The 57,671-nt window shown below is 53.2% G+C and carries 47 protein-coding genes (2 of these 47 cut by a window edge); 12 read left to right on the top strand and 35 right to left on the bottom strand.

The window, feature by feature from the left end; all coding sequences use genetic code 11:
- The 4 genes in view from pqiB to rlmKL are tightly spaced (at most 14 nt apart) and all read right to left on the bottom strand, a layout consistent with a single transcriptional unit that may run on beyond the window.
- Positions 1 to 595, bottom strand: the beginning of a protein-coding gene (gene pqiB, locus OGY35_RS18140; RefSeq protein WP_286633050.1) for an intermembrane transport protein PqiB. Its footprint begins 1,046 nt before the window's first position; only the first 595 of its 1,641 coding nucleotides appear in the window; the start codon lies at positions 593 to 595; its stop codon lies off the left edge, out of view.
- Positions 596 to 599: 4 nt separating this feature from the next.
- Positions 600 to 1,853: a membrane integrity-associated transporter subunit PqiA gene (pqiA, locus tag OGY35_RS18135; RefSeq protein WP_152405227.1), complete on the bottom strand. Its 1,254-nt coding sequence runs from the start codon at positions 1,851 to 1,853 to the stop codon at positions 600 to 602.
- A gap of 14 nt (positions 1,854 to 1,867) precedes the next feature.
- Positions 1,868 to 3,775: an ABC transporter ATP-binding protein gene (locus tag OGY35_RS18130; protein WP_286633049.1), complete on the bottom strand. Its 1,908-nt coding sequence runs from the start codon at positions 3,773 to 3,775 to the stop codon at positions 1,868 to 1,870.
- Between the two features lie 12 nt (positions 3,776 to 3,787).
- Positions 3,788 to 5,896 (bottom strand): bifunctional 23S rRNA (guanine(2069)-N(7))-methyltransferase RlmK/23S rRNA (guanine(2445)-N(2))-methyltransferase RlmL, encoded by a 2,109-nt coding sequence (gene rlmKL / locus OGY35_RS18125; protein WP_286633048.1) that lies wholly within the window; start codon positions 5,894 to 5,896, stop codon positions 3,788 to 3,790.
- 97 nt (positions 5,897 to 5,993) lie between these two features.
- Between rlmKL and OGY35_RS18120 the strand changes: the two genes are divergently transcribed.
- Complete coding sequence (locus OGY35_RS18120; RefSeq protein WP_286633047.1) at positions 5,994 to 7,103, top strand: YcbX family protein; 1,110 nt, start codon at positions 5,994 to 5,996, stop codon at positions 7,101 to 7,103.
- Here OGY35_RS18120 and zapC read toward each other — a convergent pair.
- Positions 7,100 to 7,642: a cell division protein ZapC gene (gene zapC, locus OGY35_RS18115; protein WP_152405231.1), complete on the bottom strand. Its 543-nt coding sequence runs from the start codon at positions 7,640 to 7,642 to the stop codon at positions 7,100 to 7,102. The two genes, OGY35_RS18120 and zapC, sit on opposite strands and share 4 nt — an antisense overlap.
- Before the next feature lie 178 nt (positions 7,643 to 7,820).
- Positions 7,821 to 8,831: a quinone-dependent dihydroorotate dehydrogenase gene (gene pyrD, locus OGY35_RS18110; protein ID WP_286633046.1), complete on the bottom strand. Its 1,011-nt coding sequence runs from the start codon at positions 8,829 to 8,831 to the stop codon at positions 7,821 to 7,823.
- A gap of 243 nt (positions 8,832 to 9,074) precedes the next feature.
- Here pyrD and ssuE point away from each other — a divergent pair, with 243 nt between their 5' ends.
- Genes ssuE through ssuB form a run of 5 tightly spaced genes read left to right on the top strand, consistent with a single transcriptional unit; the run spans position 9,075 to position 13,326 of the window.
- Positions 9,075 to 9,650 carry an NADPH-dependent FMN reductase gene (gene ssuE, locus OGY35_RS18105; protein WP_152405233.1) on the top strand — a complete coding sequence of 192 codons (576 nt, stop codon included), beginning with the start codon at positions 9,075 to 9,077 and terminating at the stop codon, positions 9,648 to 9,650.
- Positions 9,643 to 10,617, top strand: a complete 975-nt coding sequence (locus OGY35_RS18100; protein WP_178827523.1) for a sulfonate ABC transporter substrate-binding protein — start codon at positions 9,643 to 9,645, stop codon at positions 10,615 to 10,617. The genes ssuE and OGY35_RS18100 overlap by 8 nt, the downstream gene beginning before the upstream one ends.
- Positions 10,614 to 11,759: an FMNH2-dependent alkanesulfonate monooxygenase gene (ssuD, locus tag OGY35_RS18095; RefSeq protein WP_286633045.1), complete on the top strand. Its 1,146-nt coding sequence runs from the start codon at positions 10,614 to 10,616 to the stop codon at positions 11,757 to 11,759. Before OGY35_RS18100 ends, ssuD begins: the two co-directional genes overlap by 4 nt.
- An 11-nt stretch (positions 11,760 to 11,770) precedes the next feature.
- A complete protein-coding gene (gene ssuC, locus OGY35_RS18090) occupies positions 11,771 to 12,562 on the top strand; it encodes an aliphatic sulfonate ABC transporter permease SsuC (protein WP_178827528.1) in 792 nt (263 codons plus the stop codon).
- Complete coding sequence (gene ssuB / locus OGY35_RS18085) at positions 12,559 to 13,326, top strand: aliphatic sulfonates ABC transporter ATP-binding protein (RefSeq protein WP_152405237.1); 768 nt, start codon at positions 12,559 to 12,561, stop codon at positions 13,324 to 13,326. Before ssuC ends, ssuB begins: the two co-directional genes overlap by 4 nt.
- A 102-nt stretch (positions 13,327 to 13,428) precedes the next feature.
- Here ssuB and pepN read toward each other — a convergent pair whose 3' ends face one another.
- Positions 13,429 to 16,041, bottom strand: coding sequence for an aminopeptidase N (pepN, locus tag OGY35_RS18080; protein WP_286633044.1), 2,613 nt, complete (start codon positions 16,039 to 16,041; stop codon positions 13,429 to 13,431).
- Positions 16,042 to 16,306: 265 nt separating this feature from the next.
- Between pepN and pncB the strand changes: the two genes are divergently transcribed.
- The 4 genes from pncB to aspC all read left to right on the top strand — a co-directional run bounded on the left by pncB (position 16,307) and on the right by aspC (position 22,138).
- On the top strand, positions 16,307 to 17,509 hold the full coding sequence (gene pncB / locus OGY35_RS18075; RefSeq protein WP_286633043.1) for a nicotinate phosphoribosyltransferase: 1,203 nt from the start codon (positions 16,307 to 16,309) through the stop codon (positions 17,507 to 17,509).
- A 163-nt stretch (positions 17,510 to 17,672) separates the two neighbouring features.
- Positions 17,673 to 19,082, top strand: a complete 1,410-nt coding sequence (asnS, locus tag OGY35_RS18070) for an asparagine--tRNA ligase (protein ID WP_046478715.1) — start codon at positions 17,673 to 17,675, stop codon at positions 19,080 to 19,082.
- 602 nt (positions 19,083 to 19,684) lie between these two features.
- On the top strand, positions 19,685 to 20,764 hold the full coding sequence (gene ompF, locus OGY35_RS18065; protein ID WP_178827438.1) for a porin OmpF: 1,080 nt from the start codon (positions 19,685 to 19,687) through the stop codon (positions 20,762 to 20,764).
- Positions 20,765 to 20,947: 183 nt separating this feature from the next.
- A complete protein-coding gene (gene aspC / locus OGY35_RS18060) occupies positions 20,948 to 22,138 on the top strand; it encodes an aspartate transaminase (protein WP_286633042.1) in 1,191 nt (396 codons plus the stop codon).
- A gap of 48 nt (positions 22,139 to 22,186) precedes the next feature.
- Here aspC and OGY35_RS18055 read toward each other — a convergent pair whose 3' ends face one another.
- The 7 genes from OGY35_RS18055 to cmoM form a co-directional block, all read right to left on the bottom strand.
- Positions 22,187 to 22,834, bottom strand: coding sequence for an MBL fold metallo-hydrolase (locus OGY35_RS18055; protein ID WP_286633041.1), 648 nt, complete (start codon positions 22,832 to 22,834; stop codon positions 22,187 to 22,189).
- A 19-nt stretch (positions 22,835 to 22,853) separates the two neighbouring features.
- Positions 22,854 to 23,402, bottom strand: coding sequence for a peptidoglycan L,D-endopeptidase MepK (gene mepK / locus OGY35_RS18050; RefSeq protein ID WP_061077037.1), 549 nt, complete (start codon positions 23,400 to 23,402; stop codon positions 22,854 to 22,856).
- 176 nt (positions 23,403 to 23,578) lie between these two features.
- The gene (gene ldtD / locus OGY35_RS18045; protein WP_286633040.1) at positions 23,579 to 25,429 is read right to left on the bottom strand and encodes a L,D-transpeptidase; all 1,851 of its coding nucleotides are present in this window, start codon (positions 25,427 to 25,429) and stop codon (positions 23,579 to 23,581) included.
- A 172-nt stretch (positions 25,430 to 25,601) separates the two neighbouring features.
- Positions 25,602 to 30,062, bottom strand: coding sequence for a chromosome partition protein MukB (mukB, locus tag OGY35_RS18040; RefSeq protein ID WP_286633039.1), 4,461 nt, complete (start codon positions 30,060 to 30,062; stop codon positions 25,602 to 25,604).
- Positions 30,062 to 30,766 carry a chromosome partition protein MukE gene (gene mukE, locus OGY35_RS18035; protein ID WP_286633037.1) on the bottom strand — a complete coding sequence of 235 codons (705 nt, stop codon included), beginning with the start codon at positions 30,764 to 30,766 and terminating at the stop codon, positions 30,062 to 30,064. Before mukE ends, mukB begins: the two co-directional genes overlap by 1 nt.
- Entirely contained in the window at positions 30,747 to 32,069 is a 1,323-nt protein-coding gene (gene mukF, locus OGY35_RS18030; protein ID WP_152405245.1) for a chromosome partition protein MukF, read from the bottom strand. Before mukF ends, mukE begins: the two co-directional genes overlap by 20 nt.
- Before the next feature lie 3 nt (positions 32,070 to 32,072).
- Positions 32,073 to 32,852, bottom strand: a complete 780-nt coding sequence (gene cmoM / locus OGY35_RS18025) for a tRNA uridine 5-oxyacetic acid(34) methyltransferase CmoM (protein ID WP_286633036.1) — start codon at positions 32,850 to 32,852, stop codon at positions 32,073 to 32,075.
- 135 nt (positions 32,853 to 32,987) lie between these two features.
- Between cmoM and elyC the strand changes: the two genes are divergently transcribed.
- On the top strand, positions 32,988 to 33,767 hold the full coding sequence (gene elyC / locus OGY35_RS18020) for an envelope biogenesis factor ElyC (protein WP_286633035.1): 780 nt from the start codon (positions 32,988 to 32,990) through the stop codon (positions 33,765 to 33,767).
- Here elyC and OGY35_RS18015 read toward each other — a convergent pair.
- The 21 genes from OGY35_RS18015 to OGY35_RS17915 form a co-directional block, all read right to left on the bottom strand.
- The gene (locus OGY35_RS18015) at positions 33,744 to 34,637 is read right to left on the bottom strand and encodes a YcbJ family phosphotransferase (RefSeq protein ID WP_286633034.1); all 894 of its coding nucleotides are present in this window, start codon (positions 34,635 to 34,637) and stop codon (positions 33,744 to 33,746) included. The two genes, elyC and OGY35_RS18015, sit on opposite strands and share 24 nt — an antisense overlap.
- 152 nt (positions 34,638 to 34,789) lie before the next feature.
- Positions 34,790 to 35,536: a 3-deoxy-manno-octulosonate cytidylyltransferase gene (gene kdsB / locus OGY35_RS18010; protein WP_286633033.1), complete on the bottom strand. Its 747-nt coding sequence runs from the start codon at positions 35,534 to 35,536 to the stop codon at positions 34,790 to 34,792.
- Positions 35,533 to 35,715, bottom strand: coding sequence for a protein YcaR (gene ycaR / locus OGY35_RS18005; RefSeq protein ID WP_042320194.1), 183 nt, complete (start codon positions 35,713 to 35,715; stop codon positions 35,533 to 35,535). Before ycaR ends, kdsB begins: the two co-directional genes overlap by 4 nt.
- A 51-nt stretch (positions 35,716 to 35,766) precedes the next feature.
- Positions 35,767 to 36,999 carry a winged helix-turn-helix domain-containing protein gene (locus tag OGY35_RS18000; protein ID WP_286633032.1) on the bottom strand — a complete coding sequence of 411 codons (1,233 nt, stop codon included), beginning with the start codon at positions 36,997 to 36,999 and terminating at the stop codon, positions 35,767 to 35,769.
- A 41-nt stretch (positions 37,000 to 37,040) separates the two neighbouring features.
- Entirely contained in the window at positions 37,041 to 38,018 is a 978-nt protein-coding gene (lpxK, locus tag OGY35_RS17995) for a tetraacyldisaccharide 4'-kinase (RefSeq protein ID WP_286633031.1), read from the bottom strand.
- Positions 38,015 to 39,763, bottom strand: a complete 1,749-nt coding sequence (msbA, locus tag OGY35_RS17990; RefSeq protein WP_152405251.1) for a lipid A ABC transporter ATP-binding protein/permease MsbA — start codon at positions 39,761 to 39,763, stop codon at positions 38,015 to 38,017. The genes lpxK and msbA overlap by 4 nt, the downstream gene beginning before the upstream one ends.
- Before the next feature lie 36 nt (positions 39,764 to 39,799).
- Entirely contained in the window at positions 39,800 to 42,064 is a 2,265-nt protein-coding gene (locus tag OGY35_RS17985; RefSeq protein WP_286633030.1) for a ComEC family protein, read from the bottom strand.
- A gap of 815 nt (positions 42,065 to 42,879) precedes the next feature.
- Entirely contained in the window at positions 42,880 to 43,413 is a 534-nt protein-coding gene (locus OGY35_RS17980; RefSeq protein ID WP_286633029.1) for a fimbrial protein, read from the bottom strand.
- Positions 43,414 to 43,446: 33 nt separating this feature from the next.
- Entirely contained in the window at positions 43,447 to 44,019 is a 573-nt protein-coding gene (locus tag OGY35_RS17975; RefSeq protein WP_286633028.1) for a fimbrial protein, read from the bottom strand.
- A gap of 65 nt (positions 44,020 to 44,084) precedes the next feature.
- Positions 44,085 to 44,609 (bottom strand): fimbrial protein, encoded by a 525-nt coding sequence (locus tag OGY35_RS17970; RefSeq protein WP_286633027.1) that lies wholly within the window; start codon positions 44,607 to 44,609, stop codon positions 44,085 to 44,087.
- Positions 44,610 to 44,666: 57 nt separating this feature from the next.
- Positions 44,667 to 45,209, bottom strand: a complete 543-nt coding sequence (locus OGY35_RS17965) for a fimbrial protein (RefSeq protein WP_286633026.1) — start codon at positions 45,207 to 45,209, stop codon at positions 44,667 to 44,669.
- A gap of 95 nt (positions 45,210 to 45,304) precedes the next feature.
- On the bottom strand, positions 45,305 to 46,279 hold the full coding sequence (locus tag OGY35_RS17960; RefSeq protein ID WP_286633025.1) for a fimbrial protein: 975 nt from the start codon (positions 46,277 to 46,279) through the stop codon (positions 45,305 to 45,307).
- 10 nt (positions 46,280 to 46,289) lie between these two features.
- Positions 46,290 to 48,740 carry a fimbria/pilus outer membrane usher protein gene (locus tag OGY35_RS17955; RefSeq protein WP_286633024.1) on the bottom strand — a complete coding sequence of 817 codons (2,451 nt, stop codon included), beginning with the start codon at positions 48,738 to 48,740 and terminating at the stop codon, positions 46,290 to 46,292.
- Positions 48,741 to 48,749: 9 nt separating this feature from the next.
- On the bottom strand, positions 48,750 to 49,457 hold the full coding sequence (locus OGY35_RS17950) for a fimbrial biogenesis chaperone (RefSeq protein WP_286633023.1): 708 nt from the start codon (positions 49,455 to 49,457) through the stop codon (positions 48,750 to 48,752).
- An 81-nt stretch (positions 49,458 to 49,538) separates the two neighbouring features.
- Positions 49,539 to 50,078 (bottom strand): fimbrial protein, encoded by a 540-nt coding sequence (locus OGY35_RS17945; RefSeq protein ID WP_286633022.1) that lies wholly within the window; start codon positions 50,076 to 50,078, stop codon positions 49,539 to 49,541.
- A gap of 772 nt (positions 50,079 to 50,850) precedes the next feature.
- Positions 50,851 to 51,135, bottom strand: coding sequence for an integration host factor subunit beta (ihfB, locus tag OGY35_RS17940; protein WP_002463068.1), 285 nt, complete (start codon positions 51,133 to 51,135; stop codon positions 50,851 to 50,853).
- A gap of 147 nt (positions 51,136 to 51,282) precedes the next feature.
- Positions 51,283 to 52,956, bottom strand: a complete 1,674-nt coding sequence (gene rpsA, locus OGY35_RS17935; RefSeq protein ID WP_046478685.1) for a 30S ribosomal protein S1 — start codon at positions 52,954 to 52,956, stop codon at positions 51,283 to 51,285.
- Positions 52,957 to 53,068: 112 nt separating this feature from the next.
- Positions 53,069 to 53,752 carry a (d)CMP kinase gene (gene cmk / locus OGY35_RS17930; protein WP_042320210.1) on the bottom strand — a complete coding sequence of 228 codons (684 nt, stop codon included), beginning with the start codon at positions 53,750 to 53,752 and terminating at the stop codon, positions 53,069 to 53,071.
- A 181-nt stretch (positions 53,753 to 53,933) separates the two neighbouring features.
- Complete coding sequence (aroA, locus tag OGY35_RS17925) at positions 53,934 to 55,217, bottom strand: 3-phosphoshikimate 1-carboxyvinyltransferase (protein ID WP_286633021.1); 1,284 nt, start codon at positions 55,215 to 55,217, stop codon at positions 53,934 to 53,936.
- Between the two features lie 72 nt (positions 55,218 to 55,289).
- Positions 55,290 to 56,378, bottom strand: coding sequence for a 3-phosphoserine/phosphohydroxythreonine transaminase (serC, locus tag OGY35_RS17920; RefSeq protein WP_152405255.1), 1,089 nt, complete (start codon positions 56,376 to 56,378; stop codon positions 55,290 to 55,292).
- 203 nt (positions 56,379 to 56,581) lie between these two features.
- Entirely contained in the window at positions 56,582 to 57,274 is a 693-nt protein-coding gene (locus OGY35_RS17915; RefSeq protein ID WP_152405256.1) for a DUF421 domain-containing protein, read from the bottom strand.
- A gap of 135 nt (positions 57,275 to 57,409) precedes the next feature.
- Here OGY35_RS17915 and ycaO point away from each other — a divergent pair, with 135 nt between their 5' ends.
- Positions 57,410 to 57,671, top strand: the 5' portion of a protein-coding gene (gene ycaO, locus OGY35_RS17910) for a 30S ribosomal protein S12 methylthiotransferase accessory factor YcaO (protein ID WP_286633020.1). Its footprint extends 1,499 nt past the window's final position; only the first 262 of its 1,761 coding nucleotides appear in the window; its start codon is at positions 57,410 to 57,412; the stop codon falls past the right edge of the window.

Here is a 57,671-nt window from a genome sequence, read left to right as displayed (position 1 = left end):
TGATGCTGCGTTTTTGCGGATCAAAAGTGCTTGTTTCTACCGATCCGACGCGATAGCCACGGAACAGAACCGGATCGCCCGGACTCAGTTGCCCGGCTTTTTTGCTGTCGAGCACCACGCGGATCCCTTTGGCATCCGGCGGCGCCAGCGGCGGCGAATCCAGCAGCTCATACTTTTCCAGTCTGTTGCCTTTATTACCCGGTTGCAGTTCGATGTAGGCGCCAGAAAGCAGCGTGCCTAAGCCGCTGATCCCTTCGCGTCCAACCTGCGGCTTCACCACCCAGAACACGGAGTCTTTGTGCAGCAGTTTTTCCATACCGGCATTCAGGCGCGCTTTGATTTCAACGTGCGTCAGATCGTCGGTCAGCGTGGCGCTTTCGACCACGCCCACATCAACGCTGCGGCTTTTAATGGTGGTTTTTCCGCCCTCAATGCCCTCGGCATTAGTGGTAATCAGGGTCACTTCCGGTCCCTGATGGCTGTAGTGATAGAACAGGACCCATGCCCCAATGAGCGCAGTGACGATGGGAAAAATCCACACGGGAGACCAGTTTTTTACCTTCTGGATTTTGGCTTCCCCACTTTTAGATTCCATGTTGTCAGGACTCCTCATGGTCTGGTTCTGGTTCACGATCCCACGACAGACGCGGATCAAATGTCATCGCAGAAAACATTGTCATAATGACGACTAAAGCAAACATCAATGCACCCATTGCTGGATAAATATTCATCAAACCTCCCATGCGCACCAGCGCAGAGAGCACGGCGATAACAAACACATCAATCATTGACCAGCGACCAACGAACTCCACCACTTCGTAAATCAAATGCATTCGTTCACTGTCACGCTTGCCGTGCCCTTTGGCGTCCCAGCATAGCCAGGCAATCGCGATCATTTTTAGTGTCGGCACCATGATACTGGCGATAAAGATGACCGCCGCTACCGGGTAAGAACCTTCGCTCCAGATTAAAACCACCCCCTCAATAATGGTGGAAGGCAGTTTTGACCCCAGGAGATCCGTTATCATGATCGGCAGAATATTGGCCGGCAGATACAGCATGATAGACGTGAACAGTAACGCCAGCGTCCATTGCAGACTGTTTCTGCGCCGCACATAGCCTTTCGTCTCACAGCGCGGGCAAAGATTTTCATCCGCCGGAAGGATCGCCGTGCAGCAGGAGCAAGAGCGTAATCCCTGACGGATGCCGGGAACGCCAGGCGTTAGGGGCTGCTTAATTTTAGGCATGGGGGCAATATCATCCCACAGCCAGCGACGGTCGACGCACTGAAACGCGCGCAGTTGCAGAATGCAGAAGAAGCACCATGGAATAAAGCTACTGCCGACGCCGATATCGCCGTACGCCATCAGTTTAACGAAACTCACCAGTACGCCAGCGAGGAAAATCTCCGCCATCCCCCAACTCTTCAACTGAAATAAAACTCGCGCCAGTTGGGCTTTGAGCCGACCGGGCATTTGTACCCGATTCACCAACAGCAGAATGGTTAACAGGCAAAAAGCAGGAACCAGTTGCACGAAGAGTAAAAAGAAGGTGCCGAGACTGGCGTAATTTTCCGAAAAGAGAACGCCGGGGATTTCCATCAGGGTCACTTCACTGCTCACCCCTGCGACATTCATATTCACAAAGGGGAACAGATTCGATAAGAGCAACATAAACAGCGCGGCTAATGCGTACGCGGTGGGACGCTGTCTCGGTGCGTCCCACATAATCGTCAATGTTGTGCCACATCTCGGACATGCCGCTTTCTGACCATGCTCAAGGTGGGGCAATGCCACCAGCATGTCACACTGCGAGCACAGAATGTGCTTTGCGGCATGATGATGTTCGCACATGGTGTGCTCCTTAATTATGCGCCATTCTTTAACGCTTCAAGATACTCCCAGCGCTCAAAGGCCTGCTCAAGTTCTTGTTCTGCTTTTGCCAGATCGGCCAAAACCTGCTGCGTCTGCTCATGTGGCTGGCTGAAAAAGGCGGCATCGGCAACCTGCGCCTGCAATGCATCCAGTTTCGCTTCCAGCGCTTCCAGCATCTGCGGTAGCTGTTCCAGCTCGCGCTGCAGTTTATAGCTTAGTTTGCTACTGCCGCGTTTTACAATTTCTGCTTTCGGGGCAACAACTTCCTCAGTTTTTTTCGCCGCTGGCTGTTTAAACGCCAGATGCTGTTCCTGTTGGCCACGCGCATCGTGATAACCGCCAACATAACGACCAATCTTCCCGTTGCCTTCAAAAATCCAGCACTCGGTCACCGTATTGTCGACAAACTGACGATCGTGGCTTACCAGTAACACGGTACCCTGATAACCATCAATCAGCTCTTCCAGCAACTCCAGCGTTTCGACGTCGAGATCGTTGGTTGGTTCATCGAGAATCAACAGATTGCTGGGTTTCAGAAAAAGACGCGCCAGCAGCAGACGGTTACGCTCACCGCCAGACAACGCACGCACCGGGGTCATCGCCCGTTTCGGATGGAACAGGAAGTCCTGCAGATAGCCGAGCACATGGCGCGGTTTACCGTTAACCATCACCTCCTGCTTGCCTTCCGCGAGGTTGTCCATCACCGTTTTGTCTGGATCCAGCTCGGCGCGGTGCTGATCGAAATAGGCCACTTCCAGTTTCGTACCGACATGGATACGACCGCTGTCCGGCGGCAACTGGCCTAACATCAGCTTCAACAGCGTGGTTTTACCACAACCGTTAGGGCCGATCAGCGCAATTTTATCGCTGCGCTGTACCTGAGCAGAAAAGTCTTTCACCAGCTGTTTGCCATCGACCTGGTAATCCACGTTCTCCATTTCGAAGACAATCTTACCGGAACGGGTGGCCTCTTCGACCTGCATCTTCGCCGTACCCATCACTTCGCGGCGTTCGCTGCGTTCACGGCGCATCGCTTTCAACGCCCGCACGCGACCTTCATTACGGGTACGACGGGCCTTGATGCCCTGGCGGATCCACACCTCTTCCTGCGCCAGCTTGCGATCAAACTCGGCATTCTGAAGGTCTTCCACACGCAGCGCTTCTTCTTTCTCGACCAGGTACTGATCGTAATTCCCCGGATAGGTCACCAGCTTGCCACGATCGAGATCGACAATACGGGTAGCCATATTGCGAATAAAAGAACGGTCGTGGGAGATAAAAATGATCGTCCCATTGAACGATTTCAGGAACCCTTCCAGCCAGTCAATGGTTTCAATATCGAGGTGGTTGGTCGGTTCGTCCAGCAGCAGAACGCGCGGATTACTGACCAGCGCACGCCCCAGCGCTGCTTTACGCAGCCAGCCGCCGGACAGTGACGACAGCGCCGCGTTAGGATCCAGCCCTAACTGCGCCAGCACTTCGTTGATGCGGTTTTCCAGTTGCCACAAATTGTGGTGATCGAGCTGTTCCTGCACCTTCGCCAGATCATTCAGGTTTTTGTCGCTCGGATCGGTCATCACCAGGCGTGAAATGTCGTGGTAACGCTTAAGGTATTCAGCCTGCTCTTCAATCCCTTCCGCCACAAAATCGTAAACGGTGCCTTCCACGTTACGCGGTGGATCCTGCTGCAAGCGCGCAACAATCAGATCCTGCTCATAAATAATGCGCCCATCGTCCAGACCCTGTTCACGATTAAGGATCTTCATCAACGTGGATTTTCCGGCGCCGTTACGGCCCACCAGACAGACGCGTTCGTTATCTTCGATATGCAGTTCTGCGTTATCGAGAAGCGGCGCGTCGCTGAACGACAGCCATGCGCCATGCATACTGATTAATGACATTTATTTATCCTTTCAGGCGGCGGTAATCAGCCAGCAGTTGTGGATTTGACGGTTACGGGCAAAGTCCTGGGAAAGCGTTTTTTGGGTGATTTCTTGTGCTTTCAGTCCCAGCGCCGCCAGACCGTCAAGATCCATACGGAATCCGCGTTTATTGTTGGAGAACATGATCGTGCCGCCTTTACGCAGCAGACGTTTCAGATCTTTCATCAGCGCCAGATGATCGCGCTGGACATCAAAGGCGTCCTCCATGCGTTTCGAGTTGGAGAACGTCGGGGGATCGATAAAAATCAGATCAAACTGTTCATTGGCTTCACGCAGCCAGGCCAGGCAGTCGGCCTGGATAAGCCGATGCGCACGTCCGCTGAGGCCATTCAGACGCAGGTTACGCTCCGCCCACTCAAGATAGGTACGCGACATGTCGACCGTCGTGGTGCTACGCGCACCGCCTAAACCTGCGTGCACGCTGGCGCTGCCGGTGTAGGAGAACAGGTTGAGGAAGTCTTTCCCGTTACTCATCTGTCCCAGCATCCGTCGTGCAATACGGTGATCGAGGAACAGCCCGGTATCCAGGTAATCGGTCAGGTTCACCCACAGGCGAGCGTTGTATTCGCCCACCTCAATGAATTCCCCCTTCTCGTTCATCTTCTGATACTGGTTTTTCCCTTTCTGTCGTTCACGGGTTTTCAGCACCAGTTTGTTCGGCGCAATCTCCAGCACCGACAGCGTGGCCGCGATGATGTCAAACAGTCGCTGACGCGCTTTCTGCGCATCGATGGTTTTCGGCGGGGCGTACTCCTGAATCACCACCCAGTCAGCGTAACGATCTACCGCAACGTTGTATTCCGGCAGGTCGGCATCGTAGAGACGGTAACATTCAATGCCTTCCTGACGCGCCCATTTTTCCAGCTTCTTGATGTTCTTGCGCAGGCGGTTGGCGTAGTCTTCCGCCACCGTCGCCGGTTTGCTGTCCGGCGTGCTTTCCGCCACATGGTAGTTTTTCTGCACGCAGTCCAGCGGACCGTTTTTCGCTTTGAATTGCTTATCAGCACGCAGTTGCAGGCTGCTCAGCAGATCCGGTGAGGCGCTGAACAGAGAGAGGTTCCAGCCGCCGAACTGGTTCTTCATGGTGCGTCCCAGCAGGCTGTGCAGCGCAATCAGCGCCGGCTCGCTGTCCAGACGCTCGCCATAGGGCGGGTTGCTGATCACTGTCCCGTAAGGACCTTTCGGCAGCGGATTGCTCAGTTTCGCCACGTCTTTCACTTCGAAGGTGATCAGCTCGCCAATCCCCGCACGGCGGGCGTTACTGCGCGCGCGTTCAATCACGCGGGCATCACTGTCAGAACCATAAAAATGCGAAGTGTATTCAGCCAGACCTTTGCGGGCGCGGGTTTGCGCTTCCGCCTTTACGTCCTGCCAGAGAGCGTCGTCATGCTGGGCCCAGCCGCTAAATCCCCAGCGGCCACGGTGTAAGCCAGGCGCGCGATCGGTCGCCCACATGACCGCTTCAATCAGCAGCGTGCCCGAACCACACATCGGGTCGAGCAGCGGCGTACCGGGTTTCCAGCCAGAGCGCATGACAATCGCCGCCGCCAGTGTCTCTTTGATAGGTGCCAGACCGGTGCGATCGCGATAGCCGCGCAGATGCAGACCGTCGCCGCTTAAATCCAGCGCAATGCTGGCCGTGTCTTTATTCAGCCAGACGTTGACGCGAATATCTGGCGATTCGCGATCGACATTCGGGCGCGGCAGATTTTTACGCGTGAAAGCATCGACAATCGCATCTTTGACTTTCATCGCGCCGTACTGGCTGTTACGAATGGTGTCGTTCAGCCCGCTGAAGTGGACAGCAAAGGTCGCTCCAGGAGTAAACATCGCCGTCCAGTCGATCGCCTGCACGCCGAGATAAAGGTCTAAGTCACTGTAAACTTTGCACTCACCCAACGGTAAAATAATGCGCGAGGCCAGGCGACTCCACATCAGGCTCTGGTAGACAAGCCGGGTGTCGCCCTGGAAATGGACCCCACCCTGAACCACCTGACACTCCACGGCGCCGAGGTTTTCCAGTTCAGTTTTTAACAGCTCTTCCAGCCCACGGGCCGTACTGGCAAACAAAGAATTCATAGCGTCACTTATACTCGAAGAAAATTGCTGCGCATTATAGCTAATATGGGCGCTATGTCATAAAGTTGAGGGCTTATTTCTTTCGAGGGACTGTACAGTGTTGACGTTATCCAGACTTTTTATCCATCCCGTCAAATCAATGCGCGGCATTGGGTTGACCCACGCTCTGGCAGACGTCAGCGGTCTGGCTTTCGATCGTATTTTTATGCTAACCGAAGCTGATGGCACCTTCATTACCGCTCGTCAGTTTCCGCAAATGGTGCGCTTTACCCCTTCTCCTCTGCATGACGGCCTGCATTTAACCGCGCCTGACGGCAGCAGCGCGCGGGTGCGGTTTGCTGATTTCGCCACCCAGGATGCGCCAACGGAAGTGTGGGGTAACCATTTCACCGCGCGAATCGCCCCAGATGCTATCAACCAGTGGCTAAGTGGCTTCTTTTCGCGCAGCGTGCAACTCCGTTGGGTGGGGCCGCAGCTGACCCGCCGGGTCAAACGCCACGCGGGCGTGCCGCTCTCCTTTGCCGACGGTTTTCCGTACCTGCTGGTGAATGACGCCTCGCTGCGCGATTTACAGCAGCGCTGTCCGGCAGGTGTGCAGGTTGAACAGTTTCGCCCGAACATCGTGGTATCCGGAGCAACCGCATGGGAAGAAGACAGCTGGAAAGTGATCCGCATTGGCGAGGTCATTTTTGATGTAGCGAAGCCGTGCAGCCGCTGTATTTTTACTACGGTCAGTCCGGAAAAAGGGCAAAAGCATCCCTCCGGCGAACCGCTGGCGACGCTGCAAACTTTCCGTACCGCACCGGATAATGGCGATGTCGATTTCGGGCTGAATCTGATAGCCCGTAACAGCGGGGTGATTCGCGTCGGCGACGATGTTGAAATTTTAGCAACTGGCCCGGCCCGGGTATACGGCGCTGCTGCTCAGGATGACGCCGTTGACGCCGTGCAACAGCCTGATACCAGCGTCACCATCGACTGGCAGGGACAGGCGTTTCAGGGGAACAATCAACAGGTACTGCTTGAGCAACTGGAAAACCAGGGGATCCGGGTTCCCTATTCGTGTCGGGCGGGAATATGCGGCTGCTGCCGTATCAAACTGCTGGAAGGTGAAGTAAACCCACTGAAAAAATCAGCGCTTGCTGATGACGGCACCATCCTCAGCTGTAGCTGCGTGCCAAAAACCGCGCTAAAACTGGCGCTCTAAACCGCCTGCTCCAGGCTGAAGCTGTGAGGACGGAACTGCGGCTTCAGCCGGTCATTCATGATTTTAATCGCATCGCCAAGCTGCATGGTTCGTCCGGCCACGACCACGCCCGGTTGCGCCAGCAAACACAGGGCCGCATTCTCACCAGGCTCCACCACTAACAGATTAATTTGCTCCTGGGTGTCGCTCAGCCAGACGCAGGCCGCATCGCCGGTTCCGGGTGACCAGTTTTCGCCGTGCGCCACAAAGTGCCAGCTTTTCGGCATCTGTGGTTTCAGATAGCGAATGGCCACCAGCGCATTAAGTACCAGTTCTGCTTTCTGGTCTTTAGAGAGTTCAAGGTCGCGGCACTTTTCTTCAAAGGAGAAATACAGTGCGGCGTCATCAACGCAAAAACCGGACGGAGAGAATGCATCCGGGGTGAGCATTTTACGGGCAAAACGCGAGCGAAATAACATGCCATTGGCTAAATCGAGCATCATTCGGTCATGCTCTTCGTCATAATACCAACGCCAGTTATCGTCAGGTTTAATTCGCATTGTTTTCTCTCCCCTCTCCATCACCCGTTGCAAAATTGTCCTTTTTTGCCGCTTCGTTTATTACCTTAATAAGCAAAGCTTAAAATGTTTAAATAAGCAACAGTGAAAGAATATAAAACAACCAGGGGAGGAAATAAACCCCTGGTTGTCTGATATTCTGATAAAGAGAGAGAAAAAATCAAATATGGGTAACGATTTCTTTAATCAGCGGCGGGCCTTTAAAAATAAAACCAGAATAAATCTGAACCAGCGACGCCCCGGCCGCCATCTTCTCGCGCGCGGCAATCACAGAGTCGATACCGCCGACGCCAATAATAGGCAACTGACCGTTTAATTCCACAGACAGACGGCGGATAATTTCTGTGCTTTTTAATTGCAGCGGACGACCGCTTAAGCCACCCGTTTGATCGCAATTTTTCATTCCCTGAACCAGAGAACGATCGAGTGTAGTATTGGTGGCAATAACGCCATCAATATTATGCCGAACTAAACTATCGGCAACCTGGATCAGTTCTTCCTCAGAAAGATCCGGCGCGATCTTTACTGCGATCGGAACATATTTCTGGTGGATCGTTTGCAGATCGTTTTGTTTATTTTTAATCGCTGTCAGCAAATCATCCAGCGCGTCGCCATATTGCAGCGAGCGTAATCCTGGTGTATTTGGCGAGGAGATATTAATAGCAATATAACCGGCATAGGCATAGATTTTTTCCATACAAATCAGATAGTCATCTTTACCCTGCTCGACCGGCGTATCTTTATTTTTGCCGATATTAATCCCGAGCACGCCATCATAATGGGCCTTTTTAACGTTCTCCACCAGGTTATCAACGCCGTGGTTATTAAAACCCATGCGGTTGATCAAACCTTCGGCATCAACCAGACGGAACAGTCTTGGTTTATCGTTACCAGGCTGCGGACGCGGGGTCACGGTGCCGATTTCGATCGAGCCAAATCCCATCGCGCCCAGGGCATCAATACACTCCCCGTCCTTGTCCAGACCGGCAGCAAGACCGAGCGGATTTTTAAAGGTTAATCCCATACAGGTGACCGGTTTTGCCGGGACTTTCTGGCGGATCAACGCTTCTAGCGGCGTTCCCGTCACACGACGTAATTGCTGAAATGTTAATTCATGAGCGCGCTCAGGATCGAGCTGGAAAAGGGCTTTACGAACGAAGGGGTAGTACATGAACTCTCCTGGATTCCCGGTGTGCAAACCGGGGGCGTATTATGGGTGATGTCGGTCAAAAAGGGAATTGACCTGTGGCAATAAAAAGCAAACGTTTCCCCCGCCACGTTCTTTTTATGCAATTTTCAGATTTTCTATTCCGCATAAATCATTTCGATTCCCGATCTCCCTCTGTCAGACTGCAAAAATTGTTATCAATGTTAAATAAAAGCGAACAATTAGTTATAAGGGGAGAATGCATCTATGCGCGTCATCACTTTGGCGGGAAGCCCACGCTTTCCCTCCCGATCCAGTGCGTTACTGGAATATGCCCGGGAAAAACTGAACGGTCAGGACGTCGAGGTTTACCACTGGAATCTGCACAACTTCGAACCTGAAGATCTACTGTATGCCCGTTTCGACAGCCCGGCGTTGAAAACACTCGTTGAGCAACTGAAAGAAGCGGACGGTCTGATCGTTGCCACGCCGGTCTATAAGGCAGCCTACTCCGGAGCGCTGAAAACGCTGCTCGATCTGCTCCCGGAACGCGCGCTGGAGGGCAAGGTGGTTCTGCCGCTGGCGACGGGCGGCACCGTCGCTCACCTGCTCGCCGTTGATTATGCGCTGAAACCGGTGCTCAGCGCCCTGAAAGCCCAGGAGATTTTGCACGGCGTTTTTGCCGATGACTCCCAGGTGATCGATTATCAGCATAAGCCGCATTTCACACCCAATTTGCAACTGCGTCTTGATAAGGCGCTGGAAACGTTCTGGCACGCTCTGCATCGCCGCGACGTCAGGGTTCCCACCTTTAATACCGTGCGAGGTACGGCCCATGCGTAATCTTCTTAAACCCCGTTCGGCGTGGCTGGCCTTCGCTGGGCTGCTGGCTTTTTCCGGGCTGACACAGGCGGCGGAGCCCTCTCCTGATGCCTTACGCATCGGCTATCAGAAAGGCAGCATCAGTATGGTTCTGGCAAAAAGTCATCAGTTACTGGAAACGCGTTATCCCGGAACAAAAATATCCTGGATTGAATTTCCCGCCGGGCCGCAGATGCTGGAAGCCCTGAACGTCGGCAGTATCGATCTGGGCAGCACCGGTGATATTCCCCCCATTTTCGCCCAGGCGGCCGGGGCTGATTTAGTTTACGTCGGCGTTGAACCGGCAAAACCGAAAGCAGAAGTGATTCTGGTGCCGGAAAACAGCCCGATCAAGACCGTAGCGGAACTGAAAGGTCATAAGGTGGCGTTCCAGAAAGGCTCCAGTTCGCACAACCTGCTGCTGCGTGCGCTGCAACAGGCCGGACTGAAATTTACCGATATCCAGCCTACCTACCTGACCCCTGCCGATGCCCGTGCGGCTTTCCAGCAGGGTAACGTCGATGCGTGGGCCATCTGGGATCCCTACTATTCCGCTGCATTATTGCAGGGCGGCGTGCGCGTACTGAAAGACGGCACCGATCTGAAACAGACGGGATCGTTCTATCTCGCCGCCCGACCGTACGCCGAGAAAAACGGCGCATTTATCCAAGGCGTGCTGGAAACCTTCAGTCAGGCGGATGCGTTAACCCTCAGTCAGCGTCAGGAGAGTATTACCCTGCTGGCAAAAACGATGGGTCTGCCGGAACCGGTGATTGCCTCCTATCTCGATCATCGCCCACCAACCACCATTTCGCCGGTCAGCGCCTCTGTGGCCGCCCTGCAACAACAAACTGCGGATCTGTTTTACGACAACCGGCTGGTACCGAAAAAAATCGATATTCGCCAGCGCATCTGGCAGCCCACTCAACAGGAAGGAAAACAGTTATGAGCCTGAATATGTTCTGGTTTTTACCGACGCACGGTGACGGTCACTATCTGGGAACCGAAGAAGGCTCCCGCCCGGTGGATCAAGGCTATTTACAGCAGATTGCTCAGGCGGCGGATCGTCTGGGATTCACCGGCGTGCTGATCCCAACCGGACGATCCTGCGAAGACGCGTGGCTGGTCGCGGCATCGATGATCCCGGTGACCCAGCGACTCAAGTTCCTGGTGGCATTGCGTCCGAGCGTCACCTCGCCAACCGTTGCCGCACGTCAGGCCGCCACGCTCGACAGGCTCTCTAACGGTCGCGCGCTGTTTAACCTGGTCACCGGCAGCGATCCGCAGGAACTGGCGGGCGACGGTGTGTTTCTCGATCACAGCGAACGTTACGAGGCCTCCTCGGAGTTCACCCAGGTCTGGCGTCGTTTATTGCAGGGCGAAACTGTCGATTTCAACGGAAAGCACATCCACGTTCGCGGGGCGAAGCTGTTCTTCCCGCCGATCCAACAGCCTTATCCGCCACTTTACTTCGGCGGTTCTTCCGATGTTGCCCAGGATCTGGCCGCTGAGCAGGTCGATCTTTACCTCACCTGGGGCGAGCCGCCTGAACTGGTGAAGGAGAAGATCGCTCAGGTACGAACCAAAGCCGCAGCGCGCGGACGTAACGTCCGTTTTGGCATTCGCCTGCACGTCATCGTCCGTGAAACCAACGAGGAAGCATGGCGGGCAGCGGATCGGCTGATTGCTCACCTGGATGACGACACCATCGCAAAAGCACAGGCGGCTTTCGCCCGGACGGATTCCGTTGGTCAGCACCGAATGGCGGCGCTACATAATGGCAAGCGCGACCAACTGGAGATAAGCCCAAATCTGTGGGCCGGTGTGGGTCTGGTGCGTGGAGGCGCCGGAACCGCGCTGGTTGGTGACGGTCCGACGGTAGCGGCGCGCATCAATGAGTATGCGGCGCTGGGCATCGACAGCTTCGTGCTTTCAGGTTATCCGCATCTGGAAGAGGCGTACAGGGTCGGCGAACTGTTGTTCCCGCATCTGGACGTCGCGATCCCGGAAATCCCGCAGCCGCAACGCCGACATCAGCAGGGTGAGGCGGTAGCGAATGAATTTATCCCGCGCAAGGTTGCGCAGAGCTAAGGAGAATCGCGATGGCAACGCCAATACAAAGGGGGTTATTGCGCGTTGCCCCCTGGTTTTTACCGGTGGGCATCGTCGCCGTCTGGCAACTGGCCTCCTCCGTAGGCTGGCTCTCCGGGCGCATTTTACCCTCGCCGGAAGGGGTGATCGCCGCCTTCTGGACGCTCTCTGCCAGCGGCGAACTCTGGCAGCATCTGGCCATCAGCTCCTGGCGCGCGCTGATCGGCTTCTCGATCGGCGGTTCAATTGGCCTGACGCTGGGGCTGATCAGCGGCTTATCGCGCTGGGGAGAACGTCTGCTGGACACGTCAATTCAGATGCTGCGTAACGTTCCGCATCTGGCGCTGATCCCGTTAGTTATTTTGTGGTTTGGCATTGATGAAACCGCGAAGATCTTCCTGGTGGCGCTGGGGACGCTCTTTCCCATCTATATCAACACCTGGCACGGGATCCGCAATATCGACAGAGGTCTGGTTGAGATGGCGCGCAGCTACGGGTTATCCGGCTTTTCGCTGTTTCTCCATGTGATCCTGCCCGGTGCCCTGCCCTCGATTATGGTCGGCGTGCGCTTTGCGCTGGGGCTGATGTGGCTGACGCTTATCGTCGCGGAAACCATCTCGGCCAATTCCGGGATCGGTTATCTGGCGATGAACGCAAGGGAGTTTCTGCAAACGGATATTGTGGTTGTCGCCATTATTCTCTATGCCCTGCTTGGCAAACTGGCCGACGTCAGCGCTCAACTGCTGGAACGCGTCTGGCTGCGCTGGAACCCGGCTTATCATGTGAAGGAGGCCACCGTATGAATCCTGCCCGTCTGAACCAGGGTACGCCGCTCCTGCTGAATGCAGTGACGAAAAAGTATGCGGCTAACACCGTACTGAATCAGCTTGATCTGCATATTCCGGCAGGTCAGTTTGTTGCCGTCGTCGGTCGCAGCGGCGGGGGTAAAAGTACCCTGCTACGCCTGCTGGCGGGGCTGGAATCGCCGAATGCGGGTGAACTGCTGGCCGGTACCACGCCGCTTCGCGATATTCAGGACGATACCCGCATGATGTTTCAGGATGCCCGACTTCTCCCGTGGAAGTCGGTGATCGATAACGTGGGACTGGGGTTGAAGGGCAACTGGCGGGACGCTGCGCGTCAGGCGCTGGCGGCGGTTGGGCTGGAAGAACGAGCGACGGAATGGCCTGCGGCGCTTTCCGGTGGACAAAAGCAGCGTGTCGCCCTTGCGCGGGCGCTGATCCACCGACCGGGCCTGCTGTTGCTCGACGAACCGCTTGGCGCGCTGGATGCGTTAACGCGGCTGGAGATGCAGGATCTCATTGTTTCGCTGTGGCAGGAGCATGGTTTCACCGTGCTGCTGGTGACGCATGACGTCAGCGAAGCCGTAGCGATGGCCGACCGGGTGTTGTTGATTGAGGATGGCAGGATTGGCCTGGATCTGACGGTCGACATTGCGCGACCGCGCCGGTTAGGATCGGTGCGTTTAGCGGAACTGGAAGCCGACGTGTTGAGTCGGGTTATGCAGCGTGGGGTAACAGAACAGCCAGCCCGTCGACATGGATAAGCATTCAGGACGTTCCATGCCCGGTAGGCGAACGCCACCGGGCATTTTGCCGGATGGCGGCGTTACCGCCTTATCCGGCCAACAAAACGACAGGTCAATGTCTCAGGATAACGCTTTGGTAACCTTCTCGAACAGATCGCCGGAAAGATTCTCCAGCCCTTTCAACTGCTCCAGCGCGGCACGCATTTTTTGCTGACGTTTCGCATCATAACGCTTCAGGCGGATCAATGGTTCGATCAGGCGTGACGCTACCTGCGGATTACGGCTGTTAAGCTCGGTCAACATCTCGACCAGGAACTGATATCCACTGCCATCTTCCGCATGGAAAGCCGCCGGGTTACTGCCGGCAAACGCGCCAATCAGCGAACGAATACGATTCGGGTTGCTCATGCTGAACGAACGGTGTTTCAACAGGCCGCGCACCGTGTCCAGCACGTTATCCGCTGGACTGGTGGACTGCAGGATAAACCATTTGTCCATCACCAGACCGTCCTGATGCCACTTGTCGTCATACTCCTGCATCAGCGCGTCACGGCACGGCAACTGCGCAGCCACGGCCGCAGAGAGCGCCGCCAGCGCATCGGTCATGTTGTTAGCTTCGCGATACTGTTTGCTTACCAGCGTATCTGCCAGCGTCGTTTCACCGAAGGCCAGGAAGCGCAGGCAGGCATTACGCAGCGTACGTTTGCCGATGTCCGCATGCTCAACGCGGTACTCCTCCAGGCGATTGGCGTTATAGATTGCCAGGAACTCATCCGCCAGTTCCGCCGCCAGAGTACGCGTTAACGCTTCGCGAACTTCCGCGATCGCCAGCGGATCGATAACCTCAAACAATTCGGCAATTTCGTTTGCCGAAGGCAGCGTCAGAATTTCCGCCGCCAGCGCCGGATCGATCTTCTCATCCAGCAGCACGGCGCGGAAAGCATCCGCCACATGCACCGGCAGAGAGAGCGGCTGTCCCTGCTGATGGCGCGCCACGTTCAGCTTAATGTACGTTGCCAGCAGGCTTTGCGCCGCGTCCCAACGGGAGAAGTCGTTGCGCGCATGGCGCATCAGGAACGTCAGTTGCTGATCGCTCCATTTATATTCCAGTTTCACCGGGGCAGAGAATTCGCACAGCAGCGTCGGTACCGGCTGGAAATAAACGTTATCGAACACAAACGTCTGCTCCGCCTGCGTCACGTTCAGCACGGCGTTCACCGGATGACCACCTTTCTGTAGCGGGATCACCTTGCCTTCGTTGTCATACAGTTCGATGGCAAACGGAATATGCAGCGGCTGTTTCTCGGCCTGATCCGGCGTTGCCGGCGTGCGCTGGCTGAGGGTCAGCGTGTACTGCTCCGTTTCCGGGTTATAGTCATCCTTAGCGGTAACAATCGGCGTACCGGACTGGCTGTACCAGCGGCGGAAATGGGAAAGATCGACGTTGGAGGCATCTTCCATTGCCTGGACGAAGTCATCACAGGTCGCCGCGCTGCCGTCGTGACGCTCAAAGTACAGCTGCATCCCTTTCTGGAAATTCGTCTCACCGAGCAGGGTGTGGATCATGCGAATGACTTCTGCGCCCTTTTCATACACGGTCAGGGTATAGAAATTGTTCATTTCGATGACCTTATCCGGGCGGATCGGATGCGCCATCGGACTGGCATCTTCAGCAAACTGCAGGCCGCGCATGGTGCGCACATTGCTGATCCGGTTAACCGCTCGGGAACCAAGATCCGAACTGAACTCCTGATCGCGGAAAACGGTTAACCCCTCTTTCAGGCTCAACTGGAACCAGTCGCGACAGGTGACGCGATTACCGGTCCAGTTGTGGAAATACTCATGGCCAATCACGCGTTCAATATCGAGATAATCTTTGTCGGTGGCGGTGTCGGTTCGCGCCAGCACGTATTTGGAGTTAAAGATATTAAGACCTTTATTCTCCATCGCGCCCATATTAAAGAAGTCGACGGCGACTATCATATAGATGTCAAGATCGTACTCCAGGCCGAAGCGCTCCTCGTCCCACTTCATCGAGTTCTGTAACGACGTCATCGCCCACGGCGCACGGTCGAGATTGCCGCGATCCACGTACAGTTCCAGCGCCACTTCACGCCCGGAACGGGTGGTAAAGGTATCGCGCAGCACGTCGAAATCACCGGCGACCAGTGCAAACAGGTAGCACGGTTTCGGGAACGGATCCTGCCACTGGACCCAGTGACGACCATTTTCCAGTTCCCCCTCGCCGGTACGGTTACCGTTGGAGAGCAGGAACGGATATTTGCTTTTATCGGCAATAATTTTGGTGGTAAAACGCGCCAGTACGTCCGGACGGTCGAGATACCAGGTGATATGGCGGAAGCCTTCTGCTTCACACTGGGTGCATAACGCCTCGCCCGACTGATACAGGCCTTCCAGCGCGGTGTTCCGGGCCGGGCTGATTTCATTAACAATACGCAGCGTAAAACGCTCGGGCAGATTGCTAATCACCAGCGCGCCCGCTTCTTCTTTATAAGCTGTCCACGGTTCATCGTTGACGTGGAGAGAGACCAGCGTCAGATCTTCTCCATCCAGTTTCAGCGGGGCATCCGATGCGCCATGACGAACAGCCTGGCTCACTGCCGTGACCACGGTTTTTTCAGCATCCAGGTCAAAGGTCAAGTCAATATCAGTAATCTGGTAATCCGGCGCACGGTAGTCGTGGCGGTATTTGGCTTGTGGCTGTTGTGTCATAAAAAACCTTTAGCATCTTTTGAAGAGTCTCGACTTCAGTCTATTCCTGTTGCGCAAAACGCGCTACGCAGAATGTTTATCTTTTCAGGCACAAACACTCTTTTTGCTACATTTTTATAACACACGGCACGAAATGCACTCGACCCTGGCGTCACCTTATGGTGTGATCGGGGTTCAATAAATCGCTAAACAAGGTATACTCCAGCGGTTTTCTTAGTTGTTTATTGTACTAAACGCTCCCGTGAGAGGATGCTACTGCGCACCTATGACACAATTCGCTTCTCCTGTTCTGCACTCGTTGCTGGATACAGATGCTTATAAGTTGCATATGCAGCAAGCCGTATTTCACCACTACTATGATGTGCAGGTAGCGGCTGAATTTCGTTGCCGAGGCGACGACCTGCTGGGTATTTATGCCGACACCATTCGCGAGCAGGTCAATGCTATGCAGCACCTGCGCCTGGAGGATGAAGAGTATCAGTGGCTCTCCGGGCTGCCCTTCTTCAAAGCGGATTACCTCAACTGGCTGCGCGATTTTCGCTATGACCCACAGCAGGTTTCCGTCAGCAACGACAACGGAAAGCTGAATATCCGCCTAACCGGTCCGTGGCGTGAAGTCATCATGTGGGAAGTCCCGTTGCTGGCAGTGATCAGCGAACTGGTTCATCGCTATCGCTCACCAGAAATGGGCGTTGCGCAGGCCCTTGATACGCTGGAGACGAAATTAGTCGATTTCTCTGCTTTAACGTCCAGTCTCGATATGTCCCGCTTCCACCTGATGGATTTCGGCACCCGTCGACGTTTTTCCCGCGAAGTGCAACAGGCTATCGTTAAACGTTTGCAGCAGGAGTCGTGGTTTGTTGGCACCAGTAACTACGATCTGGCCCGCCGTCTGTCGCTGACGCCAATGGGCACACAGGCGCACGAGTGGTTCCAGGCGCATCAACAGATAAGTCCAGAACTGGCAACCAGCCAGCGCGCTGCCCTGGCCGCATGGTTGAATGAATACCCGGACCAACTGGGTATCGCGTTGACCGATTGCATTACCATGGACGCGTTTTTACGCGACTTTGGCGCTGAATTTGCCACGCGCTATCAGGGACTGCGCCATGACTCGGGCGATCCTGTTGAATGGGGCGAAAAGGCCATCGCCCATTATGAAAAGTTGGGTATCGATCCGCACAGCAAAACGCTGGTCTTTTCCGACAATCTGGATCTGAGTAAAGCGGTAGACCTTTATCGTCACTTCTCCTCCCGCGTACAGTTGAGTTTTGGTATTGGTACGCGTCTGACCTGCGATATTCCGCAGGTTAAGCCGCTGAATATTGTGATCAAGCTGGTTGAGTGCAACGGTAAACCGGTTGCCAAGCTGTCTGACAGCCCGGGCAAAACCATTTGTCACGACAAAGCCTTTGTTCGCGCGTTGCGTAAAGCGTTTGATTTACCGCATATCAAAAAAGCCAGTTAATCCTCCCAGGGAGCCGCTTCGGCTCCCTTTTCGTACTTATTTCTGAAATCTTTCTCTTTGCCTGTTAATTCTGCTTGTCTGATTGCAGATGCCAGGTAACATAGGAAATCCCCATTCCGGGGAACATGTGTTTATATATCGGACTATTAACAGAGAGAATATTATGAGCGTTGTGCCTGTAGCCGACGTACTCCAGGGCCGCGTAGCCGTTGACAGCGAAGTCACCGTGCGCGGATGGGTACGTACCCGCCGAGATTCAAAAGCTGGCATCTCCTTCCTCGCCGTTTATGACGGTTCCTGCTTTGATCCTGTACAGGCCGTCATCAATAATTCTCTGCCCAATTACAATGAAGAAGTGCTGCGTCTGACCACCGGCTGCTCCGTTATCGTTACCGGCAAGGTTGTGGCCTCTCCGGGACAAGGACAGAGTTTTGAGATCCAGGCCACTGAGGTTGAAGTCAGCGGCTGGGTTGAAGATCCTGACACCTACCCGATGGCGGCGAAACGTCACAGCATCGAGTACCTGCGTGAAGTTGCGCACCTGCGTCCGCGTACCAACATGATTGGTGCCGTCGCTCGTGTTCGCCACACGCTGGCACAGGCACTGCACCGTTTCTTCGATGAGCAGGGCTTCTTCTGGGTTTCCACTCCGCTTATCACCGCGTCTGATACCGAAGGCGCGGGTGAGATGTTCCGCGTGTCGACGCTGGACCTGGAAAACCTGCCGCGTAACGATCAGGGCAAAGTGGATTTCGACAAAGACTTCTTTGGTAAAGAGTCCTTCCTGACCGTATCCGGCCAGTTGAACGGCGAAACTTACGCCTGCGCGTTGTCGAAGATCTATACCTTCGGTCCGACCTTCCGTGCGGAAAATTCCAACACCACCCGTCACCTGGCGGAGTTCTGGATGCTGGAACCGGAAGTGGCCTTCGCCAACCTGAGCGACATTGCCGGTCTGGCGGAAGGCATGCTGAAATATGCCTTCAAAACCGTACTGACCGAGCGAGCTGACGACATGAAGTTCTTTGCCGAGCGCGTGGATAAAGAGGCGATTAGTCGTCTGGAACGCTTCATCGAGGCGGATTTCGCCCAGGTGGATTACACTGATGCGGTCGCCATTCTGGAAGAGTGCATTAAGAAAGGCAGAAAGTTCGAAAACCCGGTTTACTGGGGTGTCGATCTCTCCTCCGAACACGAACGTTATCTGGCAGAAGAACACTTTAAAGCGCCGGTAGTGGTGAAAAACTATCCGAAAGAGATTAAAGCGTTCTATATGCGCCTGAACGAAGACGGTAAAACCGTTGCCGCGATGGACGTTCTGGCTCCGGGTATCGGTGAAATCATCGGTGGTTCTCAGCGTGAAGAGCGTCTGGATGTGCTGGATGCGCGTATGCTGGAAATGGGCCTGAATAAAGAAGACTACTGGTGGTATCGCGATCTGCGTCGCTACGGCACCGTGCCGCACTCCGGCTTCGGTCTCGGCTTCGAGCGTCTGATCGCGTACGTTACCGGCGTACAGAACGTTCGTGACGTGATCGCATTCCCGCGCACACCGCGTAACGCGACGTTCTAAAAAAGTTCGCATAAAGGCCAGCCCCGCTGGCCTTTTTTATTGGCTGAAATGTCAGGTTTTGTGAGTAATAAGTAAGCAACTTTAATAGCAATCCCCAAAACCCCTTCTCCTGTTACCTGATGTTACGCCGTAATATTTCTGTACAAAAAATAAACCGTATCATTCTTGCGGATTAGTATTTCCTCATCCAATAGCACGTTTTATACACAATTCCACAGCATTCCAGACGTCCAGAAATAGCCATAAGCAAAACTGGAAACGTCTACTTTCTGTACGCTATTTTTCTTTTATCCAAATTAAAGATAAGAAAATCATATAAATAGATATAAGTGGGGTGATCTGGAGCTGAAATCGTTTCGAAATTTGATGTCGTTCACAAAGTTCCAGAAAAGTAATATTTAGTTACACATTTTTTCTTTCTGAAACTAATTCTCTATCTTTGTAGCACTTTCACGGTAGCGAAACGATAGTTTGAATGGAAAGATGCCTGTCAGACACATAAAGACACCAAACTCTCATCAATAGTTCCGTAAATTTTTATTGACGAAATTTATTGGCGGCAGTGGCAGGTGTCATAAAAAAACCAATGAGGGTAATAAATAATGATGAAGCGCAATATTCTGGCAGTGGTTATCCCTGCCCTGCTGGTAGCCGGTGCAGCTAACGCTGCAGAAATCTACAACAAAGACGGCAACAAACTGGACCTGTACGGTAAAACCGTTGGTCTGCACTATTTTTCTGATAACAAAGACAACGATGGCGACAAAACTTATGCTCGCCTTGGTTTCAAAGGGGAAACTCAGATCAATGACCAACTGACCGGTTACGGCCAGTGGGAATATCAATTCCAGGGTAACCGCTCTGAAGGCGGCGATGACGCACAGAAAGGTAACAAAACCCGTCTGGCATTCGCCGGTCTGAAATTCGGTGACGCGGGCTCCTTCGACTACGGTCGTAACTACGGTATCGTTTACGATGCACTGGGTTACACCGATATGCTGCCAGAATTCGGCGGTGATACTGCGTACAGCGATAACTTCTTCGTTGGCCGTGTTGGTGGCGTTGCGACCTACCGTAACTCTAACTTCTTCGGTCTGGTTGATGGCCTGAACTTCGGTGTTCAGTACCTGGGCAAAAACGAGCGTGACGGTAACGTTAGTCGCTCCAACGGCGACGGCGTCGGCGGTTCTGTTAGCTATGAAATGAATGGCTTCGGTATCGTTGGTGCATACGGCGCGGCTGACCGCACCAATGCACAAGAAGGTCAGTTCTACGGCGACGGCAAAAAAGCTGAGCAGTGGGCAACCGGTGTGAAGTATGATGCAAACAACATCTACCTGGCAGCCAACTACGGTGAAACCCGTAACGCTACCCATTTCACCAACGCTCTAACTGAGGAAAGCGGCTTCGCAAACAAAACTCAGGACTTCTTCATTGTGGCTCAGTACCAGTTCGATTTCGGTCTGCGTCCGTCCATCTCCTACAACAAATCTAAAGCGAAAGACGTAGAAGGTGTAGGTAGCGAAGATCTGGTGAACTACGTTGAAGTGGGCGCAACCTACTACTTCAACAAAAACATGTCCACCTATGTTGACTATCAGATCAACCAGATTGATTCTGACAACAAACTGGGCGTGAACTCTGACGACACCGTTGCTGTCGGTATCGTATACCAGTTCTAATAGCAGACCCCTTTGTTAAATGCCTAAAAAACAGGACTTCGGTCCTGTTTTTTTATGCCTGTCAGCCAAATCTTGCGACTTCAAAAAACCTGCAGGGTTTTCATCACTAACGGTTGGCATTTTGTAAATCTACCGTTAACCTGATAACGGATTTCCCTTCTGTAACCACAATGGAACCTCGTCATGTTTGAGAACATTACTGCCGCCCCTGCCGACCCCATTCTGGGTCTGGCCGATCTGTTTCGTGCTGATGACCGTCCTTCGAAAATTAACCTTGGGATCGGTGTCTATAAAGATGAAACTGGCAAAACGCCAGTGCTGACCAGCGTTAAAAAAGCCGAGCAATACCTACTCGAAAATGAAACAACGAAAAACTACCTCGGCATTGACGGTATTCCGGAATTTGGCCGTTGCACACAGGAACTGCTGTTCGGTAAAGGTAGCGCGCTGATTAACGACAAACGCGCACGCACGGCACAAACGCCGGGCGGCACCGGTGCGCTGCGCGTTGCAGCCGACTTCCTGGCAAAAAATACGGCAGTAAAACGCGTATGGGTGAGCAACCCGAGCTGGCCAAACCATAAGAGCGTGTTTAACTCCGCCGGGCTGGAAGTACGCGAGTACGCTTATTACGACGCAGAAAACCATTCTCTGGACTTCGACGCGCTGCAAAACAGCCTGAGCGAAGCGCAGGCTGGCGACGTGGTGCTGTTCCACGGATGCTGCCATAACCCAACAGGTATCGATCCTACGCTTGAGCAGTGGCAAACACTGGCTCAGCTTTCCGTCGAGAAAGGCTGGTTGCCACTGTTTGACTTCGCGTATCAGGGCTTCGCCCGTGGTCTGGAAGAGGATGCGGAAGGACTGCGCGCGTTCGCCGCGCTGCACAAAGAGCTGATTGTCGCGAGTTCCTATTCCAAGAACTTTGGCCTGTACAACGAGCGTGTCGGTGCCTGTACGTTAGTTGCGGCAGATACGGAAACCGTTGACCGCGCCTTCAGCCAGATGAAATCCGCCATTCGTGCGAACTACTCTAACCCGCCCGCCCACGGCGCATCTGTGGTTGCCACGATCCTCAGCAACGATGCACTGCGCGCAATCTGGGAACAGGAACTGACCGACATGCGTCAGCGCATTCAGCGTATGCGTCTGCTGTTTGTGAATACCCTGCAAGAGAAAGGGGCGGATCGCGATTTCAGCTTTATCATCAAACAAAACGGCATGTTCTCTTTCAGCGGCCTGACCAAAGATCAGGTTCTGCGTCTGCGTGAAGAGTTTGGCGTCTACGCAGTGGCTTCTGGCCGCGTCAACGTCGCCGGGATGACCCCGGATAACATGGCACCGCTGTGCGAAGCCATTGTCGCCGTGCTGTAAGACTTCCGATAAAACAAAGCCCGCGATAAGCGGGCTTTTTAATGGGGATTACCAGACAGGCATTTCATCCTGCAGGAACGGATTGTGCAACCGTTCATAGCCCAGCGTCGACAGCGGTCCATGACCTGGAATAAACGTCACGTCATCGCCTAACGGCAACAGCTTACGTTTAATCGAATCAATCAACTGGTTGTGATCGCCGCGCGGGAAATCACTACGCCCTACTCCGCCTTTAAAAATCACGTCGCCTGAAATGAGAAGCTGCGACTGCTCGTCAAAGAAAACAACGTGTCCAGGCGTATGCCCCGGGCAATGCAACACCTGTAAAGTCACATTCCCTACGCTGACACGATCTCCTTCGTTAAGCCAACGGTCGGGTGTCAGTGGCTGACATTCGCCGAGGCCAAACATGCGACTCTGAGCTGGCAGACCCTGCAACCAGAACTCATCTTCTTTTTCCGGACCGATAACCGGTACGCTATAGTGCTGCGCCAGTTCCGCCGCGGCACCCACATGATCGAGGTGTCCGTGAGTGAGCAGGATTTGCGTCAGCGTAATGCCGCTGGCGTCCACTTCCTGTTTGATTTTCTCAGCATCACCGCCGGGATCGACAAGCGCTGCCAGACGCGTTTGCTCACACCAGATCAAAGAACAGTTCTGGGAGAACGCGGTGACCGGAATAATACGATAGTTCATACTGCTCCTGTTTCGTTAATCACCAGTGCCGCGCCGGCCCGGTGTCAATATGCACAAAGTTACTGCGTGGGTAGTATCCTACACCACCTGCGCGCATAGATAACGCGGCTTTGCGAATATTACTTAACGAAATTCCTTCAATATGAAAATCCATTGCCTGGCCTTTGGTGTGATAGCTTTGTTTCGCTACCCCACGGCTGTGCGCACGCAATTCATTGTTGGTATCCAGTGAACGATAACCGGAAATCAGCTGAACAGGTTTACGCGTTCCCAGCAGCCCTTGCAGGCGGAAAAGCTGATCGAAGAGTCCGGGATCGATGGACTTCACCTTATTCGCGCGATAGTCACGGAAAAAATGGTTAAGTTTGGCTAATTCATCCTGAATATAAGCTCTGCCATCAAAAAATTCCGCTTTGATTGACTCTCCGGTGTTGAGGTTACTCAGAGTCAAAATACGCGGACGCGGGGTAGAGAGTGTGGCAAACGCAGGCACAGGCAAGATGGCAGCGCCGAGGGCAGCACCACCTAACGCCAGCAGTTTGCGGCGATTAGCGTCAAATTTGTCCATGGTTTAAGGTCTACAGGTCAATGTTATCGTCTATATGCTTTAGCGCACGATAGGCACCTTAACTGGCAAAAAAGCTGCCGTCAAGTTGGCCCAACCCCAGTAATGACGGGGCTTCTGGGCCGATGCCCCTGTCACTACCAAATATTACGACAACAGATTAACCAGAACCTCTTCATTTACCTGATTAATTGCTCAGCTTTTGCCACAATTTGTGCGCTGGATCGCGCCGTCAGATCATAATTGTAAATATCTGTACGATACTGGGTGCGCCCGTCTGCACCAACAAACGCCGTCAGGTAGTAAAGGTTGACCGGAATAGTCTGGCGAATATTCACATAGCGCGTGTCACCCTGCTTTAGCGCATCGGAAATGCGCGTATCGTTCCAGCCCGCGTCCTGCAACAGCATATTTGCCAGTTCCGACGCCTTGTTTACGCGCACACAGCCGGAACTGAGCGCCCGGGTATCCTTCTGGAACAGATTGTGGTTCGGCGTATCGTGCAGATAGATAGCATCGGAACTGGGCATATTGAACTTATAGCGGCCCAGCGAGTTACGCGCGCCAGGCGCCTGCTGGAAACGGAACGGTAAATTTGACGGCGTGATGGTTGACCAGTCAACCTGCCACGGATCTATCGCCTCTCTGCTGTTCCAGCCTCGCATCACGGTATAACCGTGACGTTCAAGGTAGCCCGGATCGTTCCACAGTTTGGGCAGAATGTCTTTACGTGCCAGCGTCGGCGGGACGTTCCACGGTGGATTGACCACCACGTTATTCAGCGCGCTGCTCATCATCGGCGTTTTACGATCGGGACGACCAACAATCACCCGGGACGCCAGTACTTGATTACCGTTCTGGTAATAAACCAGCGAATACGCCGGAATATTCACCATAATTCCCGTCGAAAGTTCAGACGGAAGCAAGCGCAGACGCTGGATATTGAGTGCCAGTACGCCCGCACGCTGCGCGGGCGTCATGTTCAGCCAGTCACGCGTGGCAGGGCCAATTGCGCCATCCGCGCCCAGCCCTTGCCAGGTCTGGAAGCGTTTTACCGCTTCAACCAGCTCTTTATCATACGCGGCACGAACAGCCGATGCTGGCTTACTGCGCGGGGTGGTCTGTTTCGCGGCGTCAACGATCGGGGTTTCAACGGCAACAGCAGACGGGCTGACTACCGCCTCTGACGGGGTCTCATCACCCGGCAGCGCAATTTTAGGTCCCCCTTCCAGCATCCCGGTACGTTGCAGTATTTCCCGCAGTGCCGGCACGTCGTTGCTCCACTGACCCGGTCGCAGCGTTGCTTTGCCGGTTAGTTGCGGCCACGGACGTGAATCGCCCACCAGCGTCAATAGCGACGCGTGCATCGATGCATACTGAGGGTGCTGAGGCGCCAGCCCGGCAATAAACGTCGGGAGTTGCCCATTATCCAGCGCGACCTGCCACTGATTGAGAACCGACAGCGGTGGCGTCGCCAGCGCATACGGCTTGCTGCTGTACAGCCAACGGTTGCCCTTGACCGGGATATTGGCTATCAAATGGAGATAACCCATCATCGCATCAGACAACACCAGATCGCGTGTCATACCGTTAACGCCAGGATCGGTCAGTAACGCCACCCAGGTAGTAAACTGGGGCTGGAAACCGGCGATGGCGACCTCAGCTAGCTGTTGCTGGAACGCTTTTACGGCTTCACGATTTTCCCACATGGGTTTCATATCGCGCGCCGCATAGAGCAATTCAAGCTGATTCATATAGACAGGCGTGTAGCCCGAGGGAAGTTGCGACTGCAGTTCAGTCCGCGCCTTTTCCGCCGCCCCTTCAGGAAGAGGCTGCAGACCCGCCATCACGGCCGTTGCGCCAGATTGCGCCTGCGGCTGGGCGAGGCTCTGCTCACTGGCAACAACGGGGCTGTCGCCAGGTATAACTTCAGGCTCATCAGCCTGAACACTGAACAGTGGAGCGAATGCTACGGCCAGGCATAAACTCATTGCCGAGAGCCGACGACCACCAATTTTATTAAGCAACATCCCTTGCCCTCTGGTTACATTACGACATGCTCACATCTACCGGAGCTTTCCTTCATTATAGAAAGGCTGTTATGTGATTGCCTAACCTAATGTAAAGAAGTTTAAAGAAAATGCACCTGAAATCCGCTGATTAAGAAATGAAAAAGACGGCTTCTCAGCCGTCTTTGGGGTTTTAGCTGGCCTCTGACGGGGCATCAGCCTCACCGGGGAGAGGGTCAGGCAACTGCGGGGCAAATCCGCGCAGTCCGACCACGTGGACGTGTTCCGTATTCTGGAAAACTTTACGGACCAGCTTATAGGTGGTGCCCTTCTCCGGACTGATGTTTTCCGGTGCCGCGATGATCAACTGCATTTGCAGACGTTCGCACAGCTCGAACAGCGTCGCGATGGAGCGCGCATCCAGACGGGCTGCTTCATCGAGGAACAGCAGACGGCATGGGGAGATGTCTTTCCCGCGCAGACGACGCGCTTCATCTTCCCAGCTCTGAACCACCATCACCAGGATAGACATCCCGGTCCCGATCGCTTCACCGGTCGACAGCGCACCGGACTCCGCACGCAGCCAGCCATCGGAACCCCGGTTGACTTCCACTTCCATTTCGAGATAGTTACGATAGTCCAGCAACTCCTCGCCAATGGTCTGCGGCGTACGCTGCCCCATGTCGATCTGCGGATTCAGGCGCTGATACAGCTTCGCCAATGCTTCCGAGAAGGTCAGGCGATTGCTGTTGAACAGATCCTGATGCTGCTCATGCTGTTCAGACAACACTTCCAGCAGCGTGGCATGGGTTTCACGCACATTCACGTTCAGACGCACGCTGTGAACCTGGCCGAACGATACGCTCTGCAGCCCCTGGTTGAGCTGACGGATACGGTTCTGTTCACGCTGGATGGTCTTGCGAATAATGTTTGCCACACTGCGTGAGCTGATCGCCAGTTTCTGTTCACGGGAAGTCAGCTCTTCGGTCAGACGGCCCAGCTCAATTTCCATCTGTTCGATGGCTTCCACTGGATCATCGGTACGAATAATATCCTGACGGATACGCTCGCGCAGGTGCTGATACACCGCGACAAAGAACTGGATCTTACGTTCCGGACGCTTCGGATCTTCCGACAGACGCAGAACGTCACGCAGATGTTCGTTATCAGCGACCGCCAGACGCAGCGCACCCAGCGCCTTATCCGACATGGAACGCAGTTCGTCACCCGAGAGATAAGCCAGCTCACGGCGATGCAGGCGACGCTCGACGCCGCTGTCTTTCACCAGCCGCATCACTGCGCACCAGCCGGCTTTCGCGGTCACCACCTGCTCACGCATTTCATGGTAATCGCGTTCCAGCTTGCGAAGTTTGCGGGTCAGGTTATCCATCTCCGCTTCACAGAAGGTGAGCGCTTTTTCGAGCTGGTTACGCCGCGCACGGTTATTGCTGAGCTGCGCGTGCAGTTCATCGCGACGAATGCGCGCCCGCTCTTCCGCTCCACTGTCAGCACGAACGCCAATATCCTGCAACTCACGCTGTAGATCGTTGAGCAGCTCTTTCTTGGTGTCATAAGAGCTTTTCAGCGAGGCCAGAACCTGATTGTACTGACTCAGTTGCGCCGCATGGCCGCGCAGGGCTTCACGGGCGCGGGTACGTTCAGCTTCCGCATGTTCCAGTCGCTCGCGCAGCTTTTCATTCAGATCGCTGTTGCCGCTGAGCATTTCCGCCGAGGCGGAATAGCCGAAGTGCGCACGACGCTGAACCACTTCAGTCAGCGCAAACGCCTGCTGACGCGCATCACGCTGCGTCTGCTGGGAATACGCGTAGTCTTCTTTCAACTGTTCGAACTGTTCCGGATCGCTCTGTAGCACCGAAACCATCGGTTCCAGTTTCGCCAGTTGGTTGCCGTGCTGCTGCACAAAGCGCGCCGCTTCCTGCGCTTCATCCAGACGCTCGCGGATCTCCTCGACGCGGTCCGCCAGGCTGTCGTCAGCCAGCAGATTCAGACGCGGCAGCAGACGGTTCAGTGCGGCAACGCCTTCTTTGGCCTGCTCGTACTGTAGACGCTGCTGCTGGTTGTCATTTTCGTGAGCGGTCAGAGCACGTTCCAGTTCAACGCGACGACTGTTGAGCTGACGAATTTCAGCTTCCGGATCGGATTCAAACGCCACCGAAAGATGGCTACCAATGAAACGGCTGAACGCCTGATGCAGACGCTGCGTTTTCTGTACGTCAAAAGAGAGCGTGGCAAAACGCTCGGACAACCCTTCACGCTCGGCATGCAGAGTTTCGATACGATTTTCCCGCGCCGCGCGGCCAAACAGCGGTACGGACGGGAAGCGCGAATAACGCCACTGGCGATCGGCGATTTTCACCACCACCGCTTTTTCCAGTTCGTCTACGCTGAAGACGCTGTCATCAAACGACTGCGGATCCCCTTCAATCAGATACAAATCTTCCGGGCAATCCGTCAACCCTTCCAGTTGCTCGGCGATAAGCGACAGGTCCGGCACCACGATGGCATGGCGTGATGGGCCATACAGCGCGGAGAAGTACGGCGCATCCTCAAGGCTGACGTCGTCATAAATTTCTGACAGCAGCACACCGCCGAAGCGTTCCGCCAGCGCGTTCAGGCGCTGATCTTCCGAACCGCCAGGCTGACTTAAGCGTTCGATCTCTTCATCGACGGCATTCTTGCGCGCGCCAACTTCGTCGCGCTCTACAATCGCTTCACGTTCACGCTCGAGCAATTGCTGTAAATATTCAGTCACTTCCTGGCCAGAGGTGAACTCTTCGCCACACTGTTCGCTGAGCTGGCTCAGGCTGTTTTGTGCCGCAAGCCAGACAGGCGCACGCTGCATTAAGTGCTGAATGCGGGACTGTAGCTGTTCCTGCTCCTGACGCAGCGCCATGCGCTGTTCGTGCGCGCTGGAGACATTGTCAGACAGCGAGGCGATACGCGCCTCCAGCTCCTGGTGCAGGGCTTCCAGTTCATCAATATCGAAGTTTTTGCCCTGACGCTTACAGAATTCCGCCAACAGACGTTCGGCTTCCTGCTGCTCGCGCAGACGCTGTTCAAGTTCGCTCAGTCGCATGCGCAGCGGCTGCACCTGCTCCGCCAGGTGACGCTGATCAACGCCTTCACGCAACAGTTCACGCGCCACGCCCCAGGCCTCATTTCGCGCCAGCGGGCCATTGATCGCCACCACCAGCTGATACGCCTGCTCAAACTGACTGTGCGCGGTTTGCGACACGCTTATTTTCTGCTCCAGCGAGAGCATTTTTTCGGTCGCTTCCTGCTCTTTCGCCTGGAAAGTCTCCAGCCACTGGGCGGCGCTATCGGCCGTCAGATCCGGCAAATGACATACCGCTCTGGCGCGCTCCAGTGCGGAGATCGCCTGGTTGTACTGGATGGCACGGGTCTGCTGAACGTCCAGCGCCTGCTGGTAATCCGCCAGTTGGCTTTTCAGCTCATCCACTTCCAGCTCGGCAGCCTCGGCGCGCGCTTCGTTCTCTTCCTGACGATCGGCAGCTTCCGCTACCACTTCGTTTTGTTCTTCGAGACGGATCTGCAGCTCGTCGAGATCCGCTTCATAACGTTCAATTTTTTCCTGCTGACGCAGCGCCGTTTGCACCAGGTTCAGGTGATCGCTCGCTGCCTGATAATCGGCTTCGAGATCGCCTTCCGCGCCGTTGTGCTCGCCCAACTCACGCGCCATATCGACGTGCTTATATTGCTCCGCCGCCAGCTGTTTGCGCGAGGTGTACAGTTCACGACGAAATTCCAGCGCTTTATCGAGGTGGATCCGACGCTCATTGGCGTGGCGCATATAGTCCGCCGCCACGTAGTTGGTGGCTTCGCTGATCAGGTGTTTAAACAGATCGCGGTCGGACTGGGTGACGCGAATAGCTTCCAGCGTCAGACGGTTTTCCCGCAGCGCGGCTTCCATATCCTGGAACGCCTTACGCACCCCGCTGTTTTCCGGCAGCAGGTAGTCGCGCAGAGAACGGGTGATCGCGCTGGAAATCCCGCCGTACAGCGAGGCTTCAATCAGGCGATAGAATTTACTACGATCGGAGGCAGAGCGCAGACGACGGGCGATGAGGCCCAGATCGAACATCAGCGAATGGTAGTCGGTTATCGAGTTGAACTGCTTAAACTGCACACCTTCCATTTCGTCGAGCTTCTCTTTAAGCTCCGTCAACGGCAGGACGCGCGCCTGACGCTCGTTCAGCGTTTCCGTCACCAGCTGCGTGGGCTGCACCGACATCGGCAGCCCCTGAATGGCAAACGGTTTGATGTCGACTTTACGGTCGCGTCCGGCCACCTGCTGCAAACGTACGCCAACCACCACGCGTTGATGCCGCGAGTTGATCGTGTCCAGCATTGAATAGCAGACACCCGCTTTCAGCTTACCGTGCAGGCCTTTATCACGTGAGCCACTGGTCGCCCCGGCTTCGGTAGTGTTACGAAAGTGCAACAGGGTTAAGTCCGGGATAAGCGCTGTGACGAACGCCGCCATGGTGGTGGATTTCCCCGCGCCGTTCCCCCCGGAAAGCGTGGTAACCAGTTCATCCAGGTCAAAGGTGCGGGCAAAGAAACCGTTCCAGTTAATCAGCGTTAGTGAGCGAAATTTACCGCGTTCAATCATTATTCTTCTTCTCCACTGTCCGGCTGATTCTCTTCAGTCTCATCATTGAGCTGCAGGTGGTTTTCGACCGGCATCGCTTCGCCATCGCGAATCAGGCGACGCTGCGCTTCCCGCGGATCATCGCCACTGCGCACATCTGCGCCAAAGCGGAATACCGATTCCGTAATACGGAATTTGCTGCTGTCGTGTCCCATAAACCACACCATGCCTAAACGGCGCAGACGGTTTAACGACGAGCGCATTTTTTCCTGTAATTTCTGGCGGTCGACGTCGGAGCCGGTTGAACGGTTATTTACCAGCTTCAACAGTTTGGCTTCGTCAGCCAACGTCAGCAGCTCGTCATACAACTCCTGCTGCGTGAAAATCCCTTCATTCGCCAGCCGCTCCGGGCTGAGATAGAGGTAGCAAAGAATTTTACCGACCATCATGTCCAGTTCAGACAACACGGAACGCGGGATAATGGTCGTTGAACGCGGACGCAGGTAGAAAAACCCTTCCGGCGCGCGGATCAGTTCCACGTTATAGCGGCTGTAAAACTCTTCCAGGTCGTCCTGAAAATCCATCAGAAAGGCATGATTATCCAGTTCATCCAGACCAATGTGACGGCCTGAACGTAATGCGCTATCCAGCGCTGGAAATAACGGATTCGCCAACGCCTGCGCCAGCTTAACCGGCATCACTTGTTCAATATTTGTCAATGACATGCGCCTGTACCTTGGCTCCGTAATCATTAATCGGCTGCCATTTGGCTGGCAGTCCGGTGAAGTCTGCTTGCGCTACGCCAAGACGTACCGCCTGATCGATAACAATGCGCGCAACGTCGAAATGACGCGCACGCGGGTATTGCGCAAGATACTCGCGCACTACCAGGCCGAGATCCAGCGGCGTCTCTTTCGATTTATAGATAGCCAGTTGGCCTTCGATAATCGCCGCCAGCTGTTCGCGGATCTCATTAAACTCTTCGTACTCTAAGTCCGGCGGAAGTTCCCCGGTAACCTCTTCATCGCGCAGCGCCATCTCTTCGTCGCGCATATCCAGCAGACGATCGGCATTGGCATAGGTCAGCGCCCACGGCTCGTCAAAATAGGTCTGTACCGACTGACGTAAGCGCTGGGCAAAGACGCGGTTTTTATCCATATCGATGGCAGTACGGATAAATTTATGAACGTGGCGGTCATAGCCGATCCACAGGTCGATCGACTGCTGGCCCCAACTGATAATACGATCCAGCTTGCTTTGCAGGTCAAACACCAGCCTGTCGACAAAATGCAGATCGTCATGGGCCAGCGTCGCATCCTGAATGCGCAGCAGATTGGCCTGTAATTTATCGCCTGCCGCTTCCAGCGTATCCTGCAACTCGCGCAGGGTGCCGGACGTTTCCGAGAGTAACAGCTCACAGCTCGAAATCGCCGCGCGCCAGTCTTTATTCAACAGCTGCGCGATATCATCTTTCACCTGCTGCTGCTGTTCATCCATGATGCGCTGAGTCAGATCGATACTGTCGAAAATCTCTGCCACCGAATACTTGAGCGGCGCATAGACGTTGCGGTGCCAATGGAATTCATCACCGCCCTCATCGGCGGCATCCGCCGCGCGTTTGAGTTCACCCGCGACTATCGACAACTGCATCGACAAACGCAGTGTGGAAAATTCACGTTGGCGAATATAGTAATCCGTAATGCCAATGCCGAGCGGCGTCAGGCGATAAATCGCGTTCCCTTCTGCCTGCTCACTGGTAAAGCGGTTCAGCAGACGTTGACGCACCATATCGTTGATCGCATTGTTCGCGCGCACGCCAATGGTTTCGCTGGTTTGCTCAAACGCATCACTTACATGGCGGAACGCGTCCACCAGTTCGCCTTCACTCATCTCACCGTCCAGGCGCTCGCCGTTCAGCGTGGCCACCGCCAGCAGGAACGAGAGTCGGTCTACCGGCAGCGAAATAGTGAAGTCATTTTTTCTGGCCCAGGCAACCAGTTCGGGGACTGTCTGGGAAAATTCACTCATAGGTTATCCTTGCATCTGCGGTTTACGCGCGGTGACGTGAATGTAACGACCCAGGCTGACATACGGCTCCTGGCGACAATAACGCGTTTCTAATTCAAGCAATATCTCATAACAGTCACGCTGCTGATGTTTCTCACGCAGATAATCATGAAACACACGCACCCCGGTCTTCCCGGTGATCTGCCAGCCAATCTGTTCCAGCCACTGGTAAACCTGCCCTGGCTCACGCGGATAGTCTGGCGAAAGGGTACGCTTCTTACGCTTTGGCATCCCTATCTGTACGTAGTCAAAGTTCCCTGCCACCATGTTATGCATCAACAGACCGTTGGCATTGTAGAACATTAACGACAGTACGCCACCGGGACGCAATACGGACCACAGGGTCTCTAACACACTGACCGGATCGGCGACCCACTCCAGCACAGCGTGAAACAATATCAGATCAACGGGGCTTTCCAAATGCGAAGCAACATCCTGAGCGGCGCATTGTATAAAATGCATGTTGTGGCTCACATCTTTATCTTCTGCCGCCCGTTGCGCACGGGCGATCATCTCACCGGACAGATCGCACAGCGTCACGTGATGGCCACGCTCTGCCATTTTAATGGCCGTCTGCCCTTCACCACCGCCGGCATCCAGCACCCGCAGTTTCTGCGAGCCGTAATCCGCCAGGACACGGTCGAGATCCTGCCACAGGATCGCCTGTCTTAGCTGCCCTTTTGTGGTGCCGTAAATATTACGGGAAAACTTCTCAGCAATGTCATCAAAATTGCGATCCCGCATCGGGCTCTCCACAGGCTGGCTTAGGTGTTCTCTGATAAAACCGCTATTTTGTCACACCCGCGCGGAGAATGAACCTCTCTGGTGTAATATCCCGATTATTCTTCTGCTATATGGTCAAAAAAGGAACCAAAAAGGATGCTTTTTACACTCAAGAAAGTGATTGGCGGCATGCTGCTGCCTCTCCCTTTTCTGCTCCTGATGATGGGTATCGGCCTGGCGCTGCTGTGGTTTAGTCGTTTTCAGAAAACCGGGAAGGTATTTATCAGTGTCAGTTGGCTGACGCTGTTCCTGCTTAGCCTGCAACCCGTTGCCGATCATCTGCTGCGCCCGATAGAAGCGAGCTACCCGACCTGGCAGGATACGCAGAAAGTGAAATACATCGTCGTACTGGGCGGCGGCTATACCTGGAACCCACAGTGGGCCCCCAGTTCCAACCTGATCAATAACAGTCTGCCGCGTCTTAATGAGGGAATACGGCTGTGGCGGGCCAACCCGGGTTCAAAATTGATTTTTACCGGCGCGAATGCCAGAACCAATCCAGTGAGTACGGCTGAAGCCGGCGCGCGGGTGGCACAATCGCTGGGCGTACCGGGAGAGGATATCATTGTGCTGGACAGGCCCAAAGATACCGAGGAAGAAGCCGCCGCCGTGAAGCAGGCCATCGGCGACGCGCCATTCCTGCTGGTCACTTCCGCCTCTCATCTGCCACGAGCGATGATTTTCTTTCAGCAGGCCGGATTAAACCCACTGCCGGCTCCGGCGAATCAACTGGCCATCGATTCCCCATTGAATCCGTGGGAACGGGCGATCCCCTCTCCCGTATGGTTGATGCATAGCGATCGGGCAAGCTATGAGACGCTGGGGAGGGTCTGGCAGTGGCTGAAAGGGGCGTCAGGCGAGCCAGGGCAAGAGTGATTTCGCGGCAAGATCAAAATGAGAGCGGTTGAAACGCCCGGTATTGACCAGTTGCGCAACTTCATCCCATAACACATATAACCAACGCCGCCAGATGAACGATTCCGCCACTGGCGCGCGTTGCAGGTAGTGCCAGAGCAACCCTTCCGCCAGCGTATTATCCACCAGCCGGAACAGTTCGTACTCCCGTGGCGCCCAGAGCATGATGCCTGGCCCCACCATCGCCAGAAGCTGGTCGCTTCGGGCATCTTTTAGCATGCTGCGCAGACTGAAATTGCCATGCACCAGCACACAGTTGTCGTTAAATCCGTCAAACAGCGCCGGCAGGCATTCGCGGGTGCGAAACAGAATGCGTTTATCCTGCATCGTCAGCCCGGTGTTGTTGAACTGGTTGAGCGTGCTCCAGAGCACCTCAACACGTTGTCGGTACCAGGAGGGCCAAATATTCTCCTGCGTATTATCCACCGCGCCGACGCAGCCGCGGCTATCCTGACGGTGCCAGGCCAGTACCCCTTCGACGATCTGATCTTTGAGCTGTTCCCAGCGTTCCGGCGTCCGGGCTGGCGCTTCAACCGGGACCCCGCGCAGACGTTCCAGCAGTAAGACATCCGGGCCGGGATGCTCGTCGTGGGTCATCACACCATAAATAACCGGCATTCGCACGGTGCCACTACGCGCTAACATGGTGGTTTTCCAGGCCAGTTGCTGTGCGACCCCCGGCGTAGTGAAACTTTGGGCCATCAACGGCATCGGGTTGCCCTGACTGTCATAGAGCGCCCACAGCGCTGTGTCGACTTTTTCATTCACGCATTCAATGCGGCTCAGTTTTTCGCCCAGTAAATGACTTAATTCGGCGCGCAGCTGTTCCATTCAGATTGCCCTCATAAAAGCTACTGCTTTTATAATGAGCGCCACTCCGACAGATGTCACCCGGATGAGATCAATTGTTGAAAAGAAAAAACGAGGAAAATCGTAACGGTACGACACTCCTCTCACTAAAGAGCGGAGTGTCATAAAGAGAATTAACGCATTTCAGCGCGAACGCGCTCGAGGTCTTCTGCGGTGTCAACACCGGTACCGGGTACCTCTTTTGCCACGGCCACGTGGATTTTTTCGCCGTACCACAGCACGCGGAGTTGCTCCAGCATCTCAATATTTTCCAACGGACTGGGTTGCCAGCTCACATAACGGCGGATAAATCCGGCGCGGTAGCCGTAAATACCAAGGTGACGCAGGAAGGTATCGCCAACGGTCTCCCGACTCTTCGCAAAACGGTCGCGATCCCAGGGGATTGTGGCACGCGAGAAATACAGCGCATAGCCTTCGGCATCCAGTACGACCTTCACCGCATTAGGATTGAACGCCTCTTCTGCACCGTGAATAGGTGCCGCGAGCGTGGCCATTCCAACCTGACGCTGCGCCAGGTTTTCCGCCACCTGGCGAATGATGACGGCCGGGATCATCGGCTCATCACCCTGCACGTTGACGATCACGGTGTCATCACTGAAGCCACACTTCTCGACCACCTCTGCCAGACGTTCAGTCCCCGACTGATGGTCGACGCGGGTCATGCACACTTCCCCACCCGCAGCTTCAACGGCGCGCGCGACGTCTTCATGATCGGTCGCGACAATAATGCGCTCAGCGCCGGATTCACGGGCGCGCTCCAGCACATGTACAATCATCGGCTTACCGTTGATGTCCTGCAACGGCTTACCCGGCAGACGCGTAGAGGCGTAGCGGGCAGGAATAATGACGACAAAACTCATGATTTACGCTCATCAGCCGCTAACACGCGGGCCTCAGTTTCCAGCAATACGGGAATGCCATCACGCAGCGGAAAAGCGAGGTTATCCAGTTTGCAGATCAGTTCTTGTTTTTCCTGGTTGTACCAGAGTTTTCCGTTACAGACCGGGCAGGCAACGATTTCAAGCAGACGATGATCCATAGTTCCTCCAGATGGACCGGGTAGTGAATGAGGAGATCTTATCATACTCGCTCATGCGACTGCGTCTATTTCCCACCCCTGCCGACATTGCGCAAATATCCCTTCCGGACAGTGGCCCAGCGTCACGCGGGCGGCATTCTGCCAGCGGGCGAAATCGGTTATCGCCTGCTGTAACCCGTTTTGTAGCGTCACACCTGGCTTTACCCCCTCCTGCAGATAGAGAGAAATCACTTCCAGTACGCCGGTCTTACGGTGCATTTTGGCGTCCATCCGCCCCACCAGTTGCCCCCGGTGGAGCAAAGGCAGGACAAAGTAGCCATATTGCCGCTTTGGCGCCGGCGTGTAACATTCCAGCCGGTAGCTGAAATCAAACAGTTGCTCCGCACGTTTGCGATCCCAGACCACCGGATCAAACGGCGACAGCACCGCGCTATGTGTCGCGGTCAGCTTTCCTGCCTGCGCCTGTTCAAGCAGCGGCAGCATATCCGCATGCAACCACAGCGGCCCGAGGCTTTCGACCTCGACCGGAACGATCTGCTGCTGTTCAGCCCGCACGTCACGCCAGTTTTGTAATTCGGGACGTTTCAGACGGTAGTAATCTGCCAGCCACTGCTCGCGAAAAATCCCCAGGCTGCGCGCGCTGTTGTCCAGCATGACAGATTCCGCTTGCGCCCGTGGAAGCAGATCGCGTTCATCATCCCAGTGCGGCATGACGCGATGCGTGAGATCGTAGACACGTTGGAAATTACGCCGTTCAATCACCATCACCTTTCCTGCCGTGAACAGCCCTTCCAGATGTAGCTTGTGCGGCTTCCAGTCCCACCAGCCGCTGTTACCTTTACGCCGGTGCTCAAAGTCCGCTGAGCGAACCGGCCCGTTTTGATGGATATGCTGCAACAGTTGCTCAATTTCGCCAGCATGCTCTTTCATCCACGCCGCCTGGTACTTCCAGCCCATTTTTTCAGGGGCCAGCATCCGGTGGCGTATCAACGTGAAGTCACTGCGCGGCAGGAAGCAGGCCTCATGGGCCCAGTACTCCATCAACTCGCCCTGCGTCAGGGCGTCATCCAGCCACTGTATCGCGTAATCCCCCAGTCGGCTGAACAACACAAGGTAGGGGCTGCGGGCAACAATATTGATGGTATCAATTTGCAGCAGCGACATGCGGGTAATCGTCGGCAGGATATCGCTCGCCAGCGCGCGGCGGCGTGGTTTTTTTAACAGCCCCTGGGCGGCGAGATGAAGGTTACGGGCATCCGTAAGAGAGAGGTACGGCAACGACATTCATGATTCCCTCATTCATTCGCTGCCGTTATAGTGGTGCGCTAACGTACCAGCGAGATCAATTTTTCGAGTAATGTCTCAGGTTCTGTCCCCGACAGATGTGCGTCGACAGGGAGATACCACCAGTTGTCTTCAGCAAAGGCGCGGCACTTAACGGCGTCCTTCTCCGTCATGATCAGCGTTTGCGACGAGTTCAGTAAGCCGTTGACATCACGCGAAGTCAACGCCTGATGATCTGCCAGCGGAACACATTTCTGTGGCTGTACGCCACAGGCCTCTAACGTGGCAAAAAAGCGTGGCGGATGACCAATACCCGCCATCGCCACGACATTTTGCAGTTGCGCGACATCGCGACGCTCACCGGTACGCAGGTTCACAGCCAGTCCTGCCGCCAGACGCATCGGGATCTCCCCCGCCTGCGGGATGCCACCGTTGACAATGACCGCATCCACCGTTTTCAGGCGACCGGCCCGCTCACGCATCGGGCCTGCCGGTAGCCACCAGCCGTTACCGAAACGACGCACGCCATCCACCACTACAATCTCAACATCGCGAGCCAGACGGTAGTGCTGAAGGCCATCATCGGTGACGATAATCTGTACATCGTGATGCGCCAGAATCGCTTTAACCGCGTCGGCCCGGTTGGGTGATACCGATACCGGTGCGCCGGTGCGCTGATAAATCAGCACCGGTTCATCACCCGCTTCTGCTGTGGTCGTTTCGGCATTCAGCAGTAAGGGATAAGACGCCGCTTTGCCACCGTAACCGCGGGAAACCACCCCAACGCGAAGACTGCGGCGCTGGAGCTGTTCCACCAGCCAGATCACTACCGGCGTTTTACCGTTACCGCCCGCCGTCAGGTTACCGACCACCACCACCGGCACCGGTGCACGCCAGGCGCGCTTGATCCCGAGTATATAACACAGACGAATCCCCCCGCTCACCAGACCGTACAGCCAGGAGAGAGGGAGTAACAGTCGCCATAAGGGCGACTCACCGGACCAGATGCGTGCGATCATTGACCAAATTGCATTTTGTGCAGTTGCGCATAGACGCCGCGATGTTCCAGCAGTTCGCTGTGCGTACCGCGTTCCACAATCAGACCATCTTCCACGACCACAATTTCATCAGCCTGCTCGATGGTTGAGAGACGGTGCGCAATAACCAGCGAGGTGCGGTTTTTCTGCAGTTCGTCCAGCGCCGCCTGAATGGCGCGTTCTGATTCGGTATCCAGCGCTGACGTGGCTTCATCAAGGATCAGAATCGGGCTGTCTCGCAGCAAGGCGCGCGCAATGGCGATACGCTGACGCTGACCGCCGGACAGCAACACGCCGTTTTCGCCGATCACCGTATCAAGGCCGTCATCCATTTTATTGATAAAGTCCATGGCATAGGCCATACGAGCCGCTTCTTCGATCTGCTCACGGCTATACTGCTCAGTTCGCGCGTAGGCGATGTTGTTCGCCACCGTGTCGTTGAACAGATGCACGTTTTGCGAAACCAGCGCCACCTGATTACGCAACGAGGCCAGGGTGTACTCACGTAGATCGTGACCATCCATGAGGATTTCGCCTTCATTGATGTCGTAAAAACGCGTGATCAGACTGGCAATGGTTGATTTACCGGAACCTGAACGCCCCACCAGCGCAACGGTTTTGCCTGCCGGGATTTTCAGGTTGATATTGCGCAGAGCCGGCACTTCGCGGCCCGGATAGGTAAAGGTCACATTGCGGAATTCCAGATCGCCGGTCGCACGTTCAATCACGCGTTTACCTTCGTCTTTTTCCTGCTCGCTATCCAGAATTGCAAATAAGGTCTGGCATGCGGCCATACCGCGCTGGAACTGGGCGTTGACGTTGGTCAGCGATTTCAGCGGGCGCATCAGGGCAATCATTGAGGAGAAGACCACAGTGATCGTCCCTGCCGTCAGGCTGTCCATAACGCTTGGGAAGCTGGCCGCGTACAGAACAAATGCCAGCGCCAGAGACGCTATCAACTGGATGATAGGATCGGAAATGGAAGAGGCAGAAACCATCTTCATTCCCTGCAAGCGCATCTTGTTACTGACTTTGTCGAAGCGCTTCGTTTCCACCCCCTGACCACCGAAGATCAGCACCTCTTTGTGGCCTTTCAGCATCTGTTCCGCGCTGGTCGTCACCTGCCCCATTGTATTCTGCATATTCTTACTGATGGCGCGAAAACGTTTGGAGACCACACGAATCGCAATCGACACGATAGGTGCCAGCACAACGAGGATTATCGACAACTGCCAGCTGTAATAGAACATCATGATGAACAGGCCGATAATGGATGCGCCTTCACGCACAACGGTAATCAGCGCGCCGGAAGACGAAGAGGCAACCTGTTCAGAATCGTAAGTAATACGAGAAAGCAGCGTCCCGGTGGACTGCTTGTCAAAGAAGGAAACCGGCATGCCCATCATATGACCAAACAGGCGACGACGCATGGTCATCACCACTTTTCCTGATACCCAGGAAATACAGTAGCTGGAGATATAGCTGGTGATACCACGTAAAATCATCAGCCCAATAACCACCAGCGGCATCCAAAGCAACACTGAGCGATCTGTTTTACCAAAACCATCGTCCAGTAATGGTTTGAGGAGCGATAACATGAAGGTATCGCTGGCCGCGTTGAGGATTAACGCAACACCCGCCACGATCAGACCCGATTTGAAAGGCGCAATGGTTGGCCACAGTCGGCGAAACGTCTGCCACGTAGAGAGATCTTTATCGTTATGCATTCAAGAAACCAGCATCTGTTGAAATAGCCGCATATTCTACCCGTTATCGTCTGACACGCCAAACCACTGATGATACCAACGAGGTAAAATTTGCTCCCGCAGGCTGATGACCTGCCAGCCCTGTGTTGAAAAATCCAGCGAAATTTGCCCCTGATGCGGGGTATCACACCACCGGTACCCCTGTTGCTGATAGCGCTGCTTCACCTTGTGGGACGGCAGCCGCCAGGCGTTGTAGCGTGATGCCGAGGCCAGCGCCGCCCGGCCATTGGCGCGTTGAATGAATGCCAGTGAAGAAGAACTGTTGCTGCCATGATGTGGTACCTGGACTACCGTCGCTGAAAGATGCTGCCAGTAATGGCTTAACATTTTCTGTTCCGCCGGGGACTCTATATCACCCGTCAGCAGAATACTGTGCATGCCATCATCAATCTTTACGACACAGGAGTGGTTATTTCCCTGCGTCTGGTCCCCCTTCAACGGCCAGTGCACGCTAAACCGCAATCCCTGCCATTGCCACGTCTCGCCACGATAACAGGGCAAATGGCCCGGCCAGCCTAACGGGCTGCGTACCCAAAGCGTTGGCCAGGTTGTCTGTAAAGAGTGTAGTCCACCGCGATGGTCGAGATGCTCATGGCTGAGAATGATGCCCTCTGGCTGCAGATGGTGCCAGCGCAGCCATGGAATGATGATCTGCTGCGCGCTGTCACCCCCCGGCCAGGCCAACCCGGTATCGTAGAGTAACGCTTTGCCGTTGTGGGCGATGACCATCGCCAATCCTTGTCCAACATCCAGCATATGCACCTGCCAGGCGTCGGTACGTGTCGGACTCCAGAACGGCCAACTCAATAGCGCCAGCGTCGCCAGACAGAGGCCGGGAAAGATGCGCCATGCAACGAATCGCCAGCCGAGTAACATCAGCCAGGGGACAAAGACCAGCCACTGCCAACGAACATCAACATTGATCCACCCTGCTGGCAAGAGCTTAAGCGCCCAGAATAACGTGGCCAATGAACGATCGGCCAGATACCAGAGTCCGCCCTCGAGAAACAGCGGACCGGTGAGGTGAACCACCATTCCAGCGAGGATCAGCGGAACGCTGACAAACGTAACCAGCGGAACAGCAAACAGATTTGCGACAAAAGAGGTCAGGCTGATACCGTGAAACAGCGCAATTTGTAGCGGCAGGAGCAACAGGGTAATCCCCAGTTGCAGATGTGCCAGTTCAACAAGCAAACGCCCGGCGCGCGGTAAGCGCAAGGCAGGACAAGGAAACCATTGATACCAGAACAGCAACGCCGCAACGGCAAAGGCAGAAAGCCACAGGCTCTGCGAGATTACAGCAACGGGATCGACAACCAGAATGGCCGCCAGACAGCAGCACCAGACCGACCAACCGCTCCATTGCCGTCCGCTTAATTTCAGTGCCCCCCACACCAGCAGCGCCACCACCGTGCGTAATGCCGGGGGTTGCAGTCCGGTCAACCAGGCGTAACACACCGCGCAAATAAGCCCACCAATCAGCGGGTGTTGCCAGCGGATCCCGGCGACCGGCAACAGAAACTGCACACCCCGCAACAGAGCGGCTGCCAGTAAAGCCGCGAAAGCGATATGCAGGCCGGAAATCGCCATCAAATGCGACGTACCGGTATCACGCATAATCGCTTTGACCTCCTGCGGGACCAGCAGGCGTTCTCCCATCCCCAGCCCAAGAATGACCTGCTGCCAGGAATAGTTATCCAGGGAGGCGGTCAGCGAGGCGAGATAGCGAGCCCGCCAGCTGCATCCGCTGTCGATCACTTTTGCCTGCAAAAAGCGACCGGTGAGCGGCTGATGCTGTGCTAAAGCATAACGTTGGCTGTCAAATCCGCCGTCATTCAACTCGGCGTGAATAGCGCGAACCTTCAGCGTCATCGCCCAACGTTGCCCCGCACACGGTGCTATCGGCAAGTATTGGTCATAAAGCACAATGCCTACGGCAGGGAAAAGTCGATGCCCATTAAGATGCGTGATCCGCCCGGCATGTGTTGTCATGTTATCTGTGGCCGTAAGCTCTACGACCGCCTTCTGCGTGGCGACTGGCAATGTATTTACCGCCCACAGCGACTGCTTCGCCGCCATGACGCCCCAGAGAAAAAACAGCAGGAGGAGCCCGGCACACTGCGCTACTTTCCAGCGGAGCAGAGCGAGCAAACAGGCCAGCGCAAACAGGACGCTAACAACCACTGAACCTGGAAGCGCGGGCAGCAAGAATAAAGGGAAGATCCCCCCTAATGCGCACAGACTAACCGTCGTTATTTTCATGGACACCTCCCTGTTAGCGGAAGTGTGCCGCTTTGCACTGTGGTTGTCCGGTGGCGTTTTAGCAACTTACAGCAAGCGTTCCGCTATTTTCACCAGGGGGCTGAGATGTACAAATACAAATGCGAAGTGGATTCCAGTTATCTATATTTGACGGCCCCCAGAAAGGAAAAAGTACCTTAACGGTGACACCACTAACTTAAGATATTTTATTGAAGGGAAGAGCCTGTCAGTCATTCTGTGTCACTACCCGTTCTTTAAACTTTAAAAGAGATCGCCCAGACGGTCACCGGGCTCGATAATCAAATGACTCATTGCCCGCCACCATTTCTATATCAGCATACTCCATTTTTTCGACGTATCTTTGCTCGCCAGAGAACTAACCTTTCGCACTGAGCCATCTGTCAGGAACATGTTGCATTTTATTATGGAGGTCCGGATCACGCTGTTCAGCTATACTATCGCGTTCGTAGTGCAGATAGATTTTCGAATCTCGGCGGGTAACTGAAAGGGATTTTGAGTTTGCCCAGTGGACACACCCGCTTTCGCTGATTTGTAGATATCTCTCACCCCAGGCTTCAGCGAACGCATGCAGCTCCACACAGTCACCGGAGGTGCGTTCAGGACAATATCCCTTGTCATCCAGAGTTGCATAGATCTGTCGATAACATTAGGGAATAAAGATCAACAATCACAACCAGATATAGTCAGCCCTCATGGGGTCTGATGCAGATGATATCCGTTACCAATGTTCACTGAATTGATACAACAAGGAATATACTAATTAATTTGAAGCCCGCCTGAAGGCGGGCCTAAATTTAGAGTCGTTCGATTTGAACGGAGGCCGTCGCGTAGATATTACCCGCCACGGCTTCCTGATTGCTTAGTTGTACCAATTGCAAGCCAAAAGTAGTGTCTTCATTCGCAATCAAAAGACCGGTATTCACACTAACGACTGTATTGTCGCTATTAAAAATACCAATGCCCAGGCCTTTGGCGGCTGTTTCATCAGTAAGACTGTTGGCCAGCGCAGTACCATCGGCATTATCAGCGACACCCAGGATTTTATAAGCAATCTTGCCTTCAGTAACCAATTCGCTACATTTTCCGTCAACGGACAGGTGGATCACTTTAGGATTTGTCGCTTTATCACCCTGTTTAATCAGCGCGTCGGGTGTTTCAATGATAGATACAGAGCTTTCACTCATGTTGACAGCACAAGTTGCATAATTATCTTTTACCGTTCCACTGATGGTGAGCGTTGATGCTGTATCAGCATTCGCAGCATGCGCCATACCGGTACAGGTCAGAAAAATTCCTGAAATGACCAGACTTGATAATTTATTCTTCATTACGTTCTCCTTATTACCCATTCTCGGGGGCTATTACAGCCGCTCGATCTGCACGGTCATGTTGGTTTGCACTTCACCCGGCGTTGCTTCCTGATTTTTCAATTGAACCAGCGTTAAGTTGAGGGGAAAAGACGCTGTCAAATCAGTCGGCTTACCATCGAGCTGTTTTGCCGAGGGGAAGAAGGCAATAGTTGAGTTAGGAACGAGAACATTATTGAACATATCGGTCAGGCGTATACCCACCCCCTGGGCCGCAGAACTTTCTGATGCGGTGTTGGCAAGGACGTTACCCATTGCGTTATCGACAGTACCGATAAATTTCAAGCCAATGTTTTTATAGCCTTCATTGGCATCGCAGGAGTCACCACCTAGCTGGATGTAGACTTTGTCGTCTGAGCCGTAGGCCGGTTTGTCCTGCAGAGGAAGAGATCGTTCATCATGATGCAGATTGATGACATATTTGCTCATTAATACGGTACAACTGCTTGGTGCAGCCTGCAGCTTTCCGTAAATATTGAGACCATGTTGAATATCTTCAGCATGCGCGCTAAGCGCGCCAACAAGAAGTACGCAACCTAACGAATATGAGAAAGTGAGTTTTTTCATTTGGTTACTCTCCGGGACGATACTTTGTTTTCAATATCAAAATATCTAAGATTTTGGTGAGGGAATTAAAGACGTTCAACCTGGATAGTGAGTGTACTATTCACATTACCCGCTGTAGCTTCGCCTCTTTTAAGGGTTACCATTTCCAGTCCAATATAATCCGATCCGGTGGCTGGCATGATGTCTTTCAAATTAATAATGTCACCATCTTTTTTAAATAATCCGACACCGACATTTTTTGCGGCTTCTGGTGAAGTATCCATATTGGCTAATACGCTACCATCAACATCGTCAGCAGTGCCCAGGAAACGATAAGCAATATGGTTTTGCATTAACAATACATAGCACTCACTATTACCAGAGACAGTTACATTCACAGATTTACTGGCAATGTTTTTTGTGCCCTGAATCAACAATTTATCGACATCGGTTTGCAGACTTATCGTGGCCGGATTGATATTAATTGCACATGCCGCATCTGCATTAGTTGCGTTGCCTGTAATTGAGAGCGTTGCAGGCATATCGGCAGCCTGACTGGCACCCGCCGTCATAATAAGGCATGTGAATAGAGCAGAACGCAGTTTATTCATTTGATTGCTCTTTTGATAAAAAGCGAATACCCCTCGCTTAACACGAGGGGTAGATAATTACAGGCGCTCGATTTGAATCGTCAGTGCACCTTGTACAGAACCCGCTGTCGCTTCCACACCGTCCAGCTTAACCAGACCCAGGCCTAAATGAGTGGCATCTGTGGTTGCAGGCAAGGTGTCTAAGTTGATATTCACTACCTGGCCTTCTGGGTCATACAGTGCAATACCGATGCCGCTCGCCGCACCCTCACCTGCTGCGGTGTTTGCAAGTGATGTGCCTGCTGCAGCATCCGCAGTACCGAGGAATTTGTAAGCCATTTTCCCCTGGGACACCAGATCCGCACATTGATCATCCCCTGTGATCGACAGGGCAACAGTGTCAGCCGGGGTGTTCGTGACCCCCTGAGCGACAAGTTTAGAAACATCTGCGCTCAGAGCAATAGAAGACTGCCCAAGGCTGACGGTACAGACGGACTGGCTTGCTGTCACGGTGCCGGACACGGTCAGGGTTGCAGAAACATCGTTAGGGTTGGTTTCAGCCTGAGCTGCGCCCATAACGAATAATGCAGAAACAGCCAAGCCTAAAATTGTTTTGTTCATAAAAATATCCTTATACTTTTTTAATGTGAGCGAAATAGGTGAAGTGTTCTCATTTATGAATAAATAAGAATCCTTCCATATTTCTCTTTTATTTATTATAAATAATTTACTCTCAGTGTGATTTGAGCCTTAACTTTCCCGGCCGTAAGAGGCTGATTCGTTGTGGCATAACGCACTGAAAGCGGTACTGCGACATTGACCTGCTGTGTTGATAATGAAATGTCAAACGGATGAAATGGCGTCATGACACTGCCATTATAAAGCATTTCAATACCGACGCCTGTCGCAGGATTGACCGGTGCGACATTTTTAAATACCGTTACTTTATCTGGTTCGATGGCACCTTCAATATTTATGCTAACCCTTGTGGTATTTATACATTGTAAATTAACACCTACTGGATAGTTTTTACTCTCTGTGCTGCCAGATAGATTTTTAACATCAACAGGAGGTAATTCAATTTGTGGTTGGTCCGCCAAAATCGCACAATGGGCTTTAGCAGATAAAACCGTCATCGCCAGATTAACAATCAGTGAATTGTCACTAAGTGAGATCAGAGAAGGCAACCGAATCGTGCTGGTACCGCCCTGAATAATACCTGTCTTAATGACTTCAATACGAAGTTTAATATCATCGGTGTTGACCGTTTCTTTCGATAAATCAGTAAAAGATGTGTTAAACGGTAACACCCACTCTTTTTTTGCCTTGCCGGGTTTGTCATAAATGACGGTAATTCGTAACCCCACACCTGGCAAGGAAGTACTAAAAATATTATTCCCGCTCTGAGCTGTGTTCATTCTTCCATTCAGAACGCGTTTTATCTCATCAAGGCACGACGTGGTGATGTCATGGTGTGAACCAGTGAACTGCGAGAGCGTTTTCTCTTTAACGTTTAAAACCGTCCCGACAGACGCCGCGCTCGCGTTATCCGGCATCTGTACCGTCAACAGGATCGTCAGATTAGAATGTGTCTGATGTTCCTGAACCTTACAGTCCTGCGCGCAGACGTTTAACGCGCAGGCACTCAACATCATTGCAGTGGCTATTTGCCAGAAGGAAAACTGTGTCATCGTCTGTTCCTCAGTGACATTCAATATCTAGCAGTGCGATAGCTAATTTCACCGACCCTTTTTGCGGAATGGCGAAAGGCGCAGAACACTGTTGATTGTCACCCCAGGTGAAATTCACCGTACCTTTGTCTGGTGCAGAGTTCAGATAAGTCTGCCCCTGATCCCCTACGTACCAGGTGTCGTCATTGCCTTCTATGCGGGCGCGGGCGCCAAACGGCAAAGGTTGGCCTTTATAGTTCACCGTCATCACCACTTTTCGTCCGCTTATGGCTTTAAAACGGGCCAGTACGACCGCATCTTTTGTCGGTATAACTTCTGCGGAGGTGCTGACAAAATCGACCTCTTTGTTGGTCTGCGGATCGACACTCAGAGCATTGCGGTGGTAGGACTGCAGGTCGGGCACAATAGCAAATCCGCGAGAATCGGTTTTAATATTTTGGCTATTTCCCAATTCGACATTTTCAGCTCCCGGGATAGAGACCAGCGCCTGACTGCCGTTGGAAAAACGCCCCAGGGTGATACCGCCTTTGTGCACAAGCAGATTTCCCGACGCGTTCCAGGAAACATACTGATTTTCATCGGCGTTGTAGGTCATGTTAAATTCGCCGCGATTCCCCTGATAATCGATACCTGCAGAAGCACTTTGCGTGTCACTCTGCCCATTCTGCATGGCGTAGGACATCTGCGTATTCCAGTTCAGATCTTGCCTGTCACCCACACGCCCGGACACCCCTACCTGATTCGACAGATCGCCTTTCAGACCGCTGGTCGCACTGTAGTTGAGTATCGGCTGAGCGGCTGGGAAAATGCTCCCCAACGGCACAGAAAGCGTTAGCGCTAACTGTTTATCCCACTCGGAAGCGCCTTCGTTACGCGTCATACTCCACGCAAGTGAAAAACTGACGCTTCCCCACGAGCCGTTCCAGCCTAGTTGCCAGGAACGCGATACCGAATTGTCCTGATTAGACGTGCGGCTCAGCGTGGTGAAGAAGCTGTGCTCGTCGGTAATAGACTGATTGATAGTCAGGTTGTATTCACGCTTTGAACGCGTATCGTCGAACAAAGCGTCGGAATCAGCCCAGTCGCTGAATGAAAGGTAGTGGTGTCGGTAATAACGGTTATCCATCTGAATTTGCGTACCCGTTTCAGGAATGCTGTTCCGGTAGGTCAGACGAATCATGTCACCCTTAAACATGGGCGAGTTTCCACGCCCCCCTTGACTCTGCGTCATGTCTATTGCAATGCCGCCCGCACGTTTCAAATCAAGACCCGCACCAAGACTCAGAGCCTTATATTTATCCTGATACTGAAAACCACCATAGGTGGTGATATCAAACGGCAGCCCCCAGGAAAGCGTCGCCTGCAACAGTTCAGGCTCGTCTTCCACGCTGTTGCTGTTTGTCAGATATCGACCCGTAGCCAGGCTGTATTTCATCTGATTCGCACGCAGTAACTGCGGTACGTTCGAGTATGAAACCGTACTGTGCGTTTCTGTCCCGTCGGCTTCGGTAACAGTGACATCCAGCTTGCCACCGTTCGACACGGAAGACAGATCCTGAATAATAAACGGACCTGGCGGAACCGACCGCTGATAGATGATATAGCCGTTACTGCGTACAGTGACCTGGGCGTTACTCTTCGCAATCCCGCGAATGAGTGGCGCAAAGCCCGTTAGCTGGTCGGGCAGCATGTCGTCATCAGAATTGAGCTGCCCACCACGGAGCATCAGACTGTCAAAAATGTCACCTGGGGTACTGAAATCACCGACGGTCAGTTCACCTTTCAGGGAACGGACTGCAGTTTCCACATAATTGGACAGTGTTTTCCAGCCGTCATCATTGCCAAGAGTAGAATTATTACGATACCGCCAGCGACCAAAGTTAAATCCATTGGTCAGATTGGCAAACACCGTATCCTGAGTATTGTTGGTGCTATGGATATATTGTTGTCCGGAAAGCTGGTACATACTGATGAGCGCAGGAACACCATCGTCCCACTCGTCTTCAGGCACACCGGTCAGTGATTCATCACGCATCACGATCTGAGGAATAGAGATATCCAGCGTCAGTTTTGAAAAATCAAAATCTGCCTTCGTACCTGGAATCTGCTCTTGCATATTCATGCAGGCATTTTTCACGCTATTATCCTCAGTTCTCGAAGCAACTTTTTTCAAATCCACACCCAGTTTCTGATAGATTTTAAAAGAAAGACAAGGGGTCAACTCTTTCTTATCATTCAGCTCAAATCTGATATCCGAAACCAACGATGGCTTTCCGTTGACATTAATTTGTACACGATAAGTCCCCGGAGGCTGGTAGCCCTGGCTGAGCAGACTCGTGTCATTAATCACTGTATTACCGTTTGCTGATTGTAATAAGCCAGGATCGAAATATTCCCCGGCATAAACTATTTTTGAAACTAGCATAGATACGACCAGGCATAACTTACTTATACAGCGCATGACATCCTGTTAATTAATTTTCTGAGAAAACGTTTTTGATGCTATACCGAAATCATTTACCGCTTCCCATTCAACAACCGAACCATTTATGGGCGAATGTTTAAGCTGATAAGTTTTATCTGAAAAAGGCGCAATTACAGTATTATTATCAACAACCGATACAGGTATAGTTTCTTTATCAACGCTGATTTTGCTTAATACCAAGTTAAATGGGGACGTATTCTTTACTACTGCAGTTTTTCCTGACACGTTCCAGTTAAGATTTTTAGCTGCTTCTCCAGGATCGCCTTTTAAGCCCTCAGGACGGAAAAAAAACTTAATACGATTATTAATCGCTAATACCATTCTGTTTTCGACTTTTGATTCTTCTTCATTCAATCCCGGCACGCCCTTTACGTCCAACCAGAAAAGACTTTCCCGATTGGTAGGCAGTCCACTGCCTAAATAGACAATGCGGATGACATTATCACTTTTAGGGGCTAGCCTGAAAAGCGGTGGGGTGACGACAAAGGGTAATTTTTTAACTTGAGTACTATCCCCTGCATCAAGCCAGGATTGAACGAGATACGCGCGGTCTTCATTGCTATGGATACTGACAGTAACATCGCCTTCTTTTTCACTGTAAATCAGGCGGTCGGCATTAAGGGTCAGCGAACTATACGCGGCCCCGGATAAAGAAATTGAAACCCAAAAAGCAGCAATGCTAAACTTATTCATTTTGGTTAATCCAAATAAAGAAAAACTGCGCGCTATAAATAATCATAATTGGCGATAAGACTAAAAAAGCAAATTAAGAAACTACAGCCTATCGACTTCAATTGTAATGGTCGATTGTACGAGACCTGGTGACGATGGAGTGTCATACAATTTAACCATACCAACATAGAATAGATAATCATTGCTTAATGTTGGAACATCACTAACGTTAGGTATTATTGTGTTTTTCCCATAACCATATACACCAACACCAATGCCTTGTGCTGCATCAGTGCCTGTGGATGAATTTTCGAAGCTATTTCCCAAAGAACTATCTGCCGTGCCGGTGAATTTTAACGCAACGGACCCACCACCGCCATTCTTGCAATTATCCCCCGACATTCTGACCACGTTTGTTGTGCCAGATACCGAATCTTTATAGTGGCCTTGCATGGGTAGATCTTTAATATCTTGTGCACCAAGTGGCATGTAATTACGGTCAAGCTCAATAGTACACCCAGCGTTAGCTTCTTGCACAACGCCTGTAATATTGAGAGCAGCGGAAGTATCCTCAGAGAAGGCTGAAGCCATACAACAAATCCCTAAGCCGCTTATTAGTACATTGATAGCAATTTTTCTCATTTCTAGTGTCCCTACGAAAATAACTTACTGTTTAAAAGAAAAGTCCAACCTGGCCATTTCGAACCTAGCTAGTATACATAAAGAAAGAAATTTGAGATCGGAAATAAAATCCATATCTGGAATTTCCTCTGTATTAAACTCATTGAATTGCTAAATAAAATATTGATATTTTTATAGGGAACACGCATGAATTAATCTGAAATTATATTATTTAATAATTAATACACCCCGCATTATTATATTCCCCGCGCCAATTATTGGGTTTATCGTGCGTATCTTCCAGTAGCAGTAGCCCGCAAATGTACAGGTATTACTCCCGCCGGCTGACGTTAAATAATTCAATGAAGTTATCTGTCGCTTTCCGGGCTGCGGAAAGTCGACTGTCACTCCGTGCTCGCAGACTCATTTATCCTGACTTTTTACAATAAACTCACTGTCATTGTCCGTCTGGGTCCGTACCAATCAGTGTTTACCCAGCATTTTCCCCTTCCAATACACTGACCGCATCCCCGACGGATGCTGGCTTTTGGTGGAATCAAGAACCCGAGCCCCCCTTCGAGAAGAATGGCGTGATGAAAACAGGAAAGTGAAGCGAGTTCAGGCCAGGGTTGAGTATCATCAAGTCAGGTAGAAAGCAAAAAAAAAGCCCCATCAGAGAATTGATGAGGCTGCTGTTCGCTTATCCGCGGGATCGTTCAACCGATCGTTTTGCTTAACCGATCGGTGTTATCCTTAACGGTGCGTTGTGCTGATTCAAGTTTTACGTTAAAACTTAACCGTAAATATTGGCGCGATCGCGCAGTTCTTTACCCGGCTTAAAGTGCGGAACATATTTTCCTTCCAGATCCACTTTATCGCCAGTCTTCGGGTTACGCCCGGTACGTGGTGCACGGTAATGCAAAGAAAAGCTGCCGAAACCGCGGATTTCAATACGCTCGCCCTGTGCAAGAGTCGAGGCCATATGCTCCAGCATCTCTTTTACTGCATCTTCAACCGCTTTCGCGGGAATATGAGATTGCTGAGTGGCAAGTCTTTCAATCAATTCTGACTTGGTCATGATTCCTCCGGTTCCAATAAGCTGCTGCTGTCGCATTGATTAAGGGCGGCCGTAGCCGCCCTTTGTCATTGATTACAGAACGAATTCTATAATCTGTCAAGTATTCTCATCTGACTTCGGGACGAAACATCCCGAAGTATCAAAGAATTACTCGCCTTTAGCTGCTTTGAAAGCTTCAGCCATTGCGTTGTTAGAGAAGTTTGCATCTTCCTGTTTGTTAACAGTTGCGATGGCATCTTTCTCATCAGCTTCGTCTTTAGCACGAACAGACAGGCTGATTGCACGGTTCTTACGGTCAACGCCGGTGAATTTAGCTTCAACGTCGTCACCCACGCTCAGAACCAGGGTAGCATCTTCAACGCGGTCACGGGATGCTTCAGAAGCGCGCAGGTAACCTTCAACGCCGTCAGCCAGTTCTACGGTTGCGCCTTTCGCGTCAACTGCAGTCACTTTACCGTTTACGATTGCGCCTTTCTTGTTCAGTGCAACCCAGTTGTTGAACGGATCTTCTGCCAGCTGCTTAACGCCCAGAGAGATACGCTCGCGCTCTGCGTCAACCTGCAGAACAACTGCTGCGATTTCGTCGCCTTTTTTGTATTCACGAACTGCTTCTTCGCCTGCAACGTTCCAGGAGATGTCAGACAGGTGAACCAGGCCGTCGATGCCGCCGTCCAGGCCGATGAAGATACCAAAGTCAGTGATAGACTTGATTTTACCTTCAACACGGTCACCCTTGTTGTGGGTTTCCGCGAACTGCTGCCATGGGTTAGATTTGCACTGCTTCAGGCCCAGGGAGATACGACGACGTTCTTCGTCGATATCCAGAACCATGACTTCCACTACGTCGCCAACGTTAACAACTTTGGACGGGTGGATGTTTTTGTTGGTCCAGTCCATTTCGGAAACGTGAACCAGGCCTTCAACGCCTTCTTCGATTTCAACGAAGCAGCCGTAGTCAGTCAGGTTGGTCACGCGACCGGTCAGTTTGGTACCTTCCGGATAACGCTTAGCGATAGCAACCCACGGATCTTCGCCCAGCTGTTTCAGGCCCAGGGATACACGGGTACGTTCGCGGTCGAACTTCAGCACTTTAACAGTGATTTCGTCGCCAACGTTTACGATTTCGCTCGGATGCTTAACGCGTTTCCATGCCATATCGGTGATGTGCAGCAGGCCGTCAACGCCACCCAGATCAACGAATGCACCGTAGTCAGTGAGGTTCTTAACGATACCTTTAACTTCCATGCCTTCCTGCAGGTTTTCCAGCAGCTGATCGCGCTCTGCGCTGTTTTCGGATTCGATCACGGCACGACGAGAAACAACAACGTTGTTGCGCTTCTGATCCAGCTTGATGACTTTGAACTCAAGCTCTTTGCCTTCCAGGTGCAGCGTATCGCGCACCGGACGAACGTCTACCAGTGAACCTGGCAGGAACGCACGAATACCGTTCAGCTCAACAGTGAAGCCGCCCTTAACTTTGCCGTTGATAACACCAACAACAGTTTCAGCGTCTTCGTATGCTTTTTCCAGCGTGATCCAAGCTTCGTGACGCTTAGCTTTCTCACGGGACAGCAGGGTTTCGCCGAAGCCGTCTTCTACTGCGTCCAGCGCAACGTCAACTTCGTCACCGACCTGGATTTCCAGCTCGCCGGCTGCGTTTTTGAACTGCTCTGCAGGGATTGCAGATTCAGATTTCAGGCCCGCATCAACCAGAACGACGTCTTTGTCGATAGCAACAACAACGCCACGAACGATGGAACCCGGACGGGTTTCGATTGTTTTTAAGGATTCTTCAAATAGTTGAGCAAAAGATTCAGTCATGTTTAATCTTCGAAGTTAGATTTAACGTCCACCTGACACCATGTCGGATGGGGTTGTTTAACATACCCGCTGTCATTCCATTGCAACGGGGGTACTGCAAATTCGGTCGCTCTTAAGCGAGTGCCAGTTTTTGGCGCGCGTATTGTAGCGCTTTTTCAATCACTTGCTCAATGCTTAATCGTGTGGAATCTAAAACTAAAGCATCAGCAGCGGGAACCAGCGGCGCTACAGCACGGTTTCGGTCGCGATCGTCACGTTCTTTGATCTCGGCCAAAAGGCGCTCAAAGTTAACACTAAAGCCTTTCTCCTGCAACTGTAGCATACGGCGATGCGCACGTTCTTCCGAAGAGGCGTCAAGGAAAATTTTCACTGGCGCATCCGGGAAAACTACCGTTCCCATGTCGCGTCCGTCGGCGATAAGTCCTGGCGCCTCACGGAAAGCGCGTTGACGACGCAGCAGCGCTTCGCGCACACGAGGGAACGCAGCAACCTGAGAGGCGGCATTGGCGACTTCCTGCGTGCGGATTTCACCGCTAACGTCTTCTCCTTCCAGAATCACTTCCAGATTTCCGTCCGTTGAGACAAAGCGGACATCAAGATGGGTTGCCAGCGGAACCAGCGCGTCTTCTGAGGCGACATCGACATGATGATGTAATGCCGCCAGCGCCAGCACGCGATAGATTGCGCCTGAGTCCAACAGATGCCATTGCAATGCTTCCGCCATCGCTTTGCACAAGGTGCCTTTTCCTGCACCGCTTGGGCCATCAATGGTAATTACCGGGGCAATTGCCGTCATCTTTATCTCCTTAAACAGGCGTTCTGTTAACGTAAACGCCGCGCATTATACGCGCCAACGCCCACAATCGTTAACGTTGTGTGCAAAAACCGGTTTAGTCTGTAATCAGATGAAGAATAATTGCGCAATTATAGCGGGCTGGTGAGCAACCAGCCCGAAAGATGACAATGTTTTACGTTTATCATGCAGGTGTGCTGATACGCGCCAGTTGTTCGAAATAGTCAGGGAAGGTTTTGGCGGTACATTTGGGGTCAAGGATCGTGACCGGCGTGTCAGATAGCGCCACCAGCGAGAAACACATCGCCATGCGATGATCGTTATAGGTGCCAATTTCGGCAAACTTCAGCTTGGCTGGCGGCGTGATGCGAATAAAATCCTGCCCCTCTTCCACTTCCGCGCCAACCTTGCGCAGTTCAGTCGCCATCGCAAACAGGCGGTCAGTCTCTTTGACACGCCAGTTATAGATGTTGCGAAGCGTCGTCGTACCTTTGGCAAACAGCGCCGCGGTGGCAATGGTCATCGCCGCATCCGGAATGTGGTTCATGTCCATGTCGATTGCGTTGAGCTCTCCGCGGGTACAGGCGATAAAGTCGTCACCCCAGGTCACGGTCGCGCCCATCTTCTCCAGCACATCGGCAAAGCGAATATCGCCCTGCATGCTGTTGCGGCCAATCCCGGTCACTTTCACCGTCCCGCCTTTAATTGCGCCTGCCGCAAGGAAATAGGAGGCCGATGAAGCATCACCTTCAACCAGATAGTGGCCCGGAGATTGATACTGCTGACCGCCTTTGACCACAAAACGCTGATAGCTCTGGTTCTCTATCTCAACGCCAAAGGTTTTCATCAGGTTCAACGTGATATCAATATACGGTTTCGACACCAGCTCACCTTTAATGCCAATCACCGTATCCTGCGGCGCCAGAGGCGCGGTCATCAGCAGCGCGGTGAGGAACTGGCTGGAGACGCTACCGTCAACCTCAACCTGTCCACCGGTAAACCCGCCACGCAGTCGAAGCGGTGGGTAGTTTTCCTGTTCCAGATACTCAATGTTCGCCCCGCCCTGACGCAGTGCATCCACCAGATGACCAATCGGACGCTCTTTCATGCGCGGTTCGCCAGTCAGCACAATATCGTTTGCGCCAAGGCAGAGCGCGGCGGCCAGCGGTCGCATCGCCGTTCCGGCATTGCCCAGAAACAGTTCTAACGCGCCGTCGGCATGCAGAGGACCAGCATTGCCAGTGATTTCGCAGCGGGTACGATCCGCAGACAGGGTGTAATCAATCCCCAACGCACTCAGGGCATTGAGCATATGGCGAACGTCATCGCTGTCCAGCAGGTTGGTCAGCACGGTGGTGCCATGTGCTAACGCCGCCAGTAACAACGCGCGGTTAGATACGCTCTTCGAGCCAGGCAGATTAATCGTGCCATCGACCCGTGCGATGGGTTGTAACGTCAGGGATTCCATGAAACTCAACTCTCAAAAGACAGAAATAAAAACCCCACAGACAACGCTGTGGGGATGAAAAGAGACTACAGATTAGCCGCGGCGACGCTCGAAATCGGTCATGAAATCGGCAAGCGCTTTTACCCCTTCCAGCGGCATCGCGTTATAGATAGAGGCGCGCATACCGCCGACAACGCGATGGCCTTTCAGCGCATGCAGACCGGCGGCAAACGATTCTTCCAGGAAGATCTTATCCAGCGCGCTGTCAGCCAACTGGAACGGCACGTTCATACGTGAACGGTTGGCTTTCGCCACATCGTTACGATAGAAGTCGCTGTTATCAATCACGCCATACAGCAGTTCGGCTTTCTGCTGGTTGATTTTATCCATCGCTGCCACGCCGCCATTGGCTTTAAGCCATTTGAACACCAGGCCAGAAAGGTACCAGGCGAAGGTCGGCGGCGTATTGAACATGGAGTCATTGTCGTTCAGCACGGCGTAATCGAGGATCGACGGACAGGCCACATTCGCTTTACCCAGTAAATCTTCGCGCACGATGACGAGCGTCAGACCCGCCGGGCCAATGTTCTTCTGCGCGCCGGCGTAAATAATGCCGTAGCGAGAAACATCCAGCGGCCCGGAAAGAATGGTTGAGGAGAAATCGGCGGTCACCACCACATCGGAACCAAAATTGGGCGTTTCGTTAATCGCGATGCCATCGATGGTTTCGTTAGGGCAGTAATGCAGATACGCCGCATCAGCAGAAAGCTGCCACTCGCGCATTGGCTTCACGCCGCGCAGGCCATCAACCGAGACTTTGGCATCAATCACATTCGGCGTGCAGTATTTTTTCGCCTCTTTAACCGCGCTGGCAGCCCAGTAGCCGGCATCAACGTAGTCAGCCGTGGTTTTGTCGCCCAGAATGTTCAGCGGAATAGCGGAAAACTGGCCGCGACCGCCGCCGTGACAAAACAGCACTTTGTAGTTGGAGGGGATATTCAACAGATCGCGAAAATCCTGCTCAGCTTCTTGCGCGACCTGGATGAATTCTTTTCCGCGGTGGCTCACTTCCATGACGGACGTACCAAGACCGTTCCAGTCACAAAGATCCTGTTGAGCCAGTTTGAGCACGTCTGCCGGTAGCATTGCCGGACCTGAACTAAAATTGAAGACCTGAGCCATTTCCCCTCACCACGTTGTGTTGTTATTAACCCAACCTCTTTTCGTACATGAACAGACATTGGGTATAAGTTATTCCTGTGGATATCGGTTTTATCATTCAGTGACACGCGCCGCAATGGCTAAAACGGAGCAGAGCAAAAATGAGTGTTCGCTCACACAACAGAATCTTCGGGATTGACGATGAAAGACCGATATTTTTGCTGTCAGACGACCCGTTTTGCCCGGCTGGCCTTCGACCATTCTGGATTTTTGCAACGTGGACAAAATTGGCTATCCCCGGCGCTCATGCCGACAACTTCACTGCAGCGCACGCAGGCGTAATCCCCTGCCTCCGGCATGACCCTGAAGCGCTGCGTGCAATATTCAGGCAGAATGCTAAGCCCTGGCTTCACCTTTTCGTCTGCAAAGAAATAGACGCTGATCTGCCCGTTCGTTTCGAGGATCGCCAGTCTGACCTGCCCCAGTTGCTCAACACCGTTCAGCCGCAGTTCCATAAAGAACTCAAATTCAGTCATGTTGGCGTTACCCAGCTTCGACCAGGCTAACTCGCCGTCTTCGATGATAACGACGGGTTTGCCTTCCAGCAGATCTTCCAGCGCTTCGCTGCGCGCCATCAGCCACATCACCAGCCGGTACAACATCGCCAGAGTAATGAAGACCACCAGCACTGGCAGCATGGGCACATCGTCATAAAAAGCCACATCCCCTGCCGCCGACCCCAGCGTCAGAATGATCAGCACTTCGAATAATGACATCTGTCTTACGCCGCGCCTGCCCGTCAGTTTGAGAAACAGGAACACCAGAATAAAGGTGTAGAGACTGCGCAGCGCAACTTCCCAGAGGAACTCCAGCGGCACTTTGTCGAGCGCCATTCGTTGTAAATCAAATGCTTTCATTTTTATGCCCTTAACGCAGGTACTGGATAAAAGCATAGCCAAAACTTTTATTTGCGCCGCGTCCGTGGCGGCGATAGCGTCAGTCACATAAAACCCGTATCATTGCGCGCTTTCCGTACGACAAAAGTGATTTTCATGACGCAAACATTTATCCCCGGCAAAGACGCCGCACTGGAAGACTCCATCGCTCGCTTCCAGCAGAAACTCCTCGACCTCGGTTTCCATATTGAAAAGGCCTCGTGGCTGAATCCGGTGCCGAACGTCTGGTCTGTACACATTCGCGATAAAGAGTGTGCGCTGTGCTTTACCAACGGCAAAGGGGCGACAAAAAAAGCCGCGCTGGCGTCGGCGTTGGGCGAATATTTTGAGCGTCTGTCGACCAACTATTTCTTTGCCG

This window comes from Citrobacter sp. Ct235, assembly GCF_030332305.1.
Classification (GTDB): domain Bacteria; phylum Pseudomonadota; class Gammaproteobacteria; order Enterobacterales; family Enterobacteriaceae; genus Citrobacter_A; species Citrobacter_A telavivensis.
The sequence above is the reverse complement of the archived record's forward strand: the minus strand, read 5'-3'. Positions and strand labels throughout refer to the sequence as shown.

Coding starts and splice junctions, on each gene's coding strand:
- pqiA (WP_152405227.1), bottom strand. CDS start 1,853: ATGTGCGAACATCATCATGCCGCAAAGCACATTCTGTGCTCGCAGTGT.
- OGY35_RS18130 (WP_286633049.1), bottom strand. CDS start 3,775: ATGTCATTAATCAGTATGCATGGCGCATGGCTGTCGTTCAGCGACGCG.
- rlmKL (WP_286633048.1), bottom strand. CDS start 5,896: ATGAATTCTTTGTTTGCCAGTACGGCCCGTGGGCTGGAAGAGCTGTTA.
- zapC (WP_152405231.1), bottom strand. CDS start 7,642: ATGCGAATTAAACCTGACGATAACTGGCGTTGGTATTATGACGAAGAG.
- pyrD (WP_286633046.1), bottom strand. CDS start 8,831: ATGTACTACCCCTTCGTTCGTAAAGCCCTTTTCCAGCTCGATCCTGAG.
- ssuE (WP_152405233.1), top strand. CDS start 9,075: ATGCGCGTCATCACTTTGGCGGGAAGCCCACGCTTTCCCTCCCGATCC.
- OGY35_RS18100 (WP_178827523.1), top strand. CDS start 9,643: ATGCGTAATCTTCTTAAACCCCGTTCGGCGTGGCTGGCCTTCGCTGGG.
- ssuD (WP_286633045.1), top strand. CDS start 10,614: ATGAGCCTGAATATGTTCTGGTTTTTACCGACGCACGGTGACGGTCAC.
- ssuC (WP_178827528.1), top strand. CDS start 11,771: ATGGCAACGCCAATACAAAGGGGGTTATTGCGCGTTGCCCCCTGGTTT.
- ssuB (WP_152405237.1), top strand. CDS start 12,559: ATGAATCCTGCCCGTCTGAACCAGGGTACGCCGCTCCTGCTGAATGCA.
- pepN (WP_286633044.1), bottom strand. CDS start 16,041: ATGACACAACAGCCACAAGCCAAATACCGCCACGACTACCGTGCGCCG.
- pncB (WP_286633043.1), top strand. CDS start 16,307: ATGACACAATTCGCTTCTCCTGTTCTGCACTCGTTGCTGGATACAGAT.
- asnS (WP_046478715.1), top strand. CDS start 17,673: ATGAGCGTTGTGCCTGTAGCCGACGTACTCCAGGGCCGCGTAGCCGTT.
- ompF (WP_178827438.1), top strand. CDS start 19,685: ATGATGAAGCGCAATATTCTGGCAGTGGTTATCCCTGCCCTGCTGGTA.
- aspC (WP_286633042.1), top strand. CDS start 20,948: ATGTTTGAGAACATTACTGCCGCCCCTGCCGACCCCATTCTGGGTCTG.
- OGY35_RS18055 (WP_286633041.1), bottom strand. CDS start 22,834: ATGAACTATCGTATTATTCCGGTCACCGCGTTCTCCCAGAACTGTTCT.
- mepK (WP_061077037.1), bottom strand. CDS start 23,402: ATGGACAAATTTGACGCTAATCGCCGCAAACTGCTGGCGTTAGGTGGT.
- ldtD (WP_286633040.1), bottom strand. CDS start 25,429: ATGTTGCTTAATAAAATTGGTGGTCGTCGGCTCTCGGCAATGAGTTTA.
- mukB (WP_286633039.1), bottom strand. CDS start 30,062: ATGATTGAACGCGGTAAATTTCGCTCACTAACGCTGATTAACTGGAAC.
- mukE (WP_286633037.1), bottom strand. CDS start 30,766: ATGTCATTGACAAATATTGAACAAGTGATGCCGGTTAAGCTGGCGCAG.
- mukF (WP_152405245.1), bottom strand. CDS start 32,069: ATGAGTGAATTTTCCCAGACAGTCCCCGAACTGGTTGCCTGGGCCAGA.
- cmoM (WP_286633036.1), bottom strand. CDS start 32,852: ATGCGGGATCGCAATTTTGATGACATTGCTGAGAAGTTTTCCCGTAAT.
- elyC (WP_286633035.1), top strand. CDS start 32,988: ATGCTTTTTACACTCAAGAAAGTGATTGGCGGCATGCTGCTGCCTCTC.
- OGY35_RS18015 (WP_286633034.1), bottom strand. CDS start 34,637: ATGGAACAGCTGCGCGCCGAATTAAGTCATTTACTGGGCGAAAAACTG.
- kdsB (WP_286633033.1), bottom strand. CDS start 35,536: ATGAGTTTTGTCGTCATTATTCCTGCCCGCTACGCCTCTACGCGTCTG.
- ycaR (WP_042320194.1), bottom strand. CDS start 35,715: ATGGATCATCGTCTGCTTGAAATCGTTGCCTGCCCGGTCTGTAACGGA.
- OGY35_RS18000 (WP_286633032.1), bottom strand. CDS start 36,999: ATGTCGTTGCCGTACCTCTCTCTTACGGATGCCCGTAACCTTCATCTC.
- lpxK (WP_286633031.1), bottom strand. CDS start 38,018: ATGATCGCACGCATCTGGTCCGGTGAGTCGCCCTTATGGCGACTGTTA.
- msbA (WP_152405251.1), bottom strand. CDS start 39,763: ATGCATAACGATAAAGATCTCTCTACGTGGCAGACGTTTCGCCGACTG.
- OGY35_RS17985 (WP_286633030.1), bottom strand. CDS start 42,064: ATGAAAATAACGACGGTTAGTCTGTGCGCATTAGGGGGGATCTTCCCT.
- OGY35_RS17980 (WP_286633029.1), bottom strand. CDS start 43,413: ATGAAGAATAAATTATCAAGTCTGGTCATTTCAGGAATTTTTCTGACC.
- OGY35_RS17975 (WP_286633028.1), bottom strand. CDS start 44,019: ATGAAAAAACTCACTTTCTCATATTCGTTAGGTTGCGTACTTCTTGTT.
- OGY35_RS17970 (WP_286633027.1), bottom strand. CDS start 44,609: ATGAATAAACTGCGTTCTGCTCTATTCACATGCCTTATTATGACGGCG.
- OGY35_RS17965 (WP_286633026.1), bottom strand. CDS start 45,209: ATGAACAAAACAATTTTAGGCTTGGCTGTTTCTGCATTATTCGTTATG.
- OGY35_RS17960 (WP_286633025.1), bottom strand. CDS start 46,279: ATGACACAGTTTTCCTTCTGGCAAATAGCCACTGCAATGATGTTGAGT.
- OGY35_RS17955 (WP_286633024.1), bottom strand. CDS start 48,740: ATGCGCTGTATAAGTAAGTTATGCCTGGTCGTATCTATGCTAGTTTCA.
- OGY35_RS17950 (WP_286633023.1), bottom strand. CDS start 49,457: ATGAATAAGTTTAGCATTGCTGCTTTTTGGGTTTCAATTTCTTTATCC.
- OGY35_RS17945 (WP_286633022.1), bottom strand. CDS start 50,078: ATGAGAAAAATTGCTATCAATGTACTAATAAGCGGCTTAGGGATTTGT.
- ihfB (WP_002463068.1), bottom strand. CDS start 51,135: ATGACCAAGTCAGAATTGATTGAAAGACTTGCCACTCAGCAATCTCAT.
- rpsA (WP_046478685.1), bottom strand. CDS start 52,956: ATGACTGAATCTTTTGCTCAACTATTTGAAGAATCCTTAAAAACAATC.
- cmk (WP_042320210.1), bottom strand. CDS start 53,752: ATGACGGCAATTGCCCCGGTAATTACCATTGATGGCCCAAGCGGTGCA.
- aroA (WP_286633021.1), bottom strand. CDS start 55,217: ATGGAATCCCTGACGTTACAACCCATCGCACGGGTCGATGGCACGATT.
- serC (WP_152405255.1), bottom strand. CDS start 56,378: ATGGCTCAGGTCTTCAATTTTAGTTCAGGTCCGGCAATGCTACCGGCA.
- OGY35_RS17915 (WP_152405256.1), bottom strand. CDS start 57,274: ATGAAAGCATTTGATTTACAACGAATGGCGCTCGACAAAGTGCCGCTG.